Source organism: Microbulbifer weihaiensis (assembly GCF_048323715.1).
GTDB lineage: Bacteria > Pseudomonadota > Gammaproteobacteria > Pseudomonadales > Cellvibrionaceae > Microbulbifer.
Genome location: NZ_JBLWFL010000022.1, coordinates 1 through 57671, shown reverse-complemented (window position 1 = coordinate 57671; position 57671 = coordinate 1). Strand labels below are relative to the sequence as shown.

The following is a 57671-nucleotide window of genomic DNA, read 5'->3' as shown; positions in this document are numbered from 1 at the left end:
TGGACCTATCGGGAAATCGACGATGGCCTGCGCTTTCTGATCGATTTCTATCGAAACCAGTCCTCGGCTCCGGCGGACGTTGGCGCCCCCTGTGCGACCCTGCAATACATCGAGCAAACCCTGGTTTGTGTGCCATCAGATACATTACAGGAGTTATAGGTTGAATATCCGTTGAGCCCGTACCGCGGGCTCAACGGTGCCCTCTCAGGGCGGTGGCTCAGTGCATTTTAAGGCGTGGTTTTACAAAACGGTTCGCGTGCCCGACCAGATACAGCAGCATCGCCTTTGGCCAGCCGTGCAGGGCCGCCAGATGCATGCGATAGAGCGAGCGATAGGCGAGGCCGGCGAGCCGTCCTTCGATCGTCAGGCTGCCTTTTACCAGCCCTCCCATCAAACTCCCCACTGCATCGAATTTGGACAGCGACACCAGAGAGCCGCGGTCGCGGTACATAAATGGTGTTAGCGGTGTATCCCGCTCCTCTACAAGGGCGATCAGATTGTCTCGCGCGGTTTTTGCCATTTGTTGGGCGGCCTGGGCGCGCGGCGGTACTTTTACCCCGCCACCGTCAATACAGCCGGCACAGTCGCCAATGGCAAAAATATTTGGATCTTGCCCACTCTGCAGCGTCGCGGCCACTTCGATCTGGTTGGCGCGGTTCAGCGCCAGATTGCCCAGGTCTTTCAGGAAATCCGGCGCTTTAACCCCCGCCGCCCACACCCGGACAGCGGCCGGAATCGTCTCGCCGTCCGCGGTGACAAAGCCAGTGCTGTTGGCTTCCGCGACCGCGGTGCCGGTCATGACTCGCACGCCGAGGCGGGTGAGTTCCTTTTCCGAGCTGTTGCCCAGTCGCGGCGGCAGGGCCGGCAGCAAGTGCGGGCCTGCTTCGATCAGGGTTACCTCGAGGTCACCGTTGGCGATTCGTCCGTAATGCCCCATTTCGTGGGCCGCATCCACCAGCTCCGCTGCCAGTTCCACGCCGGTAGCGCCGCCGCCGACGATGGCGATTTGCACTTTTTCCGCCACGCGATTTTCCAGTTGCAGGAACTGGTCGAGCAGTTTGCGATGAAAGCGCTGCGCCTGCTCCGCGCTGTCGAGAAACTGGCAGTGGTCGCGCACCCCCGGAGTGTTGAAATCGTTGCTCTGGCTGCCCAGCGCAAATACCAGCAAGTCGTATTCGAGTGTGCGGGCGGGCACTAACTCGTGGCCGGCGTCATCGCACACTGGCGCCAGCTCGATGGTGAGGGCTGCGCGATCGAGTGCCTGCAGGCTCCCGAGCTCGAAATTGAATCCATTGCCGCGTGCGTGTACCTGGTAGTTGAGTGCGTCGAGGCTGGAATCGAGTGCGCCGGTGGCCACCTGGTGCAGTAACGGTTTCCAGATGTGGGTGCGATTTTTATCGACCAGGGTGACCTGTGCGATGGGAGACTGGCGGCGACGGTTTAGGAAAGGAGTGAATGAAAAATAACGGCCGAGGCTGGTCGCGAGCTGAAGTCCCCCGGCACCACCGCCGACAATGACAATTTTCTTCATGACAGAGATTTCCTGTAGAGCAAAAAATAATTGGCTCTCTGCGCGTCCCGAAAAGGGACAGCGGCCTCTGTGAAGACCTGGCAGCGTTGGGGATTCTTGGTGTGGTTTTACACTGCCTTTGTATAGCCGGCAGTATTACTGCCGAGTGCCGGTTTGGCAACGACAATATGGTTTCATCCGCAATGGATTTTCCCGATGCACATGCCCGCCAGCGGATGGTTACGACACCGGCTCGGAGTAGCGCTCTGCCATTTTTTTCCAGTCGCCATTGCGGGTCAGGTGTACTGGCTGTGGCGCAAGGTGGAATTGATCGCTGTCGGCGGGCAGTTCGTCAATGAAGCCGACGACCGCACTGTGATAACACCCGGCAGCGTGCAGGGCTGCGATGCAGGCGTCAGCACTCTCTGCCGGTACTGTAGCTAGCAGTCCACCGCAGAACTGTGGGTCTGCGAGCAGCGGCAGATAAATATCGGCCTGCCAGGCTGCGGGATTTTGCAGTGCACCAAATGCGCGGGCATTGTCCCGGTACAGGTTTGGCTGAATGCCCTTTTGTGCGCAGTAGCTGGCGCCCGCTAACAGCGGCAGGGCATCGGCAAACAGGCTCGCTCCCAGCAGGCTGGTCTGCCCCGTGGCATCGCTGCGCAGGTTCTGGCGCCATTGCAGGAGTTCCAGCAAGTGGCCGAGAAGGCCGCGGCTGGCAACGGTCACCACGGATGAAGCCCCGTGGCTGGCGAATACTTCTGCGGCGGGGGCATTGCTCTGCAGCATGGTGTCGACGGCCTGCTGATGCCAGCGTGCCCGGCCGTATCCCTGCGCATGGGCCGCAAGCAGTGTGCCATTGCCGAGCGGCTTGCTCAGGATCAGGCAATCGCCCGCCCTTGCGCCAGCGGCTCCCGCTGGCGACTGCCTGTCTGCCAGCGCGTTGATGATCAACCCGAGCTGCAGGCTGCCACCGCCGCTGTTGCTGCCGCCGCTGAGTGCACACTGATGTTGTTCAAGTTCTTTTTGCGCGCCGTCCAGAAGCTGGCGCAGGTCGCGCCGGGCAATTTCCGGGGCGCCCTGTGGCAGGCTGACCAGGGCCTGGGCGGAAACCGGTTGCGCCCTGGCGGTCAGTAGTGGCGACAGGGTATGCAGGGCCGCCAGTCGCCCGAACAGCCAGGGATCGCTCACTGGTGCGCACAGTTGCTGTGTGTGCTGGATCAGCGACTTGCCGGCGGGTACGTTGAGTGGCGTGGTACTGGGCAGTGCGAAGTCACACGCGCCAACCGGCAGGGCCTGGCTGATGGCGCTCGCCAGGCGCCGGGAATTAAGTTGCTGTCCGGGGCGCAGCGAGCCCGCCCGCAAGAACTCCGGCCAGGCGCTGCCCGGAACCGACGCCGCGCCGAGGGCGTTGATCTTGTGCACAAACTGGCGATTGAAATAATCCTTGGCCCGCCACAACAGGCTGCCCGCCGCAGCCAGGCCGCTGTGGGCGGCAATGGCACGGCGGCTGCCGCAGGTGAGAAGCGTGGGCGCTGTGTGTCGCGGGCGGAAATGTTTGAGAGGCCGGTTCAACAGCGTGGCGCGAAGATTGTGATACAGAACGCGTCCCTGTTGCAGCGCACTCGCACTGGATTTTGGCGCTGGCCGTGAATGGATGGACGCTACGTCGCCGGCGGCAAAAATATGTCGCTGCCCCTGCGCACGCAGGCAGTCATCGGTGAGCAGGAACCCGTCCTCATCCAGCACAAGGTCAGACTCTGCGAGCCACGGCGGTGCCGATGCTTCGGTGCAAAGCACGACTTTATCCAGGGGTAAAAACTGTCCCTCGTCGCTGTGCACACCGCGGTGTGTGATTTCTGAAACCCGCCAGTTGCGGTGAGCATGCACTCTCAGGCGCGCAAATTCCCGTGCGACCAGGCGCCTGGCGAAGAGGGGGTAACCCTGCGGTATTTTGTGCCCGGCCTGCAGTACGTGCAGTTCGACGCGCCCACTGTACACCTGCTCTTCCAGTGCCCAGGCCATCGCCATCGCCAGCTCGCAACCGCCGACACCGCCGCCGACCACGCCGAGCTTGAGCGGTTTGTGGTCGGTAAGAATCTGCTGCTTCAACTGTTGCCAGTAGCGGTGAAAGTGACTGCTGGGCTTGATGGGAATGGCCAGCTCCGAGCCGCCAATGCTGCGGTTCGGGGTGGCGCCCACGTCCAGCGACAACAGGTCGAAGTCCAGATCCGGCCTGCCCAACAGGGAGATCTTGCGTTCGGCCAGGTTAATCTGGTGTGCGCAGGCATGAATGAACCGGGCGCCCGCGGCACGGCACAGCCTTGGCAGGTCGATCTGGATCTGGTTATAGCTGTAATGACCGGCGATCATTCCCGGCAGCATGTCGGAATAAGCGCTCTGAACCTGGGGGGAAACCAGTGTGAGTCGCGCCCCGGGCAGCGGCTTTTCCGCCCACTTCTGCAGCACGATAGCGTGGCTGTGCCCGCCGCCAATCAGGACGATGTCCTGATATTGGGAATGCTCCTGCATAAATCTCTCACTGCTTGGGGCCCGCTCGGGGGCTCGACACTTGCTCAGGCAATATTCGGTCTGGTCGAAATATAAACAGTGTAATGGCGCTCCGGGATTTAGCACGGTGATCCTGCACGCTCCGGCAACATAGCGCGCCGGAAATGCATCGCGAGAGTGCGCTAACAAATAAAAATGATGCAATGCTGGCGCACGCTGCGCCGAGCCCGATATGTGCTGGTCTTTACTTATTGAGCATCAATAACGGAAAACCCGGATCACCTGCGCAGATATTTGACCGCAAATAAACGCATTTGATTGCTGGGTTTGTACCCTGTTCATCACTTCGTGCGCTTGCGCACAGTTCATAGCGTCGAGTCTGGATGTCCGCTGCCACCGCTTCCGCTGCACAAGACAAGGGATTGCGCCGCCTTCTGTGGCTGCTGGTTTCCCTGTTGCTGTTGATCGGTGCGCTAAACCTGATTGTGGCCAGCGTGCTGCCTGGCGCCATCCAGCGCTGGTTGCACACGCGCGGACTGGAAGCCGAGGTTGAGCATATTGCGCTGTCGTTACCCCGCCTGCGCGCGGACTTGCGCGGGATTGAAGTGCGCAACCAGCACGGGCGAGGGTTCTCCGCACAGGAAGCGACACTGGGCCTCAGCTGGTGGGCGTTGCTGCGGGGCAAAATCGGAGTAAAGCTGGTCGAGCTCGAAGATGTGCGCATGGACCTGGAATCCGAGCCTGGAGAATACGGCCGGGTCTGGGAGATCGGTGGCTGGCGCATGGGAGAGGGGCCGAAGAAAGACAGGGACTGGCGTGTCGAACTGGCCGCAGCGAAATTGCACCGGGGTGTGGTCTGCTATCAGCACAAACCGCTGTGGCCAAGTGCCAGTTGTGTGCGCATCGGCGAAATCGATTTGCAGGATCTGGTCATTGCGGCCAAGCGCGCGGGACCGGAACCGCTGCAGTTTTCCATGGGCGCTGACGATCTCACGCTGCAAAACCTGGTGGCCTGGGATGAGGAAACGCCTTCGGCTGGGCGGGCTACGGGGCCGGGCATCGGTGAAGGCGATATGCGCAAGGGACGCTCGGAAGAGCCAACCCTGGCGCTGATAACGCTGAAGCTCGAAGACGGGCTGTTTGAGCGCCCGGGCAACCGCCTGACTGCGGACGACGCCTTTGTGCGAAAGTTTGCCGGTTGTCCGCCACAGCGCTGGGCCGATGCGGTACCCGGGCTAAAACGCCTGATCGGACACTGTGGCAGTGCGCGCCGACTGGAAGTGAAGGGGCCAATGACATTTGCGTTCGGTCGCACAGCCGAAGTGGCTTGGCGCCGGGCAAGTGGGCAGGAAGTTCGCCTGCGCTACGCAAATCGCGCACTGCCAAACTGGCATGCGGAAACCATCGCCCTGAACAGTCTCGACTACCTGCGCGAGGATAAAAAACTGACCTGGGGCAGCGGTGGCAGCAGCGGCTTTTCCTGGTGCCCGAGCCGCTGGCGCACACCGCAGCATCATTACTGCCTGCGCGCAGGCAGCCTGCGCCTGCCGCAGCCGACGGTGTTGAACTGGGCCGACGGATTGCAGTTTGCGACGCGGGAGGCTGTATTGAGCCAGGGCAGCCTGCTGGATCGCGCGGCGAAGAAAACACCGCAAAACCCGGTAACCGCGAACCAGCTGCGCATTGGCGATATCGCCTACGATGGCCGCGAGCGGCGCCTGGGGTTGCAAACACTCTCACTCGACGGCGTTTCCGGCTGTATTCCCGGGCAGTTGTGGCAAAGCCCGGATCAGTGCGTGCAGCTATCGCAGCTGCAGGCGCCGGAATCCTTCGCCCTGCGCTTCCCCGCGCGCAACCAGGGGGGCGGCTGGGGGCTCGACAGCGGCCCGTTGCAGCTCACCCGCCTGCAGCTGTTACCGAAACGGGAATCGGGCAAAGCACCGCGCAGGAAAACGTTCGACCTGCAGCAGCTGCAGTGGGCGCGGGCCGTACTTGGGCCGTCGGAGCCGGCGCAACAGTTGCAGGACTTCCGCTTACTGCGCCTGAACGGCTGCTTGCCCGGGCGCTGGCTGACGGCTAGTGACGATCCCGACAATAACCTCTGCGCGCAGGTAAACAACCTGCAGGGTGACGGTAATTTTTCCCTGCAGTCCGGCAGTGAACCCCATGTGATCCTGGGCGAGCTGCGCCTCGACCACCTTTTGCTGGCGGATCAGCTCGCAGCAGATCCGCAGCAACAGCAGGGACTGCTGCTGCGCCAGTTACAGCTTGCCAATGGGTTGTTTCGCTATCGGCAAAGTGCCGGCGACGGTGAAGAACCGTTGAGCCTGGGCGACTTTGATCGCTGGTTTGCCGCTGGCGGATCCGGTGAGGACGAGAGCGCGGAGGCAACGGCTGAAAAGGGGCTGCTGCCGGAGCCGCCATTGCCCGATACCGCGCCCGCGAGTGAAACCGGGGCGGATGAAGCTTTCTCTGCTTTTGCCGCAAGCACGATTGCCGAAGGCGAACTCGAGAAGCTGTCCCTGCTGTCCGTCGAGGGTTGCCTGCCCCAGACCTGGGGGCGGCTCGTTTATCGCGGCCGGGATCGCGCTCGCACTCCGGAGTGTTTCAGTGTTGCCAACCTGCGACAGCAGCAGCCGCTCAACGTGGTGGCGGCTTCCGGTATGGCGCCGGATGCCAGTAAAAAACGGCGCTTTCATTTTGATGCGGCGGCGCTCAGCCTCGAGCACGCCCGGGTATCCACTGCCGCCGGGGCGGAGCTGCTGGGGCTGGAGGGACTCGACCTGCCGAGTGGCGACCTCACATTTGCCACGAACCCGCTGCGGGCAAAAGTACGCCTGCCGGAATTCACCTTGCAACGCGCCCATGTTTGCCTGGCCACAGACCGGTGTCTCACCGCGGCCACGCTACACACGGGCAAACGGTTTGTACTCGACTATGACCGCGAGCGCTTCAGTACGGATTTCAACGACCTGGTGATCGCACAATTCGATCTGACCGGTGGCGAGGATGAGCTCACGGTACACGTGGACGCGCTGCAGAGCCTGCAGCTGAAAGTGCAGCTGCCCCGAGAGCAGGACTCACATGCCGACTGGCAGATGCAGAACCTGCAGGCAGAGTCCCTGCAGGTCTGCTGGCCGCAAGCGCAACAAGAACCGCGCGCCAGCGTTGCGCGCAGTGGCCAGCCTGCGGGGGACCTATGGCCCCGCTGTGCTACGGCGGAAAAGCTGCGCTCGCGCGGGCGAGGCCTGGAAGTGCAGCGCATTGCGCTGGCCACAGATACCGGCAGCGTCCCCCAACTGCAGATCGCCAATCTTGGCATCGACCGTGTGGGCATGGCGCAACACGGGCGCGGGCCGGTACAGCTGAACCTGCATGGGTTGAACGTGGCAGCGCTGGAAGGCTGCCTGCCGGAGGCCTGGGTGTCCCAAACCAACGTAGACGGTAAGCGGCGCCAGTGGGGCCGTTGTATTACCGGCGGTGATATTCACATGCCGGGGGATAACCTGGTCGCACTGGGAGCCAGTGCTGGTTCGGACAAAACACCGCTGGTGGATCTCGGCGAGGCGCGGGTAAAAGGGGTGGCGCTGCGCACCGCTTCTGGCGAAACCCGGGCGAGCCTTGAACTCCTGTCGTGGCGGGCACTGCGCTGGCCCGGCGGCCGGATGCTGGATGTCACCGATCTGGCGGTGCAGCAGTTTTCCGGGTGCCTGCCGGCAAACCCGGCGCAGGCCGACCTTGGCGGGCCGCTCTGCGGGCAACTGGCCCGCCTTGCGGTGCCGGGACGCCAGCAACTGGTGTTGGGCCCGACCCTGAGCGCCAGTGGCCACCTCGAACTGCAGGGCCTGGTAGCGACGCGCGGCGGCCGGCAACAAATTGCGGTAGGGAGCCTGGACGTTGTTGGGCTGGTTGTGGATCGCGAGCGATTGACCCTGAAGACCGGGGAAATCAACCGCGTCAGTGGCTGCCTGCCAGGATTCAACCTCGGGAAAAAAATGGTGTCGCCCTGCGTCGAACTCGATCGCGTGACCATGGACAGCGAGCACCAATTAAAACTTGCGGCTTCAGCTACTGGCGCGCAAGCGCGGCAATTGCGCAATGTGCGCATCGAGGGCGTGCGCGTGCGCGATGGCGCAGGTTCCGCGAGTGGCGCGCAAGAGCTAATGCTGGCAGAGCGCGTGAGCGCGGATCTACTGGCGCTCGGCGGCAGGAAAATAGAGGTGCAAAACCTGCGGCTGGAAAGCGTCCGCGGCTGTCTTCCCGAGGGCCACTTTGCCAAAGTACATCACTGTGTGGAACTCGCCGCCGCTGAAACTTCGGGTAACTACCGAATGGATGAGCGGGCACTGGCGCTGAGGGATGTTCAGCTTGCAGAACTGGTGGTGAACGATAGCGCTGGATCCGGATTTCTGCAGGCGGCGCAGACCTATGTTTCGCAACTGCAGCTGGTAAAAAACCGTGTGAGTTTTGCATCACTGGATATGGGTAGCAGCAAGCTGTTTCGCCGCCGGGAGAATGCACAGGACTTCAGCAAGCGGCAGTGGAATACCGAAACAGAGCGCCTGCTGGTTAATCAGTTCCAGTACGACTGGGCAGCCCGGCAGCTAGAGATTGATACGATTGAACTGGTACGCCCTCAAAGTATGGTCGCGCGCGGCCGCACCGGGGATTATGGCGCCTGGGAATTTCTGCGCGGCGAGGAAGGGGCAAGCCAACCGCGCTACCGGCGCGGTGACAGGAGCCGCGAAACCAGCCGCTTTCATTACCGCATCCGGCAGCTGGTAGTCGACGAAGGACACTTCCTGTGGCTCGACGATTACCACGAGCAGTCTGCGCACCTGCCGCTGCAGCATATCAACATGCTGATGCGCAACCTCAGCAGCCACGCGGAAGATGCGCCGGCGCTGGTGTTACTGAATGCGCACCCCGGCAATATCGGTGACCTGCAACTGGCGGGTACCCTGGATCTGAAATCCGACGGCCGCTGGGATGCCTGCCTGCTGGGCTATGTGGTGGCCGCCAACCTGATCCCGGCAACCCCGTATATGGCAAAACTCCTCGGATATAAAATTCTGCAGGGGCAGCTGGATGCGACGCTGAATGTCGGGGTCGACAGTAATGATGTCGACGCCGAAGCGAATATGATCCTGAATAAAATCAAGGTTCGCCGGGTCAGGGAAAGTGACCAGCTCAACGTTGAGCGCAGCATCATTCCCCTGAGCCTGGCGTTGGCGCTGTTGAAAGATGGCAATGGCGATGTCCAGTTCAAAATGCCTGTGACCGGCGACCTGTTCGATCCGAAATTCAGTTTCAGTTATATCTTCAGCGACCTGCTGCAGCGCGCCATTCTCGAAGCGCTATTTGCCTACTTCACCCCCGTGGGTGTTTACAGCCTGGCGAAACTCGCATGGGCGCGGTTCCGCGCGGTGGAATTTGACCCGGTTCTTTTCCGCCCCGGCAGCACCGAGCTGGATCCTCGGGCCAGGGTAGATCTCACCGCAAACGTCACTTTGATGCGCGACAACCCGAAAGCGCGGCCGGGCATTTGCGGTGTCGCCACTGTGCGCGACATGCGCGCGCGGTTCCCGCAGGCAGTGGCTGCACACAGTGACAGCCGAGAGGCCAGCCGTGAATTTTTCCGCAATCCACCCAAGGAAATCCGCGATGAACTGATCGAGCTGGCGCTCGAGCGCGGTCGGGAAGTGCAGAAGTATCTCATCGAGGCCGGCCTGGATGCGCAGGATTTTATCCAGTGCGCCCCGGACTACATCGGTACCGATTTCGACGAGCCACGGGTGGAAATTTCCAACTGAAAACGGAGTGAAAACCATGGGGAAAAATCTCGCGCACAAGCTGATCGAGCAACACCTGGTGAGCGGCACCATGCAGCCGGGGGAAGAAATCCTGCTCAAGATCGACCAGACCCTGACCCAGGACGCGACCGGCACCATGGTGATGCTGGAGTTCGAGGCACTGGGTCTGCCGAAAGTGAAAACCGAGCTCTCGGCTCAGTATGTGGATCACAACCTGATCCAGGCCGATTTCAAAAATGCCGATGATCACCTGTTCCTGCGCAGTGCCTGTCGCAAATGGGGCCTGTGGTTTTCGCGACCGGGCAATGGCATCAGTCATGCCGTGCATATGGCGTGTTTTGGTATTCCGGGCAAGACCCTGCTGGGATCCGACAGCCACACCTGTGCCGCTGGATCTCTGGGCATGCTGGCGATGGGCGCCGGGGGCCTGCAGGTGGCCTTGGCGATGGCCGGCCTGCCATTCTCGTTGACCATGCCGGAAGTCATCGGCGTGGAAGTTACCGGCAAACTGTCGCCCTGGGTGAGCGCCAAGGATGTGATTCTGGAAATGCTGCGCCGCTACGACGTCAAAGGCGGCGTGAATAAAATCTTTGAATACTATGGCCCGGGACTGGACAACCTCAGTGCGATGGATCGCCACGTGATTGCCAATATGGGGCAGGAAATGGGCGCGACCGCCAGCGTCTTTCCCGCTGACGACAAAGTGCGGGAATTTTTGCAGCAGCAGGGACGCGCGCGGGACTTTGTCGCGCAGCACGCCGATGACGGTGCGACATACGATGCGCAGGACAGTATCGACCTGTCGCAGATAGAGCCGATGATCGCTTGCCCTTCCAGTCCCGGCAATGTGGTGCGGGTGCGGGAAGTGGCCGGCAAGCCCATCTACCAGAGTTACATTGGTTCCTCTGCGAATCCGGGGCTGCGGGATTTTGTCATCCCCGCCAGAATGGTGGAAGGGCGTGAAGTTCCGCAGGAAATTTCCCTGGATATCAACCCGAGCAGCCGTCAGTTGCTGGAAGCGTTGAGCAGCAGTGGCGACCTGAACCGGCTGTTACAGGCCGGCGCGCGCCTGCACCAGACCGGATGCAATGGCTGCATCGGTATGGGCCAGGCGCCGGCCAGTGGGCGTATCAGCCTGCGCACGGTGCCGCGGAATTTTCCCGGCCGCTCCGGGACCAAAGAGGATCAGGTTTACCTGTGCAGTCCGGAGACCGCCACCGCCAGTGCCCTGTTTGGAAAAATCACGGACCCGCGCGATATGGACATGGACTATCCCGCGTTCAGCGAGCCGGAAACCCTGCAGGATATGCGCCCAATGCTGCTGGCACCGCAGGAAATCCCGGTTGCGGTGGAGCTGGAGAAAGGCCCGAATATCCAGCCGTTACCGGAGTTCGAGGCGCTGCCGGAAGCGCTCTCCGGGCCGATTTTGCTCAAGGCCGGTGACAATGTGTCTACCGATGAAATACTTCCCGCCGGCACAGACATACTGCCGTTGCGTTCCAACATTCCGGCAATCAGCCACTACACCTTCTGCCGCATTGACGACACCTTCTATCAGCGCGCCAAACAACTGGATGGCGACAGCTTTGTGATCGGTGGTGAAAACTACGGCCAGGGTTCCAGCCGCGAGCATGCCGCCATTGCCCCACGCTACCTGGGGGTGCGTGCGGTGATTGCGGTTTCCATGGCGCGCATCCATCGGCGCAACCTGATCAATTTCGGCATAGTGCCGCTGCTGTTCCGCAGTGCCGATGACCTGGCGCAACTGGAGCAGGGAGACACACTTTCGCTGACTGACTTGCCCAACCAGCTGAAGAATGGCCGCGCGGTGACGGTGACCACCGGCGCCGGCAAAACGCTGGAGGTGACGCACAATATGAGTGCCGAAGAAGTGGCGACGGTCATCGCCGGCGGCCTGATCAACAAGGTGCGCGAACAGGACCTTGGTGATTAGCCGGTAGCAAGCCGGCCGCGGCGCTAGGCATCCCGGTGTTAGATGTACCGGTGTAAGTTATCCCGGCGTATGCAGCCGATCCAGCCGCAGCCGCTCCCGCCCGTCAAACAGCCGGCGCGCGCACAGCGCCACCGCCGCGAAAGTGCCAAAGCCGGTGCCGGCGGCGATGGTGAACATGATCAGGATCTGGTACTTCACCGCCAGCGCCGGTGGGGTGCCGGCGAGTATCTGGCCGGTCATCATTCCCGGCAGCGAGACAATGCCCGCGGCGGCCATGGCGTTGATGATCGGGGTGAGCCCGGCACGCATGGCTTCGTGGTGAAAATCCCTGATCGCGCGAAACCAGGGTTCGCCAAGCATCAGGCGGTTTTCGATCATGTCCCGCGAGCGCCGTGCACTCTCAGTCAATCTGTCCAGCCCGAGGGCGATGCCGGTCATGGTATTGCCGAGCAGCATGCCTAAAAGGGGGATCGCATATTGCGGCTCGTACCAGGGGGTGGGGCTGATCACTGCGACCAGTGTCAGGATGGTGACCGCAAACGCAGAGATAAACATCGACAGGGTACCGATGCCAAAGCTCCAGCCTCCGCGCAGTCGGTATTTTTGCCGCGCCACCACTTCGCGACCGGCGAGCAGCAGCATGGCGAGGCTCATGAGGACAACCCAGTGCAGGCTGCCCGCGGCAAACAGGGCCTCGAGGACCAGCCCCACCAGCGTGAGCTGGATGGCGGTGCGGGTGGCGGCAATCAGCAGGGACTTGCCCACGCCCAGGCGCGCGGCAAAGGTGCAGAAGGCGAGCGCAATCACCAGCAGGGCTGCCAGTGCCAGCTGCCACCAGGAGAGGGCAATGATATTCACCGCGACACCTCCACCGGTTCAATGCCGGCGCCGTTGATGCGGAAATGGCGATCGGCCACCCGTGCAATCTGGTCTTCATGGTGCGCGACCCAGAGCGTCGGCAGGCTGCGCTCACGAATCTGATCGCACAGCCACGCTTCCACTTTGGCGGTACTGTCCTTGTCCAGGTTGGCGGTGGGTTCGTCCAGCAGCACGGCGGAGGGTTCAAGGGACAGCGCCCGCACCAGAGCCAGACGCTGTTTTTCGCCGGAGGACAAGCGGGACACCGGCCACTGCAATACATCTCCTTCCAGCCCGACTTTACTCAGCGCGGGCGCTGCGGCGTCACCCAGGTGCTCGCCAACCGTGTCGTACCACCAGGCACTTGCGGCCGGCACCATCATCACTTTGCCGCGCCACAGATGGGCGGGCAGGGTATCCTGGTCACTGTCGCCCAGGCTCACCCGGCCGCCGTGGGGATCCAGATCCGCAATGGCACGCAACAGGCGGCTTTTGCCGCAGCCAGAGGGGCCGGACAGGCAGACGATCTCCCCCGGCGCTATCGCCAGGTTGATATTTTCCAGTGCGCCGATGGACAGACCGGATAGTGTAAGTTTCCCCAATGCCTGTTCCTGTTTTTTTACGGCCCATTTTTTAACGGCCCACTTTTTTACCGCTTTTACGTCACCTGGCCGAACTGGCCAATGCCCTTTGCCATGAGCGCTGCGCACAGGGCCATGCCGATGATGGCGGTCAGTTCAGTATGCACGATGATACGCATCCAGCGCCGCTTGCGATCATCCAGTTGCGGAATCTGCTGCTGACGGACGGCCTTGCCCCAGCGCAGGAACTGAATGGTGGGATAAATGGAAAGGAGCGCGGCAATGAAAAACAGCGTGAGTTTTGCGTGAAAGGCACCGTTGTGGAAATAGTAGCCTGGGCCCTTCTCGAAAAAGAACACCCGCAGCAGCCCGAGCACCAGAAGCGCAACTGCAGAGACTCCGAGAATGCGGTCGACGACTCGCAGCTTGCGTGCGCTCGGTAACGTCAATGGCTGGCCAAGCAGCACCAGTTGCATGGTGAGTACGGTGGTCATGGCCAGGAAGGCCAGGTGGTGCAGGAAAGCGAATAGTGCGGGCATCCAGGTCTCCCGATTGATGGGGTGTGTCGTTGGCGTGCGCAGGACGTTAGCATATCTGATGTTAAGGTTGATGAAGTGTGCGGCAGCGGCGGGTGGCCGCTACCGCACAGCCTTGCGTCTTTGGTGGATGAAAAGTGAGCGGAAATGGCCTTGTAGAAGGCCTCTCTCGTGAGATTACTTCCGCCCACTTTGAACCGGCCGCGATTCGCCGCCATAATCCTCCCCCTCTTAACGAACAAAATAACGAGACTCTCGCAGTATGACTGAGCCCTCTGTCTACGAAGCGTCAGAACGCCAGCATCTGGCGGAATACACCGAGAAAGCGTACCTGGACTACTCCATGTACGTGATCCTGGATCGCGCTCTGCCCAATATCGGTGATGGCCTGAAGCCAGTACAGCGCCGCATCGTCTACGCCATGAGCGAGCTGGGCCTGAAGAACACCGCCAAATACAAGAAGTCTGCCCGTACCGTGGGTGACGTGATTGGTAAATACCATCCGCACGGCGACAGCGCCGTGTATGAGGCAATGGTGTTGATGGCGCAGCCCTTCAGCTACCGCTATCCGCTGGTGGATGGCCAGGGTAACTGGGGCTCCCCGGACGATCCCAAATCCTTCGCCGCAATGCGTTATACCGAATCGCGCATGGGCAAGTATTCCGAGGTGCTGCTGTCGGAGCTCGGTCAGGGCACAGTCGACTGGCAGCCGAACTTCGACGGCACCATGGATGAGCCAGCGGTGTTGCCGGCGCGGGTGCCGAATATCCTGCTGAACGGTACCACCGGTATTGCGGTGGGTATGGCAACCGACATCCCGCCGCACAACCTGCGCGAAGTCGTGGATGCCACGGTGCACCTGCTGGAAAACCCCAAGGCGACGGTTTCCGAACTGTGCGAATTCATCCAGGGCCCGGATATGCCCACCGAGGCGGAGATCATTTCGCCCCGCGCCGACCTGCAGAAAATGTACGAGACCGGCAAGGGCTCGGTAAAAATGCGCGCGGTATGGACCAGGGAAGATGGCGATATCGTTATCACCGCACTGCCCTACCAGGCCAGCGGCTCCAAGGTGCTGGAGCAGATCGCCGCGCAGATGCAGGCGAAGAAGCTGCCGATGGTGGCCGACCTGCGCGACGAGTCCGATCACGAGAACCCCACCCGCCTGGTGGTCGTGCCCAAGTCCAACCGCGTGGATCTGGATCAGGTGATGAACCACCTGTTCGCCACCACGGACCTGGAGAAGAGCTACCGGGTCAACCTCAACATGATCGGCATCGACGGCCGCCCGCAGGTGAAGTCCCTCGACAAGATCCTGAGCGAGTGGCTGAGTTTCCGTACGGTTACCACAAGACGCCGCCTGCAGTTCCGCCTCGACAAGGTCGAGAAGCGCCTGCACCTGTTGGCCGGTTTGTTGATCGCCTTCCTCAACATTGATGAAGTGATCGAGATCATCCGCACCCACGAAGAGCCCAAACAAGAATTAATGAGGCGCTTCGAGCTGAGTGACGTGCAGGCGGAATACGTCCTCGAAACCAAGTTGCGGCAGTTGGCCCGTCTCGAGGAAATGAAGATCCGCGGCGAGCAGGCCGAGCTGGAAAAAGAGCGCAAAATGCTTACCCAGACCCTGGAAAGTGCGCGCCGCCTGAAGACCCTGATCAAGAAAGAGCTGCTGGAAGCCGCGGACGAGTTCGGCGATGACCGTCGCTCGCCCATCGTCGAGCGCGAGGAAGCCCGGGCGTTCAGCGAAACGGACCTGCTCACCAGCGACCCGATCACCGTGGTGCTGTCGGACAAGGGCTGGATCCGCCAGGCCAAGGGTCACGATATCGACCCGACCTCACTGAGCTACAAGGCCGGTGACAGCTTCAAGTACGCGGCCCGCGGCAAGAGCAACCAGATGGCGCTGCTGCTGGACAGTACCGGGCGCAGCTACGCCATCGCCTCCCACTCGCTGCCGTCGGCACGCGGGCAGGGCGAGCCACTGTCCGGCCGCATCAACCCGCCCTCCGGAGCCACCTTTGAGGGGCTGCTGATGGGCAATGACGACCAGAAAGTGCTGCTGGCCAGCGATGCCGGTTACGGCTTTATCGCCACGTACGCCGACCTGCAGTCGCGCAACAAGGCGGGCAAGGCGATGCTGTCGCTGCCGAAAAACGCCCGCGTGCTGCCGCCGCAGGAAATCGAGAACCCGGATACCGCGCTGCTGGCGGCGGTTACCAGTGAAGGACGCATGCTGGTATTCCCGGTAACCGAACTGCCGGAGCTGTCCAAGGGCAAGGGCAACAAGATCATCAATATCCCATCGGCCCGCGCCGCCAGCCGCGAGGAAATCGTGGTCGGTATCGCAGTACTGGAGGGCGATGACCAGTTGCTGATCCACGCCGGCAAGCGCCACACCAAGATCAAGATCGCGGAGCTGGAGCATTACCAGGGTGAGCGCGGTCGCCGCGGCAACAAATTGCCGCGCGGCTTCCAGAAAGTGGACAAGGTGGAAGTGCAGAGGAAGTAGTACTTTTTCCAGAGTCGACCCGCTCCGGTGGGCACTCCGCCGGAGCAAAAAAAAGGGCAGCCAATGGGCTGCCCTTTTTTGTTGTCGCGAATGTTGTTGCGACTTAAGCGCTTCAGCAATCAGGCCGGTTCGGTTTCCGCCTGCTTGGCTGCGCGCGGTGCCTCGGTGGCGGTCTCGATAGGCTGACCGGCAGCGGGCGCAGCTGCACTGTTATCCACAGCCGGCTTGGCCGCCAGGTTGTCGATACGCAGCAGCCAGGCAATCGCCGGTACCAGCATCAGGGCGCCGAGCATATTCCACAGGAACATGAAGGTCAGCAGCAGGCCCATGTCCGCCTGGAACTTGATCGGCGAGAACACCCAGGTGGCGACACCGATGGCCAGGGTCACGCCGGTAAACGCCACCGCCTTGCCGGTCTGGTGCAGGGTGTAGGCGTAGGACTCGATCAGGTTTTTACCGTCCGCCAGGGCCTCGCGCACCTTGGTGAAGATGTAGATGCCGTAATCGACACCGATACCCACGCCGAGGGCGATCACCGGCAGGGTTGCGACCTTGACGCCGATACCCATCAGCGCCATCAGCGCCTGGCCGAGCAGCGAGGTGAGCATCAGCGGTACCACCACTGCGAGTACGATACGCGGCGAGCGGAAGGTGAGCAGGCACAGGGCGATCACCACGCCGTAGACCCAGATCAGCATTTCAACCTGGGCGTCTTCGATCACGTCGTTGGTCGCGGCTTCGATACCGGAATTACCGGCGGCCAGCAGGAACTCCACCGAGTCGGGGGTGTGCTGGGCCTTGAATGCCTGCACGGCTGCCACCACCCGCTCCAGGGTTTCCGCCTTGTGGTCGTTCAGGAATACCAGCACCGGCGCCATGCTGCAGTCGGCATTGATCAGCCCGGGCGGGGCCTTGCCCACGGAGGCGTTGGTGATGAACTGGTTGCGGTTCAGGCCGTACCACTTGAGCGAGCCTTCGTTCATGCCGAAGTTGCCGAACTTGGATACGTCAGCCACGGATGAAACCTTCTGCACGCCGGGCACATTGCCCATGTGCGCGGCCAGCTGATCCAGCCACACCAGGTTTTCATAGGCGACGCACTGCTCGGCACTGGTCTTCGCCATCACCACGAACACATCGGTGCTGGTGCTGTAATTGTTCACCAGGTAGGCGTTATCGCGGTTATAGCGGGAATCCGGGCGCAGTTCCGGGGCGCCGGCGTCGAGGTCGCCGATCTTCATGAACTGCGCGTAGTAGGCGCCGGCACCACACAGAACCAGGGCGATGGCCAGGATGGCCTTGGCCTGCTGCGGACGTGCAAAGCGCGCGAACAGGCGCTCCACCAGCGAGGCCTGATCCTGGCGCGCACGCGCATAAGCGAGGCCGCGCGCGGAAACGCCCACGTAGCTGGAAATGATCGGCAGTGCCACCAGGTTGGTCACGATGATCACCGCCACACCGATACTGGCGGCGATCGCCAGCTCGCGGATTACGCCGATGTCGATCACCATCAGGGTGGTGAAGCCGATGGCGTCACTGACCAGTGCGGTGATCCCGGCGAGGTATAGCGAGCGGAACGCGAGGCGCGCAGCGCTCACTTTGTCCGCGCCCTGCACCGTGTTGTGCATCACCGCGCTGATGATCTGCACCCCGTGGCTGACGCCGATGGCAAACACCAGGAACGGCACCAGCATGGAGTAGGGGTTGATGCCGTAGCCCAGCAGGTTGAGTACGCCGAGCTGGCAGAATACCGCGAAGATCGAGCAGGCCAGCACGGTAAAGGTGCTGCGCAGGCAGCGGGAGTAGAGCCACAGCAGGGCAAAGGTGATGAGTACTGCGAGCACGAAGAACATCACCACCTGCACGGCGCCGTCGATCAGGTCGCCGATCACCTTGGCGAAGCCGACGATACGGATCTGCACCTGGTCGCTGCTGTACTTGTCGCGCACGTTCTGTTCCAGGAAGTCGGACAGCTCGCGGTAGTCCAGCGGCTTGCCAGTTTCCGGGTTCACATCCTGCAGCGGCGCCAGCACGATCGCGGAGCGGAAGTCGTTGCCGACGAGTACGCCCACCTGGCCGGACTTGAATACGTTTTCCTTCACGCGCGCGACCATCTTCTCGGAGCCGTCGTAGCCATTCGGGATTACCGCACCGCCGACGAAACCTTCCTCGGTCACTTCCTGCCAGCGCACGTTGGGTGTCCACAGGGATTTCAGGCCGTCGCGGCTTACGCCCGGCACATAGAACACCTCATCGGTGACCTGCTTGAGTACTTCCTGAAATTCCGGGGTGAAGATATCCCCCTCTTTGCTTTCCACCACGATACGCACCACGTTGCCGAGGTCGGCAAGCTCCTGGCGGTAGTCCATGTAGTTGTTGATGAACTCGTGGTTGCCGGGAATCATGTTGGTGAAGCTGGCTTCCGGGCGCACCTGCAGCCCCTGCCAGGTCAGTACCAGCAACAGCAGGGTGAGTACGGTCAGTACCAGCGGGCGGCGGCCGAAGACCGCGGCTTCGCAGGCGCGCTCCACGCGGGAGGTCGGGGCGCTGGTGTTGTTTGTGGATGATTGGGTCACTTGCTGTTACCTCGCTTCATGTCCCAGGCAGTTACGCCAAACTGGCCCGCCAGAATCAATTGCCCGTCCTGTGCGGCTACAGCGGAGAAGGCTGCGCCGGACGGGTGCTTGCGCACGGTGATGGCATCGGGCTGCGCGACCGGGAAACTGGCGACGATACCGCCGTGGCCGACCAGCACTGCCTGTCCGTCCGCATCGATGGTGCCGCCGAGGAAGCTGGCACCGGCATTCACCTTCTGGTGCTGCCAGTTGTCACCGCCATCACTGGATACCAGTACATGGCCCTGCAGGCCGAAGGCCACCAGGTTGGCCGCCCGGGTGGCAATGCCGAACAGGCTGCCGTCGTAGGGCAGATCCAGCGCCTGCCAGCTGTCGCCGCTGTCGCGGGACACGAAACCGAGGCCGCTCTCGCCGACGATGAACAGACTGCCGTCGTCAGCGCGGGTGATGGCGTTCAGGTGAAAGCGATCGGGATTGTCGAGACTGGCGCTGTGCAGTTGCCAGCTGCTGCCCGCGTCGTCACTGCGCAGCAGGGTGCCGTAGGCGCCCACGGCGAACAGGCGCTTGCCACCGGCGGAGACGATATCCAGCAGCGGCTTGTTTGGCCCGGTTTCCAGTTCAGCCCGGGTGTCTTCGAGGTTGAATTCGAGCTCTTCGAGCTGGTACTCCAGCTCGCCGATATCGGCATCATCTGGCGCACTGTCAATGGTCTCCTGCAGTTGCTCGCGGCGGCTATCCAGGGCGGCGATCTGCAGGCGGGTCAGGTCGTAGCCATCGAAGGCTTTCTGCCATACACCACCGGGCGCGCGGCGCAGGATCGCGGCGTCGTGCCCTACCGCGACCGCGCTGCCGTCAGGGAGTACCGTGACCGCCGTCAGTCCTACGCTCACCGGGGAATCCAGCTGCTGCCACTGGCCGTTGGCCTGCCATTGCAACAGCAGACCGCGTTCCCCGGTCACCAGGTAGCCGTTGTCAAAAGGATGCAGGTTGGTAAGAACACTCTGGGCCGCGCGGGTCGTTTGCAGGGCGGGAGTTTGTAGCAGTTCTACTTTGGCACTCGCCAGCAGGGGCTGGGAGGCAATCAGCGCCGGCAGCAAGAGCCGGGGCATGAAGAGTCGGGAAAGTCTCATAAGTCGCTTGCGTCTGCTTATTATTCGGCCACTGGATTATCTGGCAGCACCTGCGCGACTCGATATGTCATACGCGCCAATTCATTATCCAAACCCGCACCGGTGTTCGTGGCCCTTTCCCTGGCGGCCGCCGCTGGCGAATGGTGAACGAATGGTCGCGGATCGCAGGTTGCGCCGGGGGTGAACCCGGCCCGGCGCCGGGTCAGCTTTCCAAGCAGCCTGGTAGATTTAGTTACAGCATGTGCAGCGGAGTTCTTGTTAGACTTCCGTCCCAATTTGACGCTGGTGCGGTTTACCAGTGTTACCGGAGCTGATATCGGGTGATGAAGTGAACATTGAACATGCGGTCATAAGTGGCTGGCTGATACCTTTTATCCGGATCATGCAGTCCTGCAATATCAATATCGAGGCTGCGCTGGCTGCCTGCGATATCGATATGGATGAGGTTGGGGATCGTGAGTCCAGGATCACCCTCGCCAAACTGATCCGGCTGCTCAACTACGCCAGCGAACGTGCGCCGGGCGAGGACCTGCGCGTGCGGCTGGCGGAGAACTTCCACCCCAGCATGCTGCATGTACTGGGCTACGCCATGATGTCGGCGGAAACGCTGCAAGACAGCCTCGATTACATCGTGCGCTACCGCCGCATCGTGTCGAGCCTGTGTAATGTGCGCCTGAACGAGGTGCCGGGGGGCGTCGAGTTCAGTATTCGCCCGGTGCGTATTGAGCAACGCATTGTGCCCGGGCTCGGGCTGCGCGAGGCTGAGGTTTTTCTCGCATCGCTGGTCAAGTTCGCCCGTGACCTGGTGCAGACGGATCTGACACCGCTTTGCGTCTTCCTGGAAGCGGAGGCACCCCTGGCTGAACCCGATGCACTGCAGGCATTTTTCAACTGTGAGGTGCATTACGGTCACCCGCACAACGCCCTGGTTTTCCGCCGCGAGCATGCCACACGCAAGTTGTTCACCCACAACCCGCTAATCGCCCGCAATCACGAGATCATGCTGGATGAGTTCCTGTCCCGCGTGGACAAGAATGACCTGGTCAACCTGGTTCGCTGCAAGATCTATGATTACCTGCCGGGCAATACGCCGGCGCAGGGGGATGTGGCGGAAGTACTGGGGATGAGCCTGCGCAACCTGCAGCGTCGGCTGAGTGAGCAGGGCACCAGTTACAAGGAAATCCTCGAGAGCACGCGCAAGAAACTGGCGATCAATTACCTGGAGCAGCCCCACCTGTCGCTGGGTGAAATCGGCTACCTGGTGGGATTTGCGTCGGTGACCAATTTCAATCGCGCATTCAAACGCTGGACCGGGCTGACCCCCGGTGACTTCCGGGACAAGCAGCCGGCAACTCAGCTGAACTGAGTCCGGTTCCGCGCTTCCCGTATTTTCCCCCTGGTATCCCTGCTTCCCGCGATCCGGTCTCCCCGAGAGGCCGGTTCCACCTGTGTGTTTGATGCGCAGGGCGCGCAAAGTATGACCGTTTTGCGCCGCCGGCCAGTTGGTGCCTTTACCTGTCTTTCCATTATCTCTGCACCCCGCTTTTGGCGATTTAGGCGCGTGCGGATAAAAAGTTGGCGTACTGCGCAAATGGAATGGGATCGACCGTTCCAGCTTTACGTGTCAAGTTTTCCCCCACGTATGGGAGAGAGCATCTATGCCGAAAACAATAAAGTTATCCAGTTTCAAACCCGCCCTGATTGCCCTGGCAATCGGCGCCGCAGTCGCACCGGCCCAAGCAGCCGAATTCTACTTTGGTGACGATGATGGCATTGCGCTGCGCGTCACTTCCCAGCTGGACGTGGGCGCAAGCTGGCGCGTGGAAGAGGCCGATCCGTATTTTATCGGTTCCCTCAACGGCGGCACCGGCTTCACCAGCACCACCGATGACGGCAACCTGAACTTCGAGAAAGGCGAGACCTTCTCCAAGATCATCAAGGGCGTACACGATATCGAACTGTCGAAAGACAACTTCGGCGTATTCATGCGCGTGAAGTACTGGTACGACAAAGAGTTGGAAGACGAAAACCGTGCGCACGGTACCAACTCCAATAACTACGCGGCCGGTGCGCCGCTGTCCGACGAAGGTTTTTCCGAATTTGCCAAATTCTCCGGCGTCGCGCTGCTGGATGCCTACACCTACCTGGACACCAATATTGCCGAGATGCCGCTCAGCCTGCGCCTGGGCCGCCAGGTATTGAGCTGGGGTGAGAGCACCTTTATCCAGGGCGGTATCAATGCCATCAACCCGGTGGATGTGAGCGCATTCCGCCGCCCGGGCGCCGAACTGAAGGAAGGCCTGTTGCCGGTTGGCATGGCGTACTTCAATGCGGGCGTGACCGAAAACCTGAGCATTGAAGGTTTCTACCAGTACGAGTGGGAAAAGACCCAGATCGAGGGCTGTGGTACCTACTTCTCCAACGCCGACTATGCGGCGGATGGCTGTGATCGCGTGACTATCTTCAAGTCGGATGCAGTGGCGGTACAAACGGGCTACTACGCGCAGCGCCAGGCGGATATGGAGCCGGAAGACGGTGGCCAGTACGGCTTTGCCGCGCGCTATTACGCTGCAGAGCTGAACGACACCGAGTTCGGTGCCTACTTCATGAATATCCACTCGCGCGTGCCCTACGTCAGTGCAATTCGCACCGCGATTCCGGCCGCCGGCGTAGATCAGATATTCATTCCCGAATCCCTGGATCCCACCGGCGGCATGCTGTCGGCGCTGAATCCGAGTTACGTTGTAGACTTCCCCGAAGACCTGAAAGTGTACGGCCTGAGCTTCGCCACCAACGTGGCAGGTGTCGCACTGTCCGGCGAAATCTCCTACAAGCCGGATACCCCGCTGCAGATCAACGGCTCCGATGTTCTGAATGGCGCACTGACGGAGAGCCCGATCTTTGCGTATACCAACCGCGTGAACGAAGTGGGCTACGGCGAAATCGTTCAGGGCTACGACACCTTTGATCAGACCCAGCTGCAGGTTACCGCGATCAAGTTCTTCGACCGCGTACTGGGCGCCTCGCGCCTGGCGCTGATCGGTGAAGTGGGTGTGTCCATGCTGGACGGCGTGGAAGACTCTGACCAGCGCTACGGCCGCAACACCGTGTTTGGCCTCGGTGATTTCACCGTGGCCAATGGCGCCACCTGTAGCGATCTGGTGGCGATGGGCGAACGGATCGACGGCGACTGCCGAGCCGATGGTTTCGTCACCGATACCGCCTGGGGTTATCGCGCGCGCGCCGCGCTGGAGTACCCGAACGTATTTGCCGGTATTTCCCTGAACCCGACCCTGGCCTGGTCCCACGACGTGGACGGTTACTCTGCGGAGCCGGGGCAGCAGTTCAACGAAGGTGCCAAGTCCCTCGGCCTGTCCGTGGAAGCGGTGTACAAGATGAAGTACAGCGCGGCGCTGGGTTACACCGCATTTGACGGCGGCAGCCACAACATTCTGGAAGACAAGGACTTCGTGTCCCTGAGCTTCAAAGTTTCCTACTAAGAGGTAGTGACATGAAACAGACAATCAACAAGAAAATGACCGCAGCGGCGCTGCTGCTGGTGTCTCTGATGGGCGGCAACGCGTTCGCCAAGGTTTCCGAACAGGATGCGGCCAAACTGGGTGATTCCCTGACGCCGCTGGGTGCGGTGAAGGCGGGCAATGCCGACGGCACCATCCCGGCGTGGACCGGCGGACTGATCAGCGGCGGTGAAGTGGCGAAGGGCAACAGCGATCCCGGTCGCCCGGTGAACCCGTTCCCGGAGGACAAGCCGCTGTTCGAAATCACCAATGCCAACCTGGACCAGTACAAAGACAAACTGAGCCCGGGCCAGATTGCGATGTTCAAGAAGTACCCGGAATACCGCATGCCGGTGTACCAGACCCGCCGTACTGCTGCTTACCCGGAGTCCCTGTACGACGTGGTGAAGAAAAACGCCGTGAATGCCGAGCTGGTTTCCGGCGGCAATGGCGTGACCAACTTTGACACCGTGATTCCCTTCCCGATGCCGGAAAGCGCGCTGGAAGTGGTGTGGAACCACATCACCCGCTACCGCGGCGGCTCCGCGATTCGCAACACCACCGCGATTCCGGTGCAGACTGACGGCTCCTTCGTGCCGGTCAAGTTCACCGATCAGCTGGTGTGGCCGGAGTTCCTGGAGGGCGGCCGTGACGAGAAGGGTGACGACAACGTGCTGTTCTACTACCTGCAGCAGATCACTGCGCCGGCACGCCTGACCGGTACCGCGCTGCTGGTACACGAAACCGTGGACCAGGTGAAGGAAGCCCGCCGTGCATGGGTGTACAACGCGGGCCAGCGCCGCGTGCGCCGCGCGCCGAACGTGGCCTACGACGGCCCGGCAGAAGGCGTTGACGGACTGCGCACCGCCGACAACCTGGATATGTACAACGGTGCACCGGACAAGTACGACTGGAAACTCATCGGCAAGAAAGAAATGTACATCCCGTACAACGACTACAAGCTGATGGACACCTCGCTGAGCTACGACGACATCGTGCAGCCCGGCTACCTGAACCCGGAGTACCTGCGCTACGAACTGCACCGCGTGTGGGTGGTGGAAGCGACCCTGAAAGAGGGCGAGCGCCACATCTATGCCAAGCGCACCATGTACCTGGACGAAGATACCTGGGGCGTATCGGTTGTGGATCACTACGACGGTCGCGGCAACCTGTGGCGCGTGGGTGAGGGCCACAATGTGATGTTCTACGATGTGGGCACTCCGTGGATGTCCGCCGAGGTCTTCCACGACCTGGATTCCGGCCGCTACCTGGTGACCGGCCTCGCCAACGAAGAGCCGAAGTTCATGGAGTGGGGCAGCGAAGTGAACCGCCGTGACTTCTCTTCTGCAGCACTGCGCCGTATCGGTCGCTGATCCGGGGCGCTGACCCGGACAACTCCCCAGATAGAAAAGGGCCGGCTTTGCCGGCCCTTTTTTTTATGTCCCTGGCCCACCCTCAATGCCCCCTAGATGCCCGATCCGCCCGGCGCCAGCCGGCGCACTTGCGAAATTCATAAGCAAGCTTACAATAAGCGCCCTTAAAACAAGCCTGACAATAAAGTTGTTCTGTGAATAAAACTGATGCCACCGCGCAGCTGGGGTTCGAACTCCACGGTGCTGCGCGCCTGTTAAAACGCAATTTCGACCGCAAGGCGAAGTCCCACGGACTCACCCGCTCCCGCTGGCAGGTGCTCTGGATCCTCAACAAGGAGCAGGGCATGAAGCAGGCCGAGCTGGCCGAGCGCATGGACGTGGCGCCCATCAGCCTGACCCGCCAGATCGACCTGCTGGAGGCCGAGGGGCTGGTAGAGCGCCGCCAGGATCCCCAGGACCGGCGGTGCTTCCGCGTCTTTCTAACCGCTGCCGCCGAGCCGGTACTGGTGACACTGCGCGGCCTCGCCCAGGAGGTGCGCAGCCAGGCGCTGGTGGGAATTTCGATGGAAGAGCAACTGCAATTACTGAATTTACTGAGCCGGGTTCGCGAGAACCTGGGCCGTGAGGAGAGCGTGAGTGGCTAAGGTTCTGGAACAACTCAAAACCCGTCGCATGGGATTTGCGCTGGGTATCCTGGTGGCCGGCGCCGTGGCCGGCTGGTGCCTGCTCGGGGGCGGCAGCCGTGTGCACACGGAAAATGCCTATGTGAAAGCGGACAAGGTTTCCCTCGCGCCGGAAGTGAGCGGTGTGATTGCCGAAGTTGCCGTGCGCGCCAACCAGCATGTGGATAAGGGGGATCTGCTGGTACAGCTGGACGCCACCCCGTTCCAGCTCGCGGTGGCGGAAGCCGAGGGCCATCTGGCCCAGGTGAAAAACCTGATCCAGGCGCGCCAGGCGGATTACGCGGAAGCCGAGGCGGAACTGCACCAGGCGCAGACCGATGCCGAATTCTACCGCCGCCAGCTGGAGCGCAATGAAAAGCTCGGCAAGGTCGCGCTGTCGGAGTCCCAGCTGGACGAGTCGCGCCAGAAGCTGGACCAGGCGCGCGCCAAAATCGCGATCAATACCGAGAAGCTTGCCAGCCTGCGCGCGGAACTGGGCGGCAGCTCCCAGGTGCCGCTGGAACAGCAGGCGGACGTGAAGGTGGCACAGGCCAGACTCGACAAGGCCCGCTACCAGCTCTCGCGCACCCGCATCGTCGCCCCGGTATCCGGCATCATTGCCAACGCGGCCCCGCAGGCCGGCGAGATGGCGCCGGCCGGACTGACTGTGGTCAGTATGCTCAGCACCGAAAACATGTGGGTGGAGGCCAATCTCAAGGAAACCCAGCTTGAAAAGGTGCGTGCCGGCCAGCAGGCGGAAGTGACCGTGGATGCCTACCCCGGGGTGAAATTCCAGGCCCTGGTGGACAGCCTGAGTGCCGCCAGCGGCAGCGAATTTGCACTGATCCCGCCGCAGAATGCCAGCGGCAACTGGGTAAAGGTGGTGCAGCGGGTGCCGGTGCGCCTGCGCCTGCTGCCCGCGGAGGGTGCGCCCGTGTTGCGCGCGGGTATGAGCGCGGAAGTATCCATCGACACCAGCGAAGACAACAAACTGGTTTCCGCCCGCTCCGACGATGCCGATGACAGCCGCGTTGTTCTGTAAGTTGCTCTTTAGGTTGAACTCGAGGTTGAACTTGAAGTTGTCCGCAGCGTTGTACGGAACAAGGGTGGGGCGCACATGAGCCAGACGACACAGCCCGGCGCGCTGTCATCGCCGGTGCCCGAGGCCAAAACATCCGGTGGTGAGCTGATGGTGACCTTCAGCATCATGCTGGCCACCATCATGCAGGTGCTGGACACCACCATCGCCAACGTGGCGCTGCCCCATATGCAGGGCAGCCTCGGTGCCAGCAGCGACCAGGTTACCTGGGTGCTGACCTCCTACATCGTTGCCGCGGCGATCATGACGCCCCCGGTGGGCTTCCTCGCCCAGCGCTTCGGCCGCCGCCAGGTGTTCCTGTGGTCCGTGGCGGGCTTTACCCTGACCTCGATGCTGTGCGGCCAGGCCAGCAGCCTGAACGAGATGATCCTGTGGCGCGTACTGCAGGGCGTATTCGGCGCCTCTCTGGTGCCACTGTCCCAGGCCACCCTGCTGGACACCTACCCGAAAGAGAAGCACGCCTCGGCAATGGGTATCTGGGGTGTGGGGGTGATGATTGGCCCGGTACTCGGCCCGACCCTCGGTGGTTGGCTGACCGAGTATTACTCCTGGCGCTGGGTGTTCTACATCAACGTGCCATTCGGAATCCTGTCGCTGCTGGGAATTTACTTCTACGTTCCGGAAAGCGAAACCCGCAAGCAGCGCTTTGATGGTTTCGGTTTTGCCATGCTGGCACTGGCGGTGGGCGCCCTGCAGATGCTGCTGGATCGCGGCGAGCATGCGGACTGGTTCGAGGCGCTGGAAATCCAGCTGTATGCCATTGCCTCGGCGCTGGGGCTCTACCTGTTTATCGTGCACTCCCGCACTACCCAGACGCCATTTCTGTCGCCGGAACTGTTCCGCGACCGCAACTATGTATCTGGCCTGCTGTTCATCTTTATCGTGGGCATCATCCTGTTGGCCACCATGGCGCTGTTGCCGCCCTTCCTGCAGCAGTGGAAAGGTTACCCGGTGGTGACCACGGGCCTGACCCTGATGCCGAGGGGTGTGGGTACCATGGTGTCGATGATGCTGGTGGGCAAGCTCATGAAGCATTTCGATGCCCGCCACCTGATCCTGCTGGGCATGGGGCTGATCTCGATTTCCCTGTGGGAAATGACCGGATTTACCCTGGATGTGAGTCGCGCGGACCTGATCCGCACCGGCCTGGTTCAGGGCCTCGGGCTGGGGCTGGTGTTTGTGCCCATCTCAACCCTGGCCTATGTGACCCTGGAGCCGCGCCTGCGGGGAGAGGCCACGGCACTGTTCAGCCTGTCGCGCAATCTGGGCAGCAGTATCGGGGTGTCGATTGTGGTGGCGGCGCTGTCACGCAACCTGTGGATAAACCAGCAGCAGCTGGGGGAGCGGGTGCAGATACCGCCGGGCCTGCTGGATGGGCTGCCCTCAGCGGACAGGCTGTCGGAAATGTCGGGTGTGCTGATGCAGGAAGTCACCCGCCAGGCGGCGGAGATCGCTTACGTGAACGATTTCTATATGCTGATGTGGATCAATATCGCGGCGATGCCGCTGGTGTTTTTCCTGTCTAATCCGGAGAGGAAGGGCTAGGTATCTAGTTATCTGGGTATTCGGTAGCGCTGTAGTGGGCGCCATGGCCACCAAGAGGCTTTCGCGTTTGATTTCAGCGCAGTTTATTAACTGGATTTACCACGCTGAAGTTTGAATTGAAGGGCAGGTGGCAGGGGAAGGCTTTTCGGAAGCGTCGGCGACATGGACGCCGCCGACGCAGCGTACAGGGAAGTATGCACAGCGGTTCTGAAAAGCCTTCCCCTGGTGCCTGACCGCCACCGGATTATCTTGCTGTGCAAGGTGCCCGGGGCGGATAAATCAATTCGCTGGATACCAGGTCTGGGTGCGGTAGAAGAATCCCAGATAGCCGCGCACCATCAGGTTGCCATCCTCCTCCCACAGCTTGCAGTCGTATACCTTGCCCTTCACCGGGTCGAGAATCTGGCCACCCTCGTAGCCGTCACCCTTTTTCACCATATTGGTGATGATATCCATGCCGACAATTTTCTGGCCCTTGCGGCTGCCTGGGCACATATCGCACACGGTGTCGTCCGGCTTCATCAGCAGGTCCACCACGCGGCCGAAATACTTGCCGTCTTTTTCGTAAATCTCGACGATCGACTTTGCCTGCCCGGTCTCGTCATCGATGGTCTTCCAGCGACCCACGACATCGGCGAGCGCAAACTGGGTGAAGAGCAGGCTGGCGCAGGCGATCAGGAAAGTTTTGCCAAGCAATTTCATAGGTAGTTTCCTTACTGAAAATCAGGCGTGACCATACCATCAAGTGCGGTCAAATACTGCCCGGGTATTCCAGCTTCAGTGTAGTCACAACCACTTCAGCCGGGGCACAGGCGCTAGGAGGAGCAGCTGATCGGCAGGTGTTTCCCTGATTCCGGCGGCGGGGCGGCCCAGCGCTCAAACGCCGGGTGCTCCTCAAACGGCTGCTGCAGCAAGCCCAGGAAATCGCCAAGCGGCCGGTAATCTCCCTGCTGCGCCGCCTCGATCACTTCCTGGGCAAGATAATTCCGCAGGATGAACTTGGGGTTGGTGTGCAACATTGCCTGGGAACGGACTGCACTGGCGCGGATCTCTTTCTGCAGGCGGTGATCGTACTGGTCCAGCCAGTGCCTGAGGGCCGGATGTTGCGCCGGCGGTAACAGCGCCTCCAGGGCAAGTGGCGGACGCTCACCGCAGTAGCGGCTCAATGCGCGGAAAAACAGCGTGTAATCTACCGAGCCCGCCTCCAGCAGTTGCAGGAGGTCGGCACACAGTTGCTGGTCGCCCTCATCTTCCACCTCCAGGCCCAGCTTGGCCCGCATACGCGCGGCGTAGGCGTCGATCAGCAGTGGCTGGTACTGGCCGAGGCAATCTTTCAGGGTTTCCGTATCCAGCAGTGAGGAAAAGGCGTGTGCCAGTGCATTCAGGTTCCACAGCACCACCCCGGGCTGGGCATCAAAGGCATAGCGGCCGGTGTGATCCGAGTGGTTGCAGATAAAGCCCGGTTCATAATCGTCGAGGAAACCGTAGGGCCCGAAATCAAAGGTATCGCCGATGATCGACATATTGTCGGTATTCAGCACCCCGTGGGCGAAGCCTACCGACTGCCAGCCGGCCACCAGCTCCGCGCTGCGGGCGACGGTGAAGCGCAACAGGGCCTCGGCCTGTGCCTGGGCGTCTTCGCCGGCGCTGTCCGGCAGGAACTGCCCGCACACGAACTGAACCAGCGCGCGCTGGGCCTCCAGCTGGCGGGTGTAAAACAGGTATTCAAAGTGCCCGAAGCGCACATGGGTACGGGCGACCCGGATCAGCGCCGCGCCGGTTTCCATTTTTTCCCGCGCCACCGGCTCATCGCTGTCCACCAGGCACAAGGCGCGGGTACTGCGGATGCCGAGCGCGGTAAGTGCTTCGCCCGCCAGATATTCGCGAATGGTCGAGCGCAGCACCGCGCGGCCATCGCCGAAACGGGAGTAGGGGGTCTGGCCCGCGCCCTTGAGGTGCAGGTCCCAGCGCTTTCCGTCGTGTTCCACTTCCCCCAACAACAGCGCGCGGCCATCACCGAGGTCCGGGTTGTAACTGCCGAACTGGTGGCCGGTATATTTCATCGCAAAAGGCTTGCTGCCTGAGAGCAGCGTCGCGCCACCGGTTACCTGGGCCCACAGTGGATTGCCGGCTTCCGCCGGGTTGATCCCGAGCAGGCTGAGCACTGCGGGGTTGGCGTGTACCAGGCGGGGGTTTTGCAGTGGCGTCGGCGGCAGGGCCGTGCCAAAAGCGGCGCCCAGGTCGGCATAGTGGTGGTGCAGTTTTACCTGCGCGAGGGATTTCAGTGTTGTCACTGGATTCTCAACTTCAGTTTGATTTTCTTTTCCGCCCAACAGTCGACCTCGAGATTCAGCAGGTCTTCGATCGCCGGATACTGGTACAACCAGTCTTCGGCAATTTCCAGCCGGTAACCGGGGCCATCGGCAGACAGCTGCAGTGCATCGATACTGCGGTCGATATGGTCCCGGTGCACGATACAGGCAAGGCGCAGGCACAGCAGCAGGTCGTTATTGGGATGGAAACCGTAGTGTTCGCGCACTGCCTTGATATCCCCGCGCTGGTTACGCACCAGATAGGCGAGGTTTTCCTGCTCGCTTTTGCCAAAGCCTGCGAGATCCGCATGCTCAATCATATAGGCGCCCAGTTTGCGGAAACTCGCATGGGACAGCGCCAACCCGATCTCGTGCAGATCTGCCGCCCAGCGTAGCAGGCGGCGCTGGGCAACCGGTGTCTGCGGGTTCAACTGGCCGAGAAACTGCAGCGCGGTATTGGCAACGCGCTCGGCCTGGATAGTATCTATCTGCCCGTGCTCCATCATCGCGCGCACCGAATCGGCGCGGCGATCACCGCCGTGCAGGCGCCCGGCCAGGTCGTGCACGATACCCTCGCGGATGGCGTAAGGGGAAACATGCATTTCCCGGATATCCAGTTCGCGGAAGATTCCGTGGAGAATGGCGAGGCCGGCGGCAAATACCGGGCGCCGCTCGGGATCCAGGTGCGCCAGATCGATCTTGTCGATCGACTTGTAGCCGGCCACTTTGTCGGCCAGTGCATCGATGTCCTCGCGCAGGATCGGGGCGAGCTCGTCATCGTTGAGTACCCGGGCAACGGACTTCACCGTACCGCTGGCGCCGATTACCAGCGCATCGTCCGCCAGGTGACGCAGTTCCTGCAGCTCTGCCTGCGCGGCGCGGCGAGCGCGCACAAAATTGTTGCGTTTGCCGGCGTCGATCTTGCCGCTGTCAAAAAACTGCCGGGTAAATGCCACACAGCCCATGTTGACGCTCTGCAACAGCTTGGGGGTTTCCACGCCGCGCACCAGTTCTGTGGAACCGCCGCCGATATCCACCACGCAGCGCAACCGCGGTGGCCCCTCGGCGGCCGCCATCACCCCGCTGTAAATCAGGCGCGCTTCTTCTATGCCGCTGATGATTTCAATGGGCACGCCCAGGATCGCCTCGGCGGCCTCGAGAAACCCGTCGGCATTTTCGGCCGCGCAGCGCAGGGTGTTGGTGCCCACCACCCGCACCCGGTCGAGCGGCAATTCCTGCAGCACCGGGCTGAAGCGCCGCAGGGCTTCGAGCGCGCGTTCGGCCACCGCCGGATTCAGGTTGCGTTGCGCGTCCAGGCCTTCGGCCAGGCGCACCATGGCGCGATCAGTGTGCAGGCGCACCATGCGCTGGTCGCGAAATTCTGCCAGTAGCAGATGGAAGCTGTTGGAACCAAGGTCGAGCGCGGCGTAGCGCTCTGCGGCAGTTTCGCTGGTCATATATGCTTGATGTCAAATAGTTGTAACAAAAATGTAGCAAACTGCGCGCCATTCTCCCTGGCTGTAGGATGGCCGTATGCTGAACCTGGATGCCGAACTCGCTCATCCGCCATTGACAATAGCAGCAACCGATATGGCACATGATACCCCGTTGTTTCCAAAAGAATTGAGCTGGCTCTCGTTCAATGCGCGCGTGCTTCAGGAAGTGGAGGACGAAAGTGTGCCGATCATCGAGCGGGTGCGCTTTCTGGGTATATTCTCCAATAACCTGGATGAATTCTACCGGGTGCGGGTAGCAGATGTGCGTCGTCTGGCCACGTTTGCCAAGGGCAGCAAAAAGAAAGAGCACTTTTCTGCCTTGCTCGCCAGCATCAATGAAAAGGTTCTGCGCCTGCAGACCCGCTTCAGCAATGCGTATGTGAAAGTCCTCAGGGATCTGGGACGACATCACATCCACCTGATCAATGAGCGCCAGCTGACGGAAAAACAGCGCTTGTATGTGGAGTCCTATTTCCACAATGAAGTATTGCCGGAACTCGAGCCGTTTTTTATCGACGACCGCGACAATATGCCTCTGCTCAACGAAGCCAGCTTTTACTTTGGTATTTACCTCGAACTGGAAGATGGCAGCCTGCGCTTTGCCGGGCTGGAAATCCCTACCGATACCCTGCCGCGCTTCGTTGCCATTCCGCCGCGGGAGAAAAGGCACGAACGGGTCTACATCGTACTCGACAATGTTATTCGTGCCTGCCTGATCGATGTGTTTCGCCGCGTACTGCCGATTGAAAAGGCGCTCGCATTCACCTTCAAAATCAGCCGCGATGCGGAGCTGGAGCTGGGTGAACACGTAACCCAGAATATTGTCGACCGGGTGGCGAAGTCACTGAAAAAGCGCAAGCAGGCAGAGCCGGTACGCCTGGTGTATGACTCGACCATGCCGGAAGTCCTGCTGGACATGATCAAGAAAAAACTGAATATGGGGCGCTACGACAGTTACACCCCCGGTGGCCGCTACCATAACTCAAAAGACTTCATGAGTTTTCCGGCCGATCTGAAGGCGCATACCTATCGCGCCCGCGAGCCACTGCCAACGCTGCCCGACAGTGCGAATATCTTTGAATGGATCGATGCCTCCGATCGCCTGTGCTATTACCCGTATCACGATTTTCGCGTGATCACCAAGCTGCTGGCATCGGCCGCGCTGGATCCGAAGGTAAGGGAGATCCGCATCAACCTTTACCGGGTGGCAAAAAACTCGCGGGTGGTGGCGGCACTGGTCAATGCGGTGCGTAACCAGAAGCAGGTAACCGCGGTGGTGGAGTTGCAGGCGCGCTTTGATGAGCAGGCGAATATTCACTGGTCAAACGAATTGAGTGATGCCGGCGTTGATGTCATTTATGGTGTGCCGGGGCTCAAGGTTCACTGCAAGTTGATTTCCATCGTGCGCGAAGATGGTGGCAGGAAGTCTTATTACAGCCATTTTGGTACCGGAAACTTCAACGAGAGCACCGCACGGTTTTACTGTGATTTCAGCCTGCTGACGGCCGACGAAAAAATGGGGGAGGATGCCTTCCGGGTATTCGACTTTATCAAGCAGACGCATCTGCAACCGGGTTACCAGCATCTCTGGGTATCCCCCTACAGCAATCGCCCCAACCTGTTGGCGGCCATCGATCGCGAAATCGATGCGGCGGTGGCCGGGGGGCGCGGCGAGATCTTTATCAAGTGCAATAACCTGGTCGATTCCGAACTGATCGAGCGCCTGTATCAGGCGAGCAGCGCGGGGGTGCAAGTGCGCATTATCGTGCGCAGCATGTGCGCACTGCTGAGCCAGACCCGGGGGCTCTCGGACAACATCAAGGTTGTCAGCCTGGTGGACAAGTACCTGGAGCATGCGCGGGTCTATGTGTTCCACAATGGCGGCGACCAGCAGGTATTGCTGTCGTCCGCAGACTTGATGACACGCAATCTGGATCACCGTGTAGAAGTGACCTTTCCGCTGCTGGATACGCGACATCGCGAAACCGTACTGGCAATTCTGGAACTGCAGTGGCAGGACAACCAGAAAGCCCGGGTGCTGGATGCCAACCAGAGCAATACCCGTATCGCCAATCAAAAAAGCCGCAAGAATGTGCGCGCCCAGGACGCAATCCGCCAGTACCTGAAAAAGCGTGAGGTGTGAGTTGGCCGGGGGGAGGGGTCAGTTTCTCGTGAAACCCACGAGCTTGCCGTTATTAAACGAGAAGCGATAGCGCTCGCCGACCTTGAACTTATCCCTGCAGCGGGATTTGATGGTGATCTGTGGATGCTGGGGAGTAACGACCCAGGTGGAAAAATCGTCTTCCGGTCCGCGTTTGATCAGCCAGTAGTGATCCCCGTCATTGCACGCACCCCGTTCCATACAGTTGTCGAATCCCCATACGTAGGCGCGCACATCGTATTTCGCTGGCTGGTTGGCGGCGGGCTGGAATGGCTCGCGGGCATCGCCCGTGAACTCGAACAGGTCATCAAAGCTGGCCAGCTTATAACCCTTGGCACGGACGTCACAGCTCGCGGTGTGCTCTTTTACCGCTTGATCCTCATCGCCAGACTTGGACTTCTGGGTCTTGGATTTTGGGTCCATCTCACTGGGCAGGTAGCCGCAGCCAGTGGCCATGGCAGTGAATACCACGATGCACAGTGCCAATACCGGAACCGATCTGAAAAACCGCACTGCAAACCTCCGCGGACTTTCCCTGCCAGGCAATACTCCCTTAACTATAGACACTGGAGAGCCGCTGCCAGCCCCTGGCGGCTAACTCTCGGCTCGCGGCGGCGTGCGTTTGATGGGAAGGCGCTGGAAACGGATCTTGCGCCGGTAGGGGAAGGTACTTTCGATACGGCCTGCCCGGATTCTCTCCTGCAGGCGCTGCCAGTACCGGTAATCGTAGAGGTCGCTGTGCTGCTCCTCGAACGCCTGGCGAGCCACCGGGTTGCCGGAGAAGAACAGGCGGAATTCCTCCGGGAACACATCGGCCTCGGCGACGGTATACCACGGGCGATCCGACAGTTCCTGTTCTGCGGTCTGGGGCTCGGGAATCTTGCGGAAGTTGCACTCGGTGAGTGGACAGAGTTCGTCGTAGTCGTAGAAAACCACGCGCCCGTGGCGGGTAACGCCAAAGTTCTTGAGCAGCATGTCGCCGGGAAAAATATTGGCCGCCGCCAATTGCTTGATGGCGTTGCCGTACTCTTCCATGGCCTCGATAGTCTGCTGCTCGCTGGCCTCATCCAGGTACAGGTTCAGCGGTTCCATACGGCGCTCAACGTACAGGTGTTTCACGATGATCCACTTGTCATCCATTTCCAGTTTCGATGGCGCCAGTTTCTTCAGTTCCTCGATCAGCTCTTCACTGAAGCGGTTGCGATAGAAAATGAAGTTGGTGTACTCCTGGGTATCTGCCATACGGCCGACGCGGTCAGAGCGGGATACAAACTTGTATTTTTCCTTGACGATCTCTTCGGTCACCGTCTTCGGGTTGTCGAATTTATCCTTGATGACCTTGAATACCACCGGGTAGGAGGGCAGGGTGAAAACGCTCATCACCATACCCTTGATCCCCGGCGCAATCACGAACTTGTCGTTGCTGACCTTCATGTGGGCAAGGATGTGGCGGTAGAACTCGGTCTTGCCGTGTTTGTGGAAGCCGATGGAGTTGTACAGCTCGGACTTTTCCTTCAGTGGCATGATGGTGGAGAGGAAGCGCACAAACCGCGACGGGATCGGCGCATCCACCATGAAGTAAGAGCGGGTGAAACTGAAAATGATACTGGTGGAATCGTTGTCGTAAACCACGGTGTCCACAAAAACACCGCCGCGGCCATTGTTCAGGCACGGCAGGATCAGCGGAATCACTTCCCCCGCAAACATCAGGCGCCCCACCAGGTAAGCTGCCTTGTTGCGGTAGAACACGGATTCCAGCATGTCCACCCGCAGCCGCTGCTCATCTTCCGGTCCATTGAGATGGGCCAGCGGGCCCGCGCGCAGGGCCTCACAGATATGCCCGACATCCCGCGTACAATCCTCCCAGGGAATGGAGAACTCATAGTCGGCGAGAATGTCCTCAATCATCGCTTCGAGACCGTCGCGGCCGTTATAGCTGATGTAAATGCTGTAGTCGCGCAGGGGCTTTTCATCCGGTGCGCGGGAGGACTTCACGAAGATATGGCTGTCGTGGATATGCGCGTGCTGGAACTGGCTGCAGAAAATGGAATTGAAAAAGGTCTCTGCGATCTCGTAATTGTTGTGGTTGGCGATCAGTTGGCCGTAGGTTTCCTTGGCCTGCCGCCACAGATCCAGCTGGCTGGTGTCCTTGCTGGTGACTGAGTGCACCAGCTTGAGCACCTGGTTGACCTTGACCTTGTAGAGATCAATACGCTCCTTGTTGGCCTCGTGCACGCCGATCCAGGAAGCGGTTTCGAAGCGCGCCTTGGCTCCCAGGGTAATATTCTGGAAATCGGCAAAATACGCATCGAAGCCGTTGAGGATCGTCTTGGCGATGCGCCGTGCGGTCGGAGAGTGATTGGTCATGCACTAGACTCAGTTGGAACACGCTTTTCTTTGTAGCGGATGTTAGCACGGGCATTCGGGAGCGCACTTGGACGATTGGATCAGTAGCTTTGTCTTTTTCTTTGCTGTGATCGACCCGGTGGGCACTTTGCCGGTGTTCATAGCGGTGACCAGCCGGCACAGCGAATGGCAGCGGCGCAAGATCGCGCTGCTCGCGGTGGCGGTTGCGACCGGCATTCTGCTGTTTTTCCTGCTGCTGGGGCAGTACCTGCTGGAGGCGATCGGCGTGCCGCTGTCGGCGTTTCAGGTGGCGGGAGGCATAGTGCTGTTCCTGTTTGCCCTGACGATGATATTTGGCGAGGGCAAGCCGGAGCGGGAAGTGGAAATTATCCGCGAAGGCCATGAAACTGCGATCTTTCCTCTCGCCGTTCCCTCTATCGCCTCACCGGGCGCCATGCTGGCCGCCGTGGTGCTGACGGATAATTACCGTTTTGATCCGGCGCATCAGTTCACCACCGCGTCGGCGATGCTCGCGGTCCTGGCAATCGTGCTGGTACTGCTGTTGACGGCAAACTGGATATACCGCTGGATCGGCAACGCCGGGGCCAGCATCGTCAGCCGGGTAATGGGACTGATACTGGCCTCGGTCGCTACCACCAATGTGCTGCTGGGAATTCAGCAGTTTTTTGCGGTCTAGAGCTTTGCTTAATCGCCCTCAGGGCCCGCGGCCGCGTATCAGGCGCAGGATCAGCAGGATCACGGCGACAACCAGCAGTATGTGCAGAAAACCGCCGAGCGTATAGGAGCTCACCAGGCCCAAAAGCCAGAGCACGACAAGAATGACAATAATTGTCTCGAGCATACGAGTTACCTCTTTCGCTACGCGCCCACCGACCGTTCGCGATCAGCGGGCGTCCCGTATACCTTGGAAACATTAGTTTGCCGACGCGCCACCAACCAAGCCTATTTTTCCGGAATTTCCATTGCGCATAAGTGTCTTCTCCTATATCGGAAAAGCGTCTTAGCCGCTGTGCCAGCCTCCGGCTCGAACACGCAGCGGAGGGCCTGCCCGATAACTGGCAAAAAGATTGTAAGAATGGGTCGGCGTTGCGCGACTACGCATTAACCTTTTACCAATACCAGTTGGCTGATACGGGCAGGTTCCTGGCCCCAATTTCGGAGAACACGATGCTGATAAAAACGCGCAGCCGCAGCGATCTGGCTGAAAACGAGGTGACGCCCGAGCCGGCGTATCTTTCCCGGCGCAGTGTGATCAAGGGCTTGGGAGCGGGCGTTGGCCTGGCGGGTATCGGCCTGCTGGGCGCAAATACCAGGGCACTTGCGGCTGATCAGGCACCGCGCAAGCCGCTGGACTTCCGCCCACAAAAGCCGGCCCCGGACCTGGTGCTGACGCCGGACGAGAAAGTGACCAACCACAACAATTTCTACGAGTTTGGCACGGGCAAGACGGATCCGGCTCAGAACAGCCAGGGGCTCAAAACCGAGCCGTGGACCCTGACGGTGGAAGGCGAGGTTGAAAAACCGGGCACGGTGGACGTGTGGAAACTGATGGGCGAGATAGGGCTCGAAGAGCGTATTTACCGCATGCGCTGCGTAGAAGCCTGGTCGATGGTGATCCCCTGGGTCGGGTTCGAACTGGGCAGGTTCCTCAAGCGGTTTGCACCCACCAGCCGGGCAAAATATGTCGCCTTTGAGACCCTCTACGACCCGGAGCAGATGCCGGGGCAGCGCAACCGCTTTGTGGGTGGCGGCATTGATTATCCCTACGTGGAGGGGTTGCGTATTGACGAGGCGATGCATCCCCTGACCATCTTGTCTGTGGGGCTCTATGGCAAGACCCTGCCGCCGCAAAACGGCGCGCCGATCAGACTCGTGGTGCCTTGGAAATACGGTTTCAAGGGGATCAAGTCGATCGTCAAGATCCGCCTGGTGGAGGAGATGCCGCCCACCAGTTGGAACCGCCTGCTGCCGAATGAGTACGGCTTTTATGCCAATGTAAACCCGGCGGTGGATCACCCGCGCTGGTCGCAGGCCACCGAACGCTTTATTGGCCCCGGTGGCATTTTCTCGGTCAAGCGCCAGGCGACCCTGCCGTTCAACGGGTACGGTGAAGAAGTGGCCTCCCTGTACCGCAACATGGATCTGAGGAAGTACTACTAGTGGGGGTTTCAGCGAGCAGCGCCAACTGGCGCAAGCCCCTGGCAGCACTGCTTCATTTCAGCGTGCATATCGGCGCGGCGTTGCCGCTGGTTTGGCTGTTTTACGCCATAAATGCCGGCCGTCTCGGCGGTGATCCCGTGGTGGAGCTTATCCACTACCTGGGCCTGGGGACGCTGCGCCTGCTGTTGCTGACCCTGCTGGTGTCACCGTTATCGAAGTGGCTGGGGTACGGGCAGCTGAACCGCCTGCGCCGGCCCCTGGGACTGTGGGCCTTTGCCTGGGCCAGCTTGCATTTCAGTGCCTGGATGGCATTGGACCTGGGGTTTGACTGGTCACTGATAGGCAGTGAGCTGGTGAAGCGCACCTATATCCTGCTGGGCTTTTCCGCCTGGCTGACGCTCCTGGCGCTGGCGATCACTTCACTGCCGATACTGATGCGGCGCATGGGGAAAAACTGGAAAAAACTGCACGGGCTTCTGTATCCGGCGGTACTGCTGGCCTGCTGGCATTTCTGGTGGTCGGTAAAAAGTGGCTGGATCGAACCGGCCATCTACCTGTGCCTGGCATTGCTTCTCCTGGTATGGCGACGTGAAGGGGTAGTACGCTGGTTGCGGAGCTTTCGCTCCGCATAGGGGGATTCGCCAGCGACCTGCTGGGTTGACGTGCCGGGTCTAAATGCCGCAAGACGGTAGCCGGCACTTTGGCCCAGAGCCGTGTTTCGCCTTAGCTGCCGATTTCACCGCCATCCAGACGGCGGATTGCCAGCACGGAGGGGCGCGGAGGCAGGGTCGGGTCGTTGTCGGGCCAGCGGTGCATCGGCATGTCGTAACTGGAATGGCGGCCGTCCGCCGGATGCTGTACCGATACAAACAGGGTCTTGCCGTCCGGAGTGAACTCCGGACCGCAGATTTCCGCGCCTTGCGGGCAGCCGAAAAAATGTTTCGGTGCTGCGCGCAGTTCCCCTTCGGTGGCCATTGCCCACAGGCCATCGTGGAAGCCGAAACTTTCACAGCCATCCGTGGCGATCCACATATTGCCCCGGGGATCGAATGCCACATTGTCCGGGTTGGCAAACCAGCCGTGGGCGGAGATGTTCCCGGGCTGCTGCTGCCCATAGGCACCGCGCTCGCGAGGGTCTTCTGCATTGGGGTTACCGCCCAGCAGAAACGTATTCCAGCGGAAGGTATCGCTGGTGTGATCCCGCTCGCCAAACCGCCCCGGTGGCACGATTTCCAGTACGTGGCCTGCGGTATTACGCGCCCGTGGGTTGGCCGCATTTTCGTCGCCTGTTGCGCGCTTTTTATTCTTGGTCAGCATCACGTAGGTGCAGTCGTTGACCGGGTTGGTTTCCACATCTTCCGGGCGATCCATGGGGGTGGCCCCGAGCAGCTTGGCTGCCCGCCGGCAGTCGATCAGTACATCTGCCTGGTTGCGGAAGCCGTTGTCTTCGCTGAGTGGATCTTCGCCGAATACCAGTGGCAGCCAGCGCCCGCTGCCGTCTTCGTTGAACTGTCCGGCGTAGAGTGTGCCTTCGGTAAGCAGCGCACGGTTGTGTGCCGATTCGCCCGGTAGATAGACATTTTTCGATACAAACCGGTATACAAACTGGTGCTCGTCGTCGTCACCGCCATATGCGGCGACACGTTGTCCCGGTTTGCAGACCAGAGTGAATCCCTCGTGTTCAAAACGGCCGAGCGCGGTCAGCTTGCGTGGGGTGGAATCCGGATCGTAGGGATCGTACTCCACCATCCAGCCGAAGCGGTTCGGCTCATTGGGCTCCACGCGGATATCGAAACGATCGTCGTATTCGCCCCAGTTGCGATTGTTGTCGGCGATGCCGAATGCGTGATGATTGCGCGCCTCGCGCTCGTCGGCGATGCCATCCGGGTCCCCCTGAAAAGCACCACCAAATCCCTCTTCGGCAATGAGTACCGTGCCCCAGGGCGTTTTGCCGCCGGCGCAGTTGCCGACGGTGCCGAGTATCCGGCTACCGGAGGGGTCGGCGCCGGTTTTCAGGCGCTCATCCCCCGCTGCAGGCCCCACGGCGAGCATGCCGGTGGACAGGGAAATTCGCCGGTTGTAGGGACTGCCCTGGATCGCCCGCCAGCCGTCGGCGGTTTTTTCGATTTCCACCACACTGTGGCCACAGGCCTGCTGCTCGATCGCGACCTGCTTGGCGGTTGCCCCGCGATTGGCAGCGCTCTCATCCCTGTATCCGGGGAACATCAGGTGTGGTTGGGTGTACTCGTGATTCACGCACAACAGGCCGCGCTCACTATTGCGACTCAGGCAGTGGCGGTCGCCGTCACCGGGGCCGGCGGTCTCATCCAGCGGCATGAAAGCGATGAAGTCATTGTTGTAGCCGAAGCGTCGCCCCTGCTCTGCGGCGGTAAGCGTTTCCGGTGTGAAGGCGCCGGCGAAAGCGTCCAGTGGATCCCCCCAGCGCAGCAGCAGGTCGGCGGTGTATTCCTCCGGGATGTGATGGTGGTGATCGAGCCGGTGGGGGATTTCGGCAAAGCCGAGATTGTCGCGCGCCTTTTCGATACGCGGTCCACAGCCGGGCAGCAGGCCCACGCCCGCCGAGGCAACACCGGCGGCGCCCATGGCCTTGAACAGCGTGCGTCGTTTGGGGTTCGTTGGTTTGTCGTGATTTTTATGGTCGTCCGACATTGGCCTTGCCTCCGGATACGGCGAAATTATTTTGAATCATCAGGCGCCGCTGCAGCGCGGCGTGCTTTTCTATCTGGTAAGAAGGTTAGCTGCTGAATATGACAAATTTAAAAAAACGGTAACGCAACGTTCACACCCGAAGACTAGGCTCCGCCCCAAACAAAACAACCGCCAACAACACTATGGGACGGGGAACATGACCAGGTCTGTACTCAATTTCAAACTGGTGGCGCCGCTCGCGGCAGCAGTCATCAGCATCAATGCCGGCGCGCAGAACAGCGCACAGGAAAATGAAAGCACGCTGATGGAAACGATCGTGGTCACTGGCCAGGCGGCGAACGCCCGCAGTGATATCGAGCGCCAGCGCGCATCCAACAAGGTGGTTGCAGTGCAGACTTCCGAGGCGATCGGCGAACTGCCGGATGCCAACGTTACCGAAGCACTGCAGCGTATGTCCGGCGTATTCATCGCCCGCGACCAGGGCGAAGGCCGCTTCGTTGGCGTGCGTGGTATCGACCCGAACCTGAATGCCTCCACGATTAACGGCATGAGTCTGCCGGCGCCGGAAACCGGCAGCCGCGCGGTGGCCCTGGATGTCATCCCCTCTGACCTGCTGGCGAGCCTGGAAGTCTTCAAGACCCTGACGCCGGACATGAGCGCCGACTCCATCGGTGGTGCGATCGAGATCAAGAGCATCAACGCACTGGAAAAGGATGGCCAGACCTACAAGGTCACCATCGAAAACGGCTACGGCGAGCTGCAGGGCGAAAACAGTCCGAAAATCGCCGGTAACTACACCAATAAATTTGACCTGAACGGGCGCACCCTGGGGATTGCCCTTGCCGCCTCGCACCAGACGCGCAAATTCGGCTCCGAAAACATCGAAACCGATGGCGTGTGGGAAGCGTTCACCGCACTGGATGGCAGTGAAGGTGTGACCGCTGCGGAAATCGAACAGCGCGATTACACGGTTACCCGTGAACGTACCGGTCTCGCGGCCAATTTCGATCTCGAACTCTCGCAAGGCCAGCGTATTTACCTTCACTCCCTGTACTCCGATTTTTCCGATGAAGAACAGCGCCAGCGCAATTCTTACAAGCTGGACGAGGAAAACGACGATCCGGATTCCATTTCTGCCACGGCGGTCACCTGGTCTGACGCTGCATTGGAAAAAGAACTGAAAGACCGTTACGAGGAACAGGAAATCCTGTCCCTGGTACTGGGTGGCGAGCACGACCTGGATAAATGGGGCGTGGAATACGCACTGGGTTTCTCCCATGCGGAAGAATCGGAGCCGCACCGTCGCGATACCACTTTCGTGCAGGAAGGTCTGCAGCTGGGGTACACCAGCGCCGGCAAAATCCCGCAGATGTTTGCCGCCGATGCCAGTGCCCTGGATGCGGCCAGCTATGCACTGGACGAGCTGGTGATCGAAGATAACTTCACCGACGATGAAGAAGTCAGCTTCCGCCTCGATTTCCGTCGCGATATCGAAGTCGCCGGCAACCCGTCCGAGCTGAAGTTTGGTGTGCACGAGCGCCGTCGAGAAAAAACCGGTGACCTGAATGCAACCATCTATGACGGCTTCGGTGATGACTTCACCCTGGCGGACTTCGCCAATGGCAATATCGATTACGGCCTCGGTACCTTCGGCCCGGGCATCCACCGCGGCGCTCTGAATGCCTTTATCGATGCCAATATCGGCAACTTTGAAATCGATGAGACCGATACCGCACTGGACTCCGCGCGCGACTATGTAATGAACGAGGATATCTCTGCACTGTATGTGATGAACGATATCGATTTCGGTCGCGCCAACGTGGTGTACGGCGTGCGCTACGAAAGCACCGAATTCAGTGCCGAAGGTTATCGCGTTGCCGAGTCCGGTGAACCCATCGACGGCGCCGAGGAGCTGGCGGAAGACGTTTATGTCACTGCGGCGAATTACCGCAGCGATTACAGCAAGCTGTTCCCGAGCGTGAACTTCAAGTACGACTATACCGACAACATCGTACTGCGTGCCGCTTACACGGAATCCCTGTCGCGCCCGTCCTTCGGTGACCTGAACCCGTCGCCGGCGGCAATTGAATTCGACGATGGTGAGCTGGAGGTGGAAGCGGGCAACCCGCTGCTGGATCCCTATGAAGCGCGCAACGTCGATGTGTCTTTCGAGTACTACGCCGATGCTCTGGGCATGTTTTCCGTAGGCGCTTTCCACAAACAGATCGACAACTTTGTGGTGACTGCGGATGTTTCCAGCATCACCGATTACAGCCAGTACGTGGGCAGCCTGGCGGTGGAAGAAGCGGAAATCTTCCAGCCGATCAATGGCGACCAGGCAACCCTGACCGGCGCCGAGCTGGCGTGGACCCGAGGCTTCGACAACGGATTCCTGCTGCGAGCCAACGCCACCTTCACGGACTCTGAGGCCAGCCTTGGACTGGGTGCAGAGTCTGGGCGCAGCGACAAGGTCGCCCTGCCTTCCCAGGCGGATGTGGTGGCGAACTTCATCGTTGGCTACGAGCGCGATGCGCTGAGCCTGCGCCTGTCCACCGCGTACAAAGGCGAGCGCCTGCTGGAAGTGGATCTGGAAGATGAAGCCTTCGACCTGTACGAAGACAGGCACATGCAGGTGGATCTCTCTGCCAAGTACCGTTTCGACAACGGCCTGCAGGTGTTCTTCAACGCGGTTAACCTGACCGATGAACCTTTTTACGCCAATCGTCGCGGCTACAACGGCCAGTACGAAGAGTACGGCCCCAGTTATGTTCTGGGTGTGACCTTCAGCAGCCTGTAACACGACACGAAAAGCGGAAAGCCTGGCCCTCTATGGCAGCCGGGCTTTCTGCTATTTTTTTAATCTGGATTCCATGGTCACCTGTTTGCCATATGACTGCCATATTGGCAGCGTAGGTTGCGGGCAATGTTTGCCGTTTCGGTTGGCCACCCAACAAGAAATCACATCACTATGGCGTTAAAACACTTTTTCTATTCTGCCGTGACTCTGGCCGTGGCCGGCCTGCTCAGTGCCTGCGGCCCGCAAATCGAGCGCGACAATGTACGCAAGAGCGATGCGCTGTCGCCATCGCAGGAAATGGCGTTGTCCAACGTGGTTTCCAGTCAGCTGGCACCGCTGACACTGGGCGGAGGCGATTACCTGTTGCTGGCCAGTGAAAAGCGCGGCCTGGTACTGGTGGATGCCGAGGGCGCGGAAAAGCTCGCCCTGGATGGCGGCAAAGTCGAACGCTTTGCCCTGCAAGCGTTGGCTGAAGATCAGTGGCTGGTGGCTGCATACGACGAAGACAGTGCCGAACTGCAGCTGCGCCTGCTGGATACCGACCAGGGCGTCCCGCGCATCCGCTACCTGGCTGCCATGCCCACCAGTGCGCCCCAGGTAGCCTTATGTTTTTCGCGCCAGGCGGAGCGCACACACCTGTTTGCCATCGATGAAAGCGGCCTGGGCCAGGAATACGTGGTACACCCCCGCGAGCAGGCGTGGGAATTCACCGGGGTGCGTCCACTGTATTTTGGGGAGCAGGTATCCAGCTGTGCGGTGGATGACCGCAGCGGCAAACTGCTGGTGGCGCAGCCGCCACTGGGAATCTGGAGCCTGAATGCGGATGCGGAGATGGACGAGGAGCGCGAAGTGTTTGCGGCGCCGGCGGATCTGGATGGCAAGGCATTCGGTGGCCTGTGGCTGGACCGGGCCAGCGGCAACCTCTGGCTGACCGCAGACGACAAAGTACTGGCATTCAATATCAACGCACCGGCACAGGGCGCTCAATTCAAGCGGGCGCTGTTGAACATGGAGCCGGTATCGGCGGTGACCTATCACGGGCAGCTGCTGGCACTGGCGGAGGAGAGTGACCGGGTACAGCGCTACCAGGTCGAGCTGCCGCAACCGGCGGCGGAGATGCAGGCTTTTCGCGGCCCGCTGGAAATCCCCCGGGTGCGCGCCAGTGGCCAGACCGTGCCGGTTCAGTCGGGCGGTGACGCCGCGGATGACCCTGCAATCTGGGTGAACCCGGTCAATCCTTCGGCAAGCCTGATCCTCGGAACCGATAAAAAAAGCGGTCTGAACGTGTACAACCTGAAAGGCGCGCTGGTGGAGCAGTTTGCTGTGGGCCGCCTCAACAACGTTGACCTGCGCCCAATCCAGCACGGGAAATTTGTCGCCATTGCCGCCGCCACCAACCGCACGGATCCGGGCGTCAGCCTGTTCGGAATTACCGGCGGTGGAGAAGTGGAGCACCTCGGCTTGCGCAACCTGGATATGGAAGACCCCTACGGCCTGTGCGTATATCGCAAAGGGGCGGATCTGATGACCTGGGTGTCTGACAAGGAGGGGAATGTGCAGTTGTTGCAGATCGTGCCGGGGCAGGGAGACATCGACTGGACACTGAAAAAGCGCGCGAATCTGCACGTGAGCAGTCAGGTGGAAGGCTGCGTAGTGGATGATGAAATGCAGACGCTGTTCTTCGGCGAAGAAGACGGCGGCATCTGGCGCCTCGATATCGCCGCCTTCCTGGCCGGCACTGCCGAGCCACAATTGATCGCCCCCGTCGATGGCGAGCGGCTGGCCGCCGACGTGGAGGGGATGGGGCTGTATCACGCTGGCGACAAGAGCTATCTGGTGGTATCGAGCCAGGGCAATAACAGTTATGCCCTGTTCACACGCGATGGCAGCCAGTTTGTAGGCCACTTCAAAGTCGACATCAACCTGGATAAAAACCTCGATGGCAGCTCGGAGACCGATGGCCTTGAAGTTTCCAGTGCCTCATTCGGCAGCGAGTATCCGCAGGGATTGCTGGTGGTGCAGGACGGCCGCAATCGCATGCCGAGCCAGACACAGAACTTCAAACTGGTTTCCTGGGCAGATATTGCCGAAACCCTGAATTTGCAGTGATCCCCTCAGCCCCTCCGTTTGTGGAGGGGCTGATCCGAACCTGCCCTTTTGTATGCGACAATCCGCCGGGTTCATTTTCCGACCTGGCGGTATTTATGCAGCGTATCCACTCCTCCCTGAATTCTGACCTGTCCTTTTCCCGTATTGCATTCGGCCTCTGGCGCCTCACGGACTGGGGCTACAGCCCGCAACAGCGTCTGGCGCTGTTTGAACAGATGCTGGATCTGGGGGTGACTACGTTTGACCTCGCGGATATCTACGGCGATTACCGCTGCGAGCAGTTTTTTGGCGAAGCGCTGAAGCTGAAGCCGGCCCTGCGCGCGCGTATGGAAATTGTCAGCAAGTGCAGTATTCGCCTCGCAGGTGCAGCGTCAGGTGCGCGTATCAATCACTACGACACCAGCCCGCAACATGTGCGCAGCGCGGTGGAAACCAGCCTCCGGGATATGGGCATCGAGCAGATGGATCTGTTGCTGCTGCACCGCCCGGATCCGCTGATGGATGCCGAAGCACTGGCCGGGGTGCTGGAACAGCTGGTGGCCGAGGGCAAGGTAAAGCACCTGGGCGTGTCCAACTATCTGCCGCACCAGACCGAGTTGCTGCAATCCCGCCTGTCACAGCCGCTGGTGGCCAATCAGATCGAGGTATCCCTGCTGCACTCGCAGCCGATGTTTGACGGCCAGCTGGATCATTGTCAGCAGCACCGGGTTATTCCGATGGCGTGGTCGCCGTTTGCCGGCGGCCGCCTGTTCACTGGTGAAGATGCGGACGCGGCCCGGGTACAACAGAGCCTGCGGGCATTGTCTCAAACTCGTGGTTTGGCTGCGGATTCCGGGGTTATGCAGTTGGCGCTGGCCTGGCTGCTGAAGCATCCGGCACAGATGATTCCGGTACTTGGCAGCGGCAATCCCGAGCGACTGGTTGCGGCGCTGAAGGCGCTGGATCTGGAGTTGGATCGGGAAGAGTGGTTTGAACTGCTGCGCGCTGGGCGTGGGCGGGATGTGGATTGAGCGTCAGTGGCTTTTCTTCTTAAGCAGGTGCAGCGGCGCCAGAGCACTGGATATGTGTTTTTGAAACCGGGCTAGGCGCCCCCCTTCAATACATCCCTGTACGCTGCGTCGGCGACGTCCCTGTCGCCGACGCTTTCAAAAACACATACCCAGCACTCTGGCTTCAATTCTAAACTCGGCGCTTTGTAAGCTTGGTGTTGCGAAGTAAAGGGCTTACGAGAAGGGGCTGACAGCGGGAAACGTTCACGAGACCTTCCGCGAGAGGGACCTCGCGGAAGAGCCCCCAGGGATGGGTTCACGGCGTGTCTCGTGAAGGTTTCCCGGTGGCAGGGCCGCCACGAGAATATATTCGGAGTGCCTTACTGTGGAGGTGGGGGTTACCCGGCGTACGCGTTTTCGGGTACCAGGTCGTAATTCACATCACCCATATCGAACTGCTCAAGGGGAGCGAGGTGCATGGGGACGCGGTAGCAGCGCAGCAGGTTGTCGCCGCGCCAGTCCATTACGTCCAGGTCGTTGCCGGCAATGCTGTGCAAGAGGCGGTCGAACTCGGTAACCGCAGATGCAATCAGGGATTTGTATTCCAGCTCGTCGCCCAGCCTGATAAAGCGGGATTCGCCGTCCACCTGCTCGATGCGCAGCCAGCCGGGGCCGCGCTCGGCGCCGGACAGTCCGAGCACCAGCGGCCCCTGCTGATCCTGGCACAGGGGCGAGAGGTTGTGGATGGAGGACTCGGCCTCAACCTCGCTGCCCACCCAGACCCAGCCCGGCAGGCCGATGCGGGTCAGGTGCCACTCAGACAGCCACACCGTCTGGTCGTCATCCACCCGAAACTCACTGTATTCCCGCTGGCCCTTGCGGCTCGCCAGGCTCACGTTCGCCTGGGGGTTTTCCCTGCGGAACGTGTGCAGCTGCTGGGTCATCTCGTAATTGACCTCCCAGTGCTTGCACAGCCGCCACTGGATCGGGTACTCGCCCCATTCGACCAGGTACTCCTCCCGCTCGCGCAGCGTTTCCGCTACACGCCAGAAGGCGCCGTCGATCAGAATGTAGGTGTCACCCGGCCTGCTGCCAGGTGCGATGATGCTGTGTTCGGGAGAGGCTTCGGAAGCGTTGACGACGTGTTCGCTGCGGCCCTCGATCACCTCGTACCAGGGGAATCCATGGCGCAGGGGCGGGGGGAAAGCCAATGGCGGCCGGCCGGCCAGCAGGCGGCGGAACAGCACCGACTTCTCTATTTCCAGATCAGACAGGGTGTAGCCTTCCTTCTGGGTGATTTGTCCCCAGGCAAAGGCCGCCCGAACTAGTTGTTTTTCTCTATCTGAAAAGCTCATGGCGCCGGTGTATAAATTATTCGAAATATCGCGACGGCAAACCTTACCACTCTGTGACAGCGTTCGCTATCGCAATTGTGGCGTGGTGCGGTAGAGAGTGCGGTCGCGGCGGTGGCAGCGGTGGCGGGAAAAGTTCGGTAGACTGCGGGGGTTTGTTCAAAAGTACCCGGAGTGAATAGTGGAAGTAAGGAAGCATCCTGCTGGCTCACCGTGGCGCCGAACGGCGTTGATGCTGGCGATTTCGTGGCTCGGCGGCGTGGGTGCCGGGGCCAGTACCGTATGGGCACAGCCTGTGGAAGAGGCCGTATCGATCCCGGCTGCAGAAACCTGTTACGTCGATGGCTGGTCTGAATCACTGCGCTGCTATGAGCTCGCCATGGCCGATGGCACTGCGCTGTCAGTGCTGGTGGCGCCGGCCGTCAACGCGGGGCAGGGCGAGCCCCTGTACCTGCTGGCCGGTGGCCCCGGGCAAGCGGCAAGCCAGCTGGCGAATCTGCTGAACCCGCTGCGCAAGGTCAACCGCGAGCGCGATATCGTCATGGTCGATCGCCGCGGTGCCGGCCGCTCCAATGTCTTTGACTGCGGCTTGAGCGAGGACGCCCCCGCCCGGCTGGAGCGTTTCGTGGAAAAGCTGGCGGCCTGCTACCAGGAATCGCCGGAACGCACCAAATCCCTCAACAGCCGCCAGACCGTCGACGATCTCGAGACCGTGCGCAAAGCGCTCGGGCACGACAAAATTTCCCTCTGGGGTGGTTCCTGGGGAACCCGTACCGCGCTTCTGTACCAGCAGTGGTATCCCGAGTCTCTGAAACGCTTGGTACTGGACGGCGTCGCGCCGATTGAAACCAAGGTATTCCTCACTGCCAAGGTAGCGGAAGCTTCCCTGCAACAGCTGGCGGACGCCTGTGCGGCCGACCCTGTGTGTGCGGAGTTTGGGGACTGGCGGGGTGAACTGGACAGCCTGCTGGCGAACTGGAGCCAAGAGCAGGCCGCAGCCTTCCCCGACCCTTTCACCGGTGCCCCGGGGGAGGAACCGGTGGAGGCGTGGATGATCGCCAGCGCCGTTCGCACCGCGCTGTACGACCCATCCGCATCGGCGCAACTGCCATTTGCGGTGCATGAAGCGCACCGTGGCAATCTGTTGCCGCTTTCGGGCATTTTCGGGCTCTTCACACAACTGGAAGGAGCCATGGCGATGGGACTGACCTTTTCCGTTGCCTGTGCAGAAGAGATCAACCGCGTTTCTGCGCAGGAAATCGCAAGGGACAGTGCCGACACCTTCATTGGCGAGTACTTTATTCGAACCTTTGTCGAGGGGTGTAAGCGCTGGCCGGTAGAGCCGCGCCCCTACAGTGTGCCGGAGCCGCGCGATCAACCGGTGCTGCTCATCTCCGGCACCGCCGACCCCATAACACCGCCGGTCTATGCCGATACACAGCTGGACTACCTGGAAAACAAGCAGCATCTGGTGGTTGACGGCGGGGGGCATATCAATTCGGCCCGCGGCTGTATCCCGGACCTGATCCACGATTTCCTCAACGGGGCTGGTTCCCTGGATGCGACGTGTGTGAACGAGATCGTGCGCCCTCCCTTTATGGTTGCCGCTTATGGGCCGGCCATGGTGCCGTCCATCGGCCTGGCCTCAGGGGAAGGGGGCAGCGGGGATGTGGCGGCCGAGAGTGAGCTGCAGACCGCAGAGCAGACGGGAGGTGAGCAGTGATCAGCGTGGAAAATATTGGCAAATCCTTTGCCGGCAACCGGGTGTTGCACGACCTTTCCTTCGAAGTGCCCGATGGCCAGATTACGGCGTTGCTCGGGGCTAACGGCGCGGGGAAAACCAGTTGCCTGCGCATTATTTGCGGCCTGCTGCGCGCGGAGTCCGGGCGCGTATTGGTCGGCGGTATTGACCCGGCGGTGAACCCGCAGGGTGCGCGGCGCCAGCTGGGTGTGGTGGGGGATCGCGAGGGCCTGTACGAGCGCCTCAGTGTGGCGGAATACCTGACTGCGTTTGCCCAGATGCAGGGACTGGCCGGAGGCGATTTACAGCGGGCGCTGGAAGAGGTGCGCGCTGAGCTCGAACTGGATGCACTGTGGAACCGGCGCACCGGCGGCTTTTCTCAGGGGGAGCGGATGAAAGTCTCGCTGGCCCGGGCGCTGGTGCATCGCCCCCAGCACCTGATTCTGGACGAGCCGACCAGGGGGCTCGATGTGCTAGCGGTACGACTATTGCGCAAGACGCTGCTGCGTTTGCGTGCCGCGGGCACCACCATTCTGTTCTCCAGCCATGTCATGCCCGAAGTAGCGGAGCTGTCAGATTCGGTGCTGGTCATGTCGGCGGGTCGTATTGTCGGCCGCGGTACCCCGGCTGAACTGGCCGCGGAAACCGGCTGTGATTCTCTCGAGGATTCTTTTGTAGCGCTGGCTTACGGCGAGCGATATACGCACAGGGAGGCGGAGCCCGCATGAACAACGGATATAAATCGCTCGGCTGGCGTCTGATGCTGCCACTCCTGCGCAAAGAGTTGCTGGAAGCCTGGCGGGATCGGCGCGCGCTGCTCACCGCGGTCAGCTTTGCGCTGCTGTTTCCGGCAATGATTCTCGGGGGCACGACGTTCATGCTGAAAAAGCAGTCCGAGAAAACGACGGAGGTGGCGCTGCTTGGCGGCGAAGCTGCACCCTTGATTGAGAAGTACCTGCCGGCCAAGGGTATCAATGTGAGCGTGCTGCCGGAGGGCGAGCCTCAGGCATTGCTGGCGGCGGACTACGACGTAGTACTGGTGGTTGCCGATAACTTTGCCGAGCGCTACCGGGATTTCCGGGCGCCGCGGATCTATCTCTATGTAGATAGCTCGGATACGGATGCCGGGCGCGCGCAGCGCCAGGTACAGGAGCGACTCGCGATGCTGCAGCAGACGGTTGCCAGCCAGCGGTTGACGGCGCGGGGGGTTGCTGCGCAGTTACTCGCGCCCTGGCAGCTGGAGGTGCGCGACGTCAGTACCCCTTCAAGCCGCGGTGCGCTGATCCTGGCCATGGTGCCGGGCGTGTTGATCATGACCCTGTTTATCGCCAGCCTGGCGACTTCGGTGGACACTTCGGCCGGTGAGCGTGAAAGGCTGAGCCTGGAGACGCTGCTGGTGCAGCCGCTGCCGGCCTGGCAGGTGATCGTCGCGAAGTTGCTGGCGGTGGCCAGTATCGGCTGGGTGGGATCCTTGTTGACGATCGGCGTGCTGGTGACGCTGATGCCGATGATGTCCCTGGAGGAGTTCGGATTCCAGGCCGCCACCACTGCCGGGGGCGTGATTGCGATGGGCCTGGTCCTGTTGCCCCTGGCGCTGTTGGTTGCAGTACTGCAGATTCTGCTGGCACTGCGCTCGCAATCGTTCAAGGATGCCCAGACCCAGCTCAGTATTTTCCAGATCGCGCCGCTGGTACTGGTGATGGCGATCGACATTGCTCAGGTGAACCTTGCCGGCAGCTGGCAGTTGCTGCCGCTGGTTGGCCATCAGCAGTGGCTCAAGGGATTGTTGGTGGGAGAGCCCGCATCGGCGCTCTGGATGCTGGCGGGATCCATGGTAACGCTGTTGCTGGTGGTGCTGGCGGTTATTGCCGGCGCGCGGTCACTGCGCCGCGAGACCCTGTTGTCTGCAGCCTGATTGCGGTTGCAGTGGCTTAACACGGTTGGTGGAAACATGACGCTCGAAGAAGGGGAAGGATTGCTGACCATTGACCTCGCGGCAGTGGCAGAAAACTACTGTGCACTGCGGGCGCGCCTGCGCAATGGCAGTCGCTGTGGCGCGGTGGTCAAGGCAAATGCCTATGGTCTTGGCGTAGAGCACGTTGCGCCTGCTCTGTACGCGGTGGGATGCAGGGACTTTTTTGTCGCTACCCTGGCGGAAGGGCAGGCGCTGCGGAAGCTGCTGCCCGACGATGTGCGTATTACCCTGCTGACTGGATTGCGCAGCGGCCAGGAGGCGACTTGCGTGCGCGCCCGGCTGATCCCTTTACTGGTTAGCACCGCACAGTTGCAGCGGTGGATTGCTGAAACCTCGGTGGATGGTCTCGCCGCGCCCTGTGCACTAAAACTGGATACGGGGATGACCCGCCTCGGTATGGGGCAGGGGGAGTTTGCCTGTTTGCTGTCGCAGCCGGAACTGCTGCACGCGGCGAACCTGTGTTTGCTCGTCAGTCACCTGGCCTGTGCGGACGAGCCGGAGCACCCGCAGAACCGGCACCAGCTCGAGTGCTTTGCCCGGGCATCGGAGGCCTTGCGGACTGTTTGCCCGCAAGTAGAGAGCAGTTTTGCCAATTCTTCAGGGATATGCCTCGGAGAGGAGTACCACTTCGATGTGGCGCGGCCGGGCTCCGCACTTTACGGCATTAATCCCAGCCCCGGGCAAAAGAACCCAATGCGCCCTGTAGTGAAGTTGCGTGTGCCAATACTGCAGTTGCGGCAGGTGGACGGTGATGTTCCGGTGGGCTATGGAGCGACGCAGATGGCGCCGTCCGGCAGTTGGCTGGCGGTGGTTCGCGGCGGCTATGCCGACGGTGTGCTTCGGGCCCAGAGTGGCCGCGGGCGCGGTGCCGCAGTTGTTGCCGAGCCCGATGGCTGTGAGAGCCGGATCGTCGTGCCCATGATTGGCCGGGTATCAATGGATACTTCGGTGTTTGATGTCAGTGCGCTGAACGATTCCCAGCGCGGGCGGTTGCAGGCTATCGAAATGCTCAATGACGAGTTGACGGTGGATGAAATGGGTGCGGCCGCGGGCACCATCGGCTATGAAATCCTTACCAGTCTCGGCCACCGCTACTGCCGCCGCTACTGTTGACGTGTTGGAGTGACGAGTTTTGGTTCAAATCAAATCTGCTGAAAGCAAGGCCCTCAGTCAGATTCGCCCGCTTTTACTGCTGCTTGCCGATGGCCGGGTGCACTCTGGGGAATTCCTCGGTGAAGCTCTCGGCGTGAGCCGGGCGGCAGTGTGGAAGCAGTTGCAGAAACTGGAGCAGCTCGGTTTGGTTGTGGAGTCCGTGAAAGGGCGCGGCTACCAACTGCCCGGTGGCCTGGATCTGCTCGATGCCGAAACGATTTCTTCGCACCTTTCCGCCGAGGCGAAACCGCTGCTGCAGCAGCTGCAGGTTCACGACCAGGTCGATTCCACCAATGCCCGGGTTCTGTCGGCGCTCGAAGCTGGCCGCGGCCACGGCCAGGTGGTGCTTGCTGAGCAGCAGACTGCGGGGCGCGGGCGCAGAGGGCGCAGCTGGGCTAGCCCCTTTGGCGCCGGTGTCAGTGTGTCTCTCGGGTGGCAGTTTCAGGGTGGTGTGCAATTGCTTGAAGGGCTCAGTCTCGCGGTAGGGGTGGCGCTTGCGCGCGCGCTGGCCGTGTTTGACGTGCCTGATGTGCGGCTAAAGTGGCCGAATGACGTCTGGTGCCAGGGGCGCAAGCTGGCGGGCGTACTGCTTGAGTTGAGTGGCGACCTTACCGATCGTTGCGCGGTGGTTGTCGGGATCGGGCTCAATATGCGTTTGCCCGCGGCCGCGGCCGGCACTATCGATCAGCCCTGGATTGATCTTGAGCAGGTGCGGCCCGGGATTTCCCGCAATCGGTTGGTGGCCGAAATGCTCAATCAGTTGCTGCCACTTCTCGACACATATCCGGCAGGGGGCTTCGCGCCCTGGCGGGAGCCATGGCAAGCGCTGGATCAGTTTGCCGGTGCTGAAGTCTGCCTGCAGTCTGCACAGCAGCGGTGGTGCGGTATTGAGCGCGGCGTCGACAAAAGCGGTGCACTGTTATTGGAAACCGACGGGGATCTGCGGACTTTTCACGGCGGAGAGATTTCATTGCGCCCTGCTTCTGGGGGGGCTTGATTCGCCATGGTAGCCATTCTGGAACTTGATCAGGGCAATACCCGGTGCAAATGGCGCTTGCTGGTGCCGGAAGCGGAGGGGGAGTCGCGTGTTGCTGGCCGCGGTGTGCTGGCCGCTGAATTCTGGCTGGGAAATGATGACTTCCCGAGCTGCTGGGTAGAGAGTGGGGTCAACCGGATCCGCATTGCCAATGTGGCCGGCGCGGAGCGGGAAAAGCAGATGGCCGCACGCCTCTCCGGCGCACTGGGGGTGGCCCCCGAGTTTGCCCGTGTCACTCCCCATTGTTATGGGGTTACCTGTGCCTACCCGGAGCCGCAGCGTTTGGGGGTGGATCGCTGGTTGGCGGTGCTGGCCGCGTATCGTCGCGACCCGGGGCCGTCACTGGTGGTCGATTGCGGAAGCGCGGTTACCCTGGATTTGCTGGGGGAGGGTGGGGCGCATTTGGGTGGCTATATTGTCCCCGGCCTCGGCCTTATGCGCCGCTCACTCTACCGCGACACGGACGCGGTAAAGGTATCCCCGGCGCTCGTGCCCCGCATGCCCCTGTCTCCGGGGCGGGATACCGCAGCAGCGGTTAACCGGGGCTTGCCGTTGATGGTACTGGGGGCCATTGAGCGGGCGTACGCTGAGTTGTGGAATGTGTGCCGGGACTCTCCCGCGCCGCATATCTGGTTGACCGGCGGCGACTCCGCGTTCCTGTCGACCCTGTCGCCCCTGAGTGATCGCTTTGCTCACTGTGTGGTCGACGATTTGGTGCTTGAGGGGCTGGCGCTAACCAACCCATAGTCCGCCGGCCGGTGTCTTTCACAGAATATCGAATGCGCAGGCTGTACCATTTGCCAGTGCTATTCCCTTTTAACTACAACAACGTCTGAGCAAGCTGAACTTCTATGCGTTGGATCGTTTTATTTTTATTCCTGGCCAACCTGGGCCTCGCGGCCTGGTTTCTGACGGCCGGTGGCGAACCTGAAATGCCACGCAAGCCAGTTGCTGAACGCGGTGACGAGGACACTCTTGTCCTGGTTAGTGAGGCGCCGGCATCGCAGTTGTCCGAGGCATCCCCGCCGGAACAGCAAAAAGTCCAGCCTGCCAGGCGGTCGGCCGGGGCTGCTGCCCCCGAGGCTGTCGGCGCCGATGGTCTGTGTACCCTGGTAGGGCCGTTTACCGAGGCCTATCAGGGCGAAGATGTTGCGCGGCGCTTGCAGGCGTTGGAGGTTCAGGCGGCACTGCGCGAGATAGAGATGCAGGGGCAGATGCGTTACTGGGTGTATCTGGCGCCGCTGGGGTCGCGTCGGGAAGCCTTTCGCAAGCTGCGCGAACTGCAGGCGGCCGGTATCGATAGCTACGTGATCCCCAAGGGATCGCTTGAAAATGGCATCTCGTTCGGCATTTTCTCTGAGCTCGAGCGGGCGAGGTCGCTGACCGGTGATCTACAGGCCCAGGGGTTTGCTGCCGAGTACCGCGAGGAGCCACAAACGTACCTCGAACTCTGGGTGGTGCTTGAGGGTGAGGAGCGTCTGGCCGACGCGTTTTGGCAGCAGATTCAACTGGATTACCCGGATCTCGACCGGCGCCAAAACCTGTGCAGCGAGATACGTAGCCCTGAAGCAGGTGCGGATTGATCCCACGCTGTCGGGTTCCCACAGGGTTGGGTGGAAGGATGTTTATTGAGGAAGAAAAAAACGAAAAACCCTGTTGCGTGTGAAGATCAGTTCCCCTAGAATCCCGCCTCCACTTAAGGGGGAGATCAACAGCCCTTGGTGGCGTTGCCAGCTTTTTGGGTGGTAACGACTGGATGCTGGCGTAGCTCAGTTGGTAGAGCAGCTGACTTGTAATCAGCCGGTCGGGGGTTCGACTCCTCTCGCCAGCTCCAATTCTTTAAAGTTCGCAACTTGCTCGAGAATGATTAGCTAAGTGTGTGAAATTTAAAGAAAAAAATGTTGACAGGCACTAAGGTGGTGTGGAGAATACGCACCACTTTCAGGGCAGGGGTTCCCGAGTGGCCAAAGGGATCAGACTGTAAATCTGACGCGCAAGCTTCGGTGGTTCGAATCCACCCCCCTGCACCATTATTCGGAAGTCTCGAGCGTAGCTCGGGGTTGAAGGTAGAAGAGGTTGTTTGGTCTTCTGTCTTGAATGTTTCGCACGCGATAGCGCGGGCATGGTTCAATGGTAGAACCTCAGCCTTCCAAGCTGATGATGCGGGTTCGATTCCCGCTGCCCGCTCCATTTTATTGTGCGGAGCTTGGTTGGAAAGCCGCTTGAGAGAAGTCTTGGGTGGTAGCGCAATGCGACCCCGCTTGCGCGCCGGCATAGCCTGTCGGTCTCGGAGTATGCTCATGTAGCTCAGGGGTAGAGCACACCCTTGGTAAGGGTGAGGTCGGCGGTTCAAATCCGCCCATGAGCTCCATTATTCGTAGCCGCGGTGACCTGTGTCCCCGCGGCTATTTGTATCCAGCGTATTTACCTTTTTGGTTGCTCTGGGTGCGCCGGTTCCCGATTTGGAATACGGGGGCTGTTCTTGAAAAGGTCGCTAGTTCGGCTCACGCGTATATTGGGAGGCCTGCAATGGCAAAAGAAAAGTTTGAACGTTCCAAGCCCCACGTAAACGTGGGCACCATCGGTCACGTTGACCACGGTAAAACCACCCTGACCGCTGCGCTGACTCGCGTATGTGCCGAAGTATGGGGCGGCGCTGCCGTTGCCTTCGACGGTATCGACAATGCACCGGAAGAGCGTGAGCGTGGTATCACCATCTCTACCTCTCACGTAGAGTATGAGTCCCCGACTCGTCACTACGCGCACGTAGACTGCCCGGGACACGCCGACTACGTTAAGAACATGATCACTGGTGCTGCTCAGATGGACGGCGCTATCCTGGTATGTTCTGCAGCGGACGGCCCCATGCCGCAGACTCGCGAGCACATCCTGCTGTCCCGTCAGGTAGGTGTACCTTACATCGTGGTATTCCTGAACAAAGCCGACATGGTTGACGACGAAGAGCTGCTGGAACTGGTTGAGATGGAAGTTCGTGAACTTCTGGACCAGTACGAGTTCCCGGGTGACGACACTCCGATCATCGTTGGTTCCGCTCTGATGGCCCTGAACGGCGAAGACGACAACGAAATGGGTACCACCGCTGTTAAGAAGCTGGTTGAAACCCTGGACTCCTACATTCCGGAGCCGGAGCGTGCTATCGACAAGCCGTTCCTGAT

40 protein-coding genes and 4 tRNA genes (1 of these 44 running past the window's edge) are annotated in these 57671 nt (G+C 60.7%); 29 read left to right on the top strand and 15 right to left on the bottom strand.

The annotated features are described in order from the left end of the window. Window positions 1-159 carry the end of an RHS repeat domain-containing protein gene (locus ACNKU7_RS17955; RefSeq protein WP_418298366.1) on the top strand. Its footprint begins 1794 nt before the window's first position, so 159 of the gene's 1953 nt are visible here — the last part of the coding sequence; its start codon lies beyond the left edge, outside the window; its stop codon occupies window positions 157-159. A gap of 58 nt (window positions 160-217) precedes the next feature. Here ACNKU7_RS17955 and ACNKU7_RS17950 read toward each other — a convergent pair whose 3' ends face one another. Further along, the gene (locus tag ACNKU7_RS17950) at window positions 218-1531 is read right to left on the bottom strand and encodes an NAD(P)/FAD-dependent oxidoreductase (protein ID WP_418298365.1); all 1314 of its coding nucleotides are present in this window, start codon (window positions 1529-1531) and stop codon (window positions 218-220) included. Window positions 1532-1750: 219 nt separating this feature from the next. Continuing rightward, on the bottom strand, window positions 1751-4042 hold the full coding sequence (locus ACNKU7_RS17945; protein ID WP_418298364.1) for an FAD-dependent oxidoreductase: 2292 nt from the start codon (window positions 4040-4042) through the stop codon (window positions 1751-1753). A 362-nt stretch (window positions 4043-4404) separates the two neighbouring features. On the opposite strand from ACNKU7_RS17945, the gene ACNKU7_RS17940 reads away from it, so the two are divergent. Then, complete coding sequence (locus ACNKU7_RS17940) at window positions 4405-9834, top strand: DUF748 domain-containing protein (protein WP_418298363.1); 5430 nt, start codon at window positions 4405-4407, stop codon at window positions 9832-9834. Window positions 9835-9850: 16 nt separating this feature from the next. Then, window positions 9851-11788 (top strand): aconitate hydratase, encoded by a 1938-nt coding sequence (locus ACNKU7_RS17935; RefSeq protein ID WP_418298362.1) that lies wholly within the window; start codon window positions 9851-9853, stop codon window positions 11786-11788. 57 nt (window positions 11789-11845) lie between these two features. On the opposite strand, the gene ACNKU7_RS17930 is transcribed toward ACNKU7_RS17935, so the two are convergent. Genes ACNKU7_RS17930 through ACNKU7_RS17920 form a run of 3 tightly spaced genes read right to left on the bottom strand, consistent with a single transcriptional unit; the run spans window position 11846 to window position 13766 of the window. After that, on the bottom strand, window positions 11846-12646 hold the full coding sequence (locus ACNKU7_RS17930; RefSeq protein ID WP_418298361.1) for an ABC transporter permease: 801 nt from the start codon (window positions 12644-12646) through the stop codon (window positions 11846-11848). Next, window positions 12643-13248: an ABC transporter ATP-binding protein gene (locus ACNKU7_RS17925; RefSeq protein WP_418298360.1), complete on the bottom strand. Its 606-nt coding sequence runs from the start codon at window positions 13246-13248 to the stop codon at window positions 12643-12645. The genes ACNKU7_RS17930 and ACNKU7_RS17925 overlap by 4 nt, the downstream gene beginning before the upstream one ends. A 56-nt stretch (window positions 13249-13304) precedes the next feature. Beyond that, window positions 13305-13766 (bottom strand): DUF2214 family protein, encoded by a 462-nt coding sequence (locus ACNKU7_RS17920; RefSeq protein WP_418298359.1) that lies wholly within the window; start codon window positions 13764-13766, stop codon window positions 13305-13307. Between the two features lie 259 nt (window positions 13767-14025). Here ACNKU7_RS17920 and parC point away from each other — a divergent pair, with 259 nt between their 5' ends. Beyond that, a complete protein-coding gene (gene parC / locus ACNKU7_RS17915) occupies window positions 14026-16275 on the top strand; it encodes a DNA topoisomerase IV subunit A (RefSeq protein WP_418298358.1) in 2250 nt (749 codons plus the stop codon). A gap of 119 nt (window positions 16276-16394) precedes the next feature. Here parC and ACNKU7_RS17910 read toward each other — a convergent pair whose 3' ends face one another. Both ACNKU7_RS17910 and ACNKU7_RS17905 read right to left on the bottom strand, forming a co-directional pair. Next, window positions 16395-18851: an efflux RND transporter permease subunit gene (locus ACNKU7_RS17910; protein ID WP_418298357.1), complete on the bottom strand. Its 2457-nt coding sequence runs from the start codon at window positions 18849-18851 to the stop codon at window positions 16395-16397. Next, complete coding sequence (locus ACNKU7_RS17905) at window positions 18848-19981, bottom strand: WD40/YVTN/BNR-like repeat-containing protein (RefSeq protein ID WP_418298356.1); 1134 nt, start codon at window positions 19979-19981, stop codon at window positions 18848-18850. The genes ACNKU7_RS17910 and ACNKU7_RS17905 overlap by 4 nt, the downstream gene beginning before the upstream one ends. A 328-nt stretch (window positions 19982-20309) precedes the next feature. Here ACNKU7_RS17905 and ACNKU7_RS17900 point away from each other — a divergent pair, with 328 nt between their 5' ends. The 6 genes from ACNKU7_RS17900 to ACNKU7_RS17875 all read left to right on the top strand — a co-directional run bounded on the left by ACNKU7_RS17900 (window position 20310) and on the right by ACNKU7_RS17875 (window position 28178). Next, complete coding sequence (locus ACNKU7_RS17900) at window positions 20310-21347, top strand: AraC family transcriptional regulator (protein WP_418298355.1); 1038 nt, start codon at window positions 20310-20312, stop codon at window positions 21345-21347. Window positions 21348-21639: 292 nt separating this feature from the next. Next, entirely contained in the window at window positions 21640-23481 is a 1842-nt protein-coding gene (locus ACNKU7_RS17895) for a DUF1302 domain-containing protein (RefSeq protein WP_418298354.1), read from the top strand. Between the two features lie 11 nt (window positions 23482-23492). Further along, window positions 23493-24872 carry a DUF1329 domain-containing protein gene (locus tag ACNKU7_RS17890; protein ID WP_418298353.1) on the top strand — a complete coding sequence of 460 codons (1380 nt, stop codon included), beginning with the start codon at window positions 23493-23495 and terminating at the stop codon, window positions 24870-24872. A gap of 194 nt (window positions 24873-25066) precedes the next feature. Then, window positions 25067-25516, top strand: a complete 450-nt coding sequence (locus ACNKU7_RS17885; RefSeq protein ID WP_418298352.1) for a MarR family winged helix-turn-helix transcriptional regulator — start codon at window positions 25067-25069, stop codon at window positions 25514-25516. Then, complete coding sequence (locus ACNKU7_RS17880; protein ID WP_418298351.1) at window positions 25509-26576, top strand: HlyD family secretion protein; 1068 nt, start codon at window positions 25509-25511, stop codon at window positions 26574-26576. Before ACNKU7_RS17885 ends, ACNKU7_RS17880 begins: the two co-directional genes overlap by 8 nt. Window positions 26577-26651: 75 nt before the next feature. Beyond that, a complete protein-coding gene (locus ACNKU7_RS17875; protein WP_418298350.1) occupies window positions 26652-28178 on the top strand; it encodes a DHA2 family efflux MFS transporter permease subunit in 1527 nt (508 codons plus the stop codon). A 279-nt stretch (window positions 28179-28457) separates the two neighbouring features. Here ACNKU7_RS17875 and ACNKU7_RS17870 read toward each other — a convergent pair whose 3' ends face one another. From ACNKU7_RS17870 to ACNKU7_RS17860, 3 genes are all read right to left on the bottom strand, one after another. Beyond that, a complete protein-coding gene (locus ACNKU7_RS17870) occupies window positions 28458-28880 on the bottom strand; it encodes a DUF2147 domain-containing protein (RefSeq protein ID WP_418298349.1) in 423 nt (140 codons plus the stop codon). A 113-nt stretch (window positions 28881-28993) separates the two neighbouring features. Next, window positions 28994-30472: a protein adenylyltransferase SelO gene (locus tag ACNKU7_RS17865; RefSeq protein WP_418298348.1), complete on the bottom strand. Its 1479-nt coding sequence runs from the start codon at window positions 30470-30472 to the stop codon at window positions 28994-28996. Beyond that, window positions 30469-31947 carry a Ppx/GppA phosphatase family protein gene (locus ACNKU7_RS17860; RefSeq protein WP_418298347.1) on the bottom strand — a complete coding sequence of 493 codons (1479 nt, stop codon included), beginning with the start codon at window positions 31945-31947 and terminating at the stop codon, window positions 30469-30471. Before ACNKU7_RS17860 ends, ACNKU7_RS17865 begins: the two co-directional genes overlap by 4 nt. A gap of 76 nt (window positions 31948-32023) precedes the next feature. On the opposite strand from ACNKU7_RS17860, the gene ppk1 reads away from it, so the two are divergent. Beyond that, window positions 32024-34129, top strand: coding sequence for a polyphosphate kinase 1 (gene ppk1 / locus ACNKU7_RS17855; RefSeq protein ID WP_418298346.1), 2106 nt, complete (start codon window positions 32024-32026; stop codon window positions 34127-34129). An 18-nt stretch (window positions 34130-34147) separates the two neighbouring features. On the opposite strand, the gene ACNKU7_RS17850 is transcribed toward ppk1, so the two are convergent. Together ACNKU7_RS17850 and aceK are read right to left on the bottom strand one after the other, a co-directional pair. Further along, a complete protein-coding gene (locus ACNKU7_RS17850) occupies window positions 34148-34660 on the bottom strand; it encodes a hypothetical protein (protein WP_418298345.1) in 513 nt (170 codons plus the stop codon). Window positions 34661-34741: 81 nt separating this feature from the next. Then, on the bottom strand, window positions 34742-36514 hold the full coding sequence (gene aceK, locus ACNKU7_RS17845; protein WP_418298344.1) for a bifunctional isocitrate dehydrogenase kinase/phosphatase: 1773 nt from the start codon (window positions 36512-36514) through the stop codon (window positions 34742-34744). Between the two features lie 67 nt (window positions 36515-36581). Between aceK and ACNKU7_RS17840 the strand changes: the two genes are divergently transcribed. Beyond that, complete coding sequence (locus ACNKU7_RS17840) at window positions 36582-37190, top strand: MarC family protein (protein WP_418298343.1); 609 nt, start codon at window positions 36582-36584, stop codon at window positions 37188-37190. Between the two features lie 18 nt (window positions 37191-37208). Here ACNKU7_RS17840 and ACNKU7_RS17835 read toward each other — a convergent pair whose 3' ends face one another. Next, a complete protein-coding gene (locus ACNKU7_RS17835) occupies window positions 37209-37355 on the bottom strand; it encodes a lmo0937 family membrane protein (protein WP_418298342.1) in 147 nt (48 codons plus the stop codon). Window positions 37356-37681: 326 nt separating this feature from the next. Between ACNKU7_RS17835 and msrP the strand changes: the two genes are divergently transcribed. Together msrP and ACNKU7_RS17825 are read left to right on the top strand one after the other, a co-directional pair. After that, on the top strand, window positions 37682-38674 hold the full coding sequence (msrP, locus tag ACNKU7_RS17830; RefSeq protein ID WP_418298341.1) for a protein-methionine-sulfoxide reductase catalytic subunit MsrP: 993 nt from the start codon (window positions 37682-37684) through the stop codon (window positions 38672-38674). Further along, window positions 38674-39306: a protein-methionine-sulfoxide reductase heme-binding subunit MsrQ gene (locus ACNKU7_RS17825; RefSeq protein ID WP_418298340.1), complete on the top strand. Its 633-nt coding sequence runs from the start codon at window positions 38674-38676 to the stop codon at window positions 39304-39306. Before msrP ends, ACNKU7_RS17825 begins: the two co-directional genes overlap by 1 nt. Before the next feature lie 91 nt (window positions 39307-39397). Here the strand turns inward: ACNKU7_RS17825 and ACNKU7_RS17820 are convergent, their stop codons facing one another. Beyond that, complete coding sequence (locus tag ACNKU7_RS17820; protein ID WP_418298339.1) at window positions 39398-41344, bottom strand: PhoX family protein; 1947 nt, start codon at window positions 41342-41344, stop codon at window positions 39398-39400. Window positions 41345-41540: 196 nt separating this feature from the next. Between ACNKU7_RS17820 and ACNKU7_RS17815 the strand changes: the two genes are divergently transcribed. The 3 genes from ACNKU7_RS17815 (at window position 41541) to ACNKU7_RS17805 (ending at window position 47260) form a co-directional block, all read left to right on the top strand. After that, a complete protein-coding gene (locus ACNKU7_RS17815; RefSeq protein WP_418298338.1) occupies window positions 41541-44141 on the top strand; it encodes a TonB-dependent receptor in 2601 nt (866 codons plus the stop codon). Window positions 44142-44312: 171 nt separating this feature from the next. Beyond that, on the top strand, window positions 44313-46250 hold the full coding sequence (locus ACNKU7_RS17810) for a phytase (RefSeq protein ID WP_418298337.1): 1938 nt from the start codon (window positions 44313-44315) through the stop codon (window positions 46248-46250). A 95-nt stretch (window positions 46251-46345) separates the two neighbouring features. Then, window positions 46346-47260 carry an aldo/keto reductase gene (locus ACNKU7_RS17805; protein ID WP_418298336.1) on the top strand — a complete coding sequence of 305 codons (915 nt, stop codon included), beginning with the start codon at window positions 46346-46348 and terminating at the stop codon, window positions 47258-47260. Between the two features lie 377 nt (window positions 47261-47637). On the opposite strand, the gene ACNKU7_RS17800 is transcribed toward ACNKU7_RS17805, so the two are convergent. After that, window positions 47638-48594 carry a hypothetical protein gene (locus ACNKU7_RS17800; protein ID WP_418298335.1) on the bottom strand — a complete coding sequence of 319 codons (957 nt, stop codon included), beginning with the start codon at window positions 48592-48594 and terminating at the stop codon, window positions 47638-47640. Between the two features lie 178 nt (window positions 48595-48772). On the opposite strand from ACNKU7_RS17800, the gene ACNKU7_RS17795 reads away from it, so the two are divergent. The 12 genes from ACNKU7_RS17795 to ACNKU7_RS17740 form a co-directional block, all read left to right on the top strand. After that, complete coding sequence (locus ACNKU7_RS17795) at window positions 48773-50314, top strand: alpha/beta hydrolase (protein WP_418298334.1); 1542 nt, start codon at window positions 48773-48775, stop codon at window positions 50312-50314. Then, window positions 50311-51060 (top strand): ABC transporter ATP-binding protein, encoded by a 750-nt coding sequence (locus ACNKU7_RS17790; RefSeq protein WP_418298333.1) that lies wholly within the window; start codon window positions 50311-50313, stop codon window positions 51058-51060. The genes ACNKU7_RS17795 and ACNKU7_RS17790 overlap by 4 nt, the downstream gene beginning before the upstream one ends. Then, on the top strand, window positions 51057-52247 hold the full coding sequence (locus tag ACNKU7_RS17785; protein WP_418298332.1) for an ABC transporter permease: 1191 nt from the start codon (window positions 51057-51059) through the stop codon (window positions 52245-52247). The genes ACNKU7_RS17790 and ACNKU7_RS17785 overlap by 4 nt, the downstream gene beginning before the upstream one ends. Before the next feature lie 36 nt (window positions 52248-52283). Next, a complete protein-coding gene (gene alr, locus ACNKU7_RS17780) occupies window positions 52284-53420 on the top strand; it encodes an alanine racemase (protein WP_418298331.1) in 1137 nt (378 codons plus the stop codon). Window positions 53421-53439: 19 nt separating this feature from the next. Continuing rightward, entirely contained in the window at window positions 53440-54456 is a 1017-nt protein-coding gene (gene birA, locus ACNKU7_RS17775; RefSeq protein ID WP_418298330.1) for a bifunctional biotin--[acetyl-CoA-carboxylase] ligase/biotin operon repressor BirA, read from the top strand. Between the two features lie 6 nt (window positions 54457-54462). Then, the gene (locus ACNKU7_RS17770; RefSeq protein WP_418298329.1) at window positions 54463-55242 is read left to right on the top strand and encodes a type III pantothenate kinase; all 780 of its coding nucleotides are present in this window, start codon (window positions 54463-54465) and stop codon (window positions 55240-55242) included. Window positions 55243-55346: 104 nt separating this feature from the next. Further along, window positions 55347-56078: an SPOR domain-containing protein gene (locus ACNKU7_RS17765; RefSeq protein ID WP_418298328.1), complete on the top strand. Its 732-nt coding sequence runs from the start codon at window positions 55347-55349 to the stop codon at window positions 56076-56078. Between the two features lie 175 nt (window positions 56079-56253). Next, window positions 56254-56329: transfer RNA gene (locus tag ACNKU7_RS17760), tRNA-Thr, on the top strand. Window positions 56330-56441: 112 nt separating this feature from the next. Further along, a tRNA-Tyr gene (locus ACNKU7_RS17755) sits at window positions 56442-56525 on the top strand. Window positions 56526-56611: 86 nt separating this feature from the next. Further along, a tRNA-Gly gene (locus ACNKU7_RS17750) sits at window positions 56612-56685 on the top strand. 106 nt (window positions 56686-56791) lie between these two features. Continuing rightward, window positions 56792-56866 (top strand) — tRNA-Thr (locus tag ACNKU7_RS17745). Between the two features lie 158 nt (window positions 56867-57024). Beyond that, window positions 57025-57671, top strand: a 647-nt coding sequence (locus ACNKU7_RS17740) for a GTP-binding protein (RefSeq protein ID WP_418298327.1), incomplete at its 3' end; no start/stop codon positions are given.

Excerpts from the sequence above, each read along its gene's own strand:
- ACNKU7_RS17950 (WP_418298365.1), bottom strand. The coding sequence starts at position 1,531 with ATGAAGAAAATTGTCATTGTCGGCGGTGGTGCCGGGGGACTTCAGCTC.
- ACNKU7_RS17945 (WP_418298364.1), bottom strand. The coding sequence starts at position 4,042 with ATGCAGGAGCATTCCCAATATCAGGACATCGTCCTGATTGGCGGCGGG.
- ACNKU7_RS17940 (WP_418298363.1), top strand. The coding sequence starts at position 4,405 with ATGTCCGCTGCCACCGCTTCCGCTGCACAAGACAAGGGATTGCGCCGC.
- ACNKU7_RS17935 (WP_418298362.1), top strand. The coding sequence starts at position 9,851 with ATGGGGAAAAATCTCGCGCACAAGCTGATCGAGCAACACCTGGTGAGC.
- ACNKU7_RS17920 (WP_418298359.1), bottom strand. The coding sequence starts at position 13,766 with ATGCCCGCACTATTCGCTTTCCTGCACCACCTGGCCTTCCTGGCCATG.
- parC (WP_418298358.1), top strand. The coding sequence starts at position 14,026 with ATGACTGAGCCCTCTGTCTACGAAGCGTCAGAACGCCAGCATCTGGCG.
- ACNKU7_RS17905 (WP_418298356.1), bottom strand. The coding sequence starts at position 19,981 with ATGAGACTTTCCCGACTCTTCATGCCCCGGCTCTTGCTGCCGGCGCTG.
- ACNKU7_RS17895 (WP_418298354.1), top strand. The coding sequence starts at position 21,640 with ATGCCGAAAACAATAAAGTTATCCAGTTTCAAACCCGCCCTGATTGCC.
- ACNKU7_RS17890 (WP_418298353.1), top strand. The coding sequence starts at position 23,493 with ATGAAACAGACAATCAACAAGAAAATGACCGCAGCGGCGCTGCTGCTG.
- ACNKU7_RS17875 (WP_418298350.1), top strand. The coding sequence starts at position 26,652 with ATGAGCCAGACGACACAGCCCGGCGCGCTGTCATCGCCGGTGCCCGAG.
- ACNKU7_RS17870 (WP_418298349.1), bottom strand. The coding sequence starts at position 28,880 with ATGAAATTGCTTGGCAAAACTTTCCTGATCGCCTGCGCCAGCCTGCTC.
- ACNKU7_RS17860 (WP_418298347.1), bottom strand. The coding sequence starts at position 31,947 with ATGACCAGCGAAACTGCCGCAGAGCGCTACGCCGCGCTCGACCTTGGT.
- ppk1 (WP_418298346.1), top strand. The coding sequence starts at position 32,024 with ATGCTGAACCTGGATGCCGAACTCGCTCATCCGCCATTGACAATAGCA.
- aceK (WP_418298344.1), bottom strand. The coding sequence starts at position 36,514 with ATGACCAATCACTCTCCGACCGCACGGCGCATCGCCAAGACGATCCTC.
- ACNKU7_RS17835 (WP_418298342.1), bottom strand. The coding sequence starts at position 37,355 with ATGCTCGAGACAATTATTGTCATTCTTGTCGTGCTCTGGCTTTTGGGC.
- msrP (WP_418298341.1), top strand. The coding sequence starts at position 37,682 with ATGCTGATAAAAACGCGCAGCCGCAGCGATCTGGCTGAAAACGAGGTG.
- ACNKU7_RS17820 (WP_418298339.1), bottom strand. The coding sequence starts at position 41,344 with ATGTCGGACGACCATAAAAATCACGACAAACCAACGAACCCCAAACGA.
- ACNKU7_RS17815 (WP_418298338.1), top strand. The coding sequence starts at position 41,541 with ATGACCAGGTCTGTACTCAATTTCAAACTGGTGGCGCCGCTCGCGGCA.
- ACNKU7_RS17810 (WP_418298337.1), top strand. The coding sequence starts at position 44,313 with ATGGCGTTAAAACACTTTTTCTATTCTGCCGTGACTCTGGCCGTGGCC.
- ACNKU7_RS17805 (WP_418298336.1), top strand. The coding sequence starts at position 46,346 with ATGCAGCGTATCCACTCCTCCCTGAATTCTGACCTGTCCTTTTCCCGT.
- ACNKU7_RS17800 (WP_418298335.1), bottom strand. The coding sequence starts at position 48,594 with ATGAGCTTTTCAGATAGAGAAAAACAACTAGTTCGGGCGGCCTTTGCC.
- ACNKU7_RS17785 (WP_418298332.1), top strand. The coding sequence starts at position 51,057 with ATGAACAACGGATATAAATCGCTCGGCTGGCGTCTGATGCTGCCACTC.
- alr (WP_418298331.1), top strand. The coding sequence starts at position 52,284 with ATGACGCTCGAAGAAGGGGAAGGATTGCTGACCATTGACCTCGCGGCA.
- ACNKU7_RS17770 (WP_418298329.1), top strand. The coding sequence starts at position 54,463 with ATGGTAGCCATTCTGGAACTTGATCAGGGCAATACCCGGTGCAAATGG.
- ACNKU7_RS17765 (WP_418298328.1), top strand. The coding sequence starts at position 55,347 with ATGCGTTGGATCGTTTTATTTTTATTCCTGGCCAACCTGGGCCTCGCG.